General features: G+C 60.6%; 57 protein-coding genes, 2 tRNA genes and 1 pseudogene (1 of these 60 cut by a window edge). 29 read left to right on the top strand and 31 right to left on the bottom strand.

All coding sequences use genetic code 11. The annotated features are described in order from the left end of the window. The 4 genes from VJ464_30410 to VJ464_30395 form a co-directional block, all read left to right on the top strand. A protein-coding gene (locus tag VJ464_30410) for a HEAT repeat domain-containing protein (protein HKQ09473.1) crosses the window boundary here: on the top strand, positions 1–355 show its final stretch. Its footprint begins 2,888 nt before the window's first position; only the last 355 of its 3,243 coding nucleotides appear in the window; its start codon lies beyond the left edge, outside the window; it ends in the stop codon at positions 353–355. 36 nt (positions 356–391) lie between these two features. Then, positions 392–976: a hypothetical protein gene (locus VJ464_30405; protein ID HKQ09472.1), complete on the top strand. Its 585-nt coding sequence runs from the start codon at positions 392–394 to the stop codon at positions 974–976. 18 nt (positions 977–994) lie between these two features. Further along, positions 995–1,456 carry a hypothetical protein gene (locus VJ464_30400; GenBank protein ID HKQ09471.1) on the top strand — a complete coding sequence of 154 codons (462 nt, stop codon included), beginning with the start codon at positions 995–997 and terminating at the stop codon, positions 1,454–1,456. 373 nt (positions 1,457–1,829) lie between these two features. Then, entirely contained in the window at positions 1,830–2,174 is a 345-nt protein-coding gene (locus VJ464_30395; protein HKQ09470.1) for a signal peptidase I, read from the top strand. Positions 2,175–2,179: 5 nt separating this feature from the next. On the opposite strand, the gene uppP is transcribed toward VJ464_30395, so the two are convergent. Beyond that, a complete protein-coding gene (gene uppP / locus VJ464_30390; GenBank protein HKQ09469.1) occupies positions 2,180–3,034 on the bottom strand; it encodes an undecaprenyl-diphosphatase UppP in 855 nt (284 codons plus the stop codon). A gap of 113 nt (positions 3,035–3,147) precedes the next feature. On the opposite strand from uppP, the gene VJ464_30385 reads away from it, so the two are divergent. Both VJ464_30385 and VJ464_30380 read left to right on the top strand, forming a co-directional pair. After that, positions 3,148–3,345 (top strand): hypothetical protein, encoded by a 198-nt coding sequence (locus tag VJ464_30385; GenBank protein HKQ09468.1) that lies wholly within the window; start codon positions 3,148–3,150, stop codon positions 3,343–3,345. Between the two features lie 69 nt (positions 3,346–3,414). Continuing rightward, positions 3,415–3,490 (top strand) — tRNA-Phe (locus tag VJ464_30380). Between the two features lie 571 nt (positions 3,491–4,061). Here VJ464_30380 and VJ464_30375 read toward each other — a convergent pair. The 3 genes from VJ464_30375 to VJ464_30365 form a co-directional block, all read right to left on the bottom strand. Continuing rightward, entirely contained in the window at positions 4,062–4,271 is a 210-nt protein-coding gene (locus VJ464_30375) for a hypothetical protein (protein ID HKQ09467.1), read from the bottom strand. Positions 4,272–4,478: 207 nt separating this feature from the next. Continuing rightward, entirely contained in the window at positions 4,479–4,733 is a 255-nt protein-coding gene (locus VJ464_30370) for a hypothetical protein (GenBank protein HKQ09466.1), read from the bottom strand. A 665-nt stretch (positions 4,734–5,398) separates the two neighbouring features. Beyond that, positions 5,399–5,788 (bottom strand): hypothetical protein, encoded by a 390-nt coding sequence (locus VJ464_30365; GenBank protein HKQ09465.1) that lies wholly within the window; start codon positions 5,786–5,788, stop codon positions 5,399–5,401. Positions 5,789–6,018: 230 nt separating this feature from the next. Between VJ464_30365 and VJ464_30360 the strand changes: the two genes are divergently transcribed. Beyond that, on the top strand, positions 6,019–6,243 hold the full coding sequence (locus VJ464_30360) for a hypothetical protein (protein ID HKQ09464.1): 225 nt from the start codon (positions 6,019–6,021) through the stop codon (positions 6,241–6,243). Positions 6,244–6,332: 89 nt separating this feature from the next. Here the strand turns inward: VJ464_30360 and VJ464_30355 are convergent, their stop codons facing one another. The 3 genes from VJ464_30355 to VJ464_30345 all read right to left on the bottom strand — a co-directional run bounded on the left by VJ464_30355 (position 6,333) and on the right by VJ464_30345 (position 11,993). Beyond that, a complete protein-coding gene (locus VJ464_30355; GenBank protein HKQ09463.1) occupies positions 6,333–8,903 on the bottom strand; it encodes a PAS domain S-box protein in 2,571 nt (856 codons plus the stop codon). Between the two features lie 377 nt (positions 8,904–9,280). Further along, positions 9,281–10,252 (bottom strand): hypothetical protein, encoded by a 972-nt coding sequence (locus VJ464_30350; GenBank protein HKQ09462.1) that lies wholly within the window; start codon positions 10,250–10,252, stop codon positions 9,281–9,283. Positions 10,253–10,355: 103 nt separating this feature from the next. After that, positions 10,356–11,993: an acyl-CoA carboxylase subunit beta gene (locus VJ464_30345; GenBank protein HKQ09461.1), complete on the bottom strand. Its 1,638-nt coding sequence runs from the start codon at positions 11,991–11,993 to the stop codon at positions 10,356–10,358. Positions 11,994–12,281: 288 nt separating this feature from the next. Here VJ464_30345 and udk point away from each other — a divergent pair, with 288 nt between their 5' ends. From udk to VJ464_30330, 3 genes are all read left to right on the top strand, one after another. Then, positions 12,282–12,956, top strand: a complete 675-nt coding sequence (udk, locus tag VJ464_30340) for a uridine kinase (protein HKQ09460.1) — start codon at positions 12,282–12,284, stop codon at positions 12,954–12,956. Positions 12,957–13,035: 79 nt separating this feature from the next. Further along, complete coding sequence (cdd, locus tag VJ464_30335) at positions 13,036–13,464, top strand: cytidine deaminase (protein ID HKQ09459.1); 429 nt, start codon at positions 13,036–13,038, stop codon at positions 13,462–13,464. A 21-nt stretch (positions 13,465–13,485) separates the two neighbouring features. Then, positions 13,486–14,889: an amidohydrolase gene (locus VJ464_30330; protein ID HKQ09458.1), complete on the top strand. Its 1,404-nt coding sequence runs from the start codon at positions 13,486–13,488 to the stop codon at positions 14,887–14,889. 4 nt (positions 14,890–14,893) lie between these two features. On the opposite strand, the gene VJ464_30325 is transcribed toward VJ464_30330, so the two are convergent. The 4 genes from VJ464_30325 to kaiC are packed head-to-tail and all read right to left on the bottom strand — an operon-like array spanning position 14,894 to position 19,077. Continuing rightward, a complete protein-coding gene (locus VJ464_30325) occupies positions 14,894–16,657 on the bottom strand; it encodes an ATP-binding protein (GenBank protein ID HKQ09457.1) in 1,764 nt (587 codons plus the stop codon). Positions 16,658–16,673: 16 nt separating this feature from the next. After that, positions 16,674–17,003 carry a circadian clock KaiB family protein gene (locus VJ464_30320; protein HKQ09456.1) on the bottom strand — a complete coding sequence of 110 codons (330 nt, stop codon included), beginning with the start codon at positions 17,001–17,003 and terminating at the stop codon, positions 16,674–16,676. Positions 17,004–17,011: 8 nt separating this feature from the next. Next, positions 17,012–17,344: a circadian clock KaiB family protein gene (locus tag VJ464_30315; GenBank protein HKQ09455.1), complete on the bottom strand. Its 333-nt coding sequence runs from the start codon at positions 17,342–17,344 to the stop codon at positions 17,012–17,014. Next, on the bottom strand, positions 17,341–19,077 hold the full coding sequence (gene kaiC / locus VJ464_30310; GenBank protein ID HKQ09454.1) for a circadian clock protein KaiC: 1,737 nt from the start codon (positions 19,075–19,077) through the stop codon (positions 17,341–17,343). The genes VJ464_30315 and kaiC overlap by 4 nt, the downstream gene beginning before the upstream one ends. A gap of 280 nt (positions 19,078–19,357) precedes the next feature. Between kaiC and VJ464_30305 the strand changes: the two genes are divergently transcribed. The 4 genes from VJ464_30305 to VJ464_30290 all read left to right on the top strand — a co-directional run bounded on the left by VJ464_30305 (position 19,358) and on the right by VJ464_30290 (position 21,900). Continuing rightward, a complete protein-coding gene (locus VJ464_30305; protein HKQ09453.1) occupies positions 19,358–20,806 on the top strand; it encodes a menaquinone biosynthesis decarboxylase in 1,449 nt (482 codons plus the stop codon). A gap of 22 nt (positions 20,807–20,828) precedes the next feature. Continuing rightward, positions 20,829–21,107 (top strand): hypothetical protein, encoded by a 279-nt coding sequence (locus VJ464_30300; GenBank protein ID HKQ09452.1) that lies wholly within the window; start codon positions 20,829–20,831, stop codon positions 21,105–21,107. 63 nt (positions 21,108–21,170) lie between these two features. Beyond that, complete coding sequence (locus VJ464_30295) at positions 21,171–21,422, top strand: UPF0175 family protein (protein ID HKQ09451.1); 252 nt, start codon at positions 21,171–21,173, stop codon at positions 21,420–21,422. Further along, positions 21,415–21,900 (top strand): DUF3368 domain-containing protein, encoded by a 486-nt coding sequence (locus VJ464_30290; GenBank protein HKQ09450.1) that lies wholly within the window; start codon positions 21,415–21,417, stop codon positions 21,898–21,900. The genes VJ464_30295 and VJ464_30290 overlap by 8 nt, the downstream gene beginning before the upstream one ends. Positions 21,901–21,973: 73 nt before the next feature. Here the strand turns inward: VJ464_30290 and VJ464_30285 are convergent, their stop codons facing one another. From VJ464_30285 to VJ464_30275, 3 genes are read right to left on the bottom strand one after another with little or no spacing between them, the layout of a single operon-like run. Further along, a complete protein-coding gene (locus VJ464_30285; protein ID HKQ09449.1) occupies positions 21,974–22,123 on the bottom strand; it encodes a hypothetical protein in 150 nt (49 codons plus the stop codon). A gap of 4 nt (positions 22,124–22,127) precedes the next feature. Next, on the bottom strand, positions 22,128–23,300 hold the full coding sequence (locus tag VJ464_30280) for a membrane dipeptidase (GenBank protein HKQ09448.1): 1,173 nt from the start codon (positions 23,298–23,300) through the stop codon (positions 22,128–22,130). An 11-nt stretch (positions 23,301–23,311) separates the two neighbouring features. Beyond that, positions 23,312–25,555, bottom strand: coding sequence for an acylase (locus VJ464_30275; protein ID HKQ09447.1), 2,244 nt, complete (start codon positions 25,553–25,555; stop codon positions 23,312–23,314). A 383-nt stretch (positions 25,556–25,938) separates the two neighbouring features. On the opposite strand from VJ464_30275, the gene VJ464_30270 reads away from it, so the two are divergent. Both VJ464_30270 and VJ464_30265 read left to right on the top strand, forming a co-directional pair. After that, positions 25,939–28,227 (top strand): GAF domain-containing protein, encoded by a 2,289-nt coding sequence (locus VJ464_30270; protein HKQ09446.1) that lies wholly within the window; start codon positions 25,939–25,941, stop codon positions 28,225–28,227. Between the two features lie 131 nt (positions 28,228–28,358). After that, entirely contained in the window at positions 28,359–28,736 is a 378-nt protein-coding gene (locus VJ464_30265) for a hypothetical protein (GenBank protein ID HKQ09445.1), read from the top strand. A 102-nt stretch (positions 28,737–28,838) separates the two neighbouring features. Here the strand turns inward: VJ464_30265 and VJ464_30260 are convergent, their stop codons facing one another. Both VJ464_30260 and VJ464_30255 read right to left on the bottom strand, forming a co-directional pair. Next, the gene (locus tag VJ464_30260; protein HKQ09444.1) at positions 28,839–29,027 is read right to left on the bottom strand and encodes a hypothetical protein; all 189 of its coding nucleotides are present in this window, start codon (positions 29,025–29,027) and stop codon (positions 28,839–28,841) included. 8 nt (positions 29,028–29,035) lie between these two features. Next, positions 29,036–30,799: a D-alanyl-D-alanine carboxypeptidase gene (locus tag VJ464_30255; protein ID HKQ09443.1), complete on the bottom strand. Its 1,764-nt coding sequence runs from the start codon at positions 30,797–30,799 to the stop codon at positions 29,036–29,038. A 479-nt stretch (positions 30,800–31,278) separates the two neighbouring features. Between VJ464_30255 and VJ464_30250 the strand changes: the two genes are divergently transcribed. The 10 genes from VJ464_30250 (at position 31,279) to VJ464_30205 (ending at position 40,981) form a co-directional block, all read left to right on the top strand. Next, complete coding sequence (locus VJ464_30250; GenBank protein ID HKQ09442.1) at positions 31,279–31,881, top strand: ATP-dependent Clp protease proteolytic subunit; 603 nt, start codon at positions 31,279–31,281, stop codon at positions 31,879–31,881. Positions 31,882–32,212: 331 nt separating this feature from the next. Then, a complete protein-coding gene (locus VJ464_30245; protein ID HKQ09441.1) occupies positions 32,213–32,662 on the top strand; it encodes a hypothetical protein in 450 nt (149 codons plus the stop codon). Between the two features lie 35 nt (positions 32,663–32,697). Then, positions 32,698–33,333 carry a (2Fe-2S)-binding protein gene (locus tag VJ464_30240; GenBank protein HKQ09440.1) on the top strand — a complete coding sequence of 212 codons (636 nt, stop codon included), beginning with the start codon at positions 32,698–32,700 and terminating at the stop codon, positions 33,331–33,333. Next, entirely contained in the window at positions 33,326–35,473 is a 2,148-nt protein-coding gene (locus VJ464_30235; protein HKQ09439.1) for a xanthine dehydrogenase family protein molybdopterin-binding subunit, read from the top strand. The genes VJ464_30240 and VJ464_30235 overlap by 8 nt, the downstream gene beginning before the upstream one ends. Further along, positions 35,460–36,449 (top strand): FAD binding domain-containing protein, encoded by a 990-nt coding sequence (locus VJ464_30230; protein HKQ09438.1) that lies wholly within the window; start codon positions 35,460–35,462, stop codon positions 36,447–36,449. Before VJ464_30235 ends, VJ464_30230 begins: the two co-directional genes overlap by 14 nt. Then, entirely contained in the window at positions 36,446–36,676 is a 231-nt protein-coding gene (locus VJ464_30225; protein HKQ09437.1) for a hypothetical protein, read from the top strand. Before VJ464_30230 ends, VJ464_30225 begins: the two co-directional genes overlap by 4 nt. A 187-nt stretch (positions 36,677–36,863) precedes the next feature. Further along, the gene (locus tag VJ464_30220; protein ID HKQ09436.1) at positions 36,864–37,538 is read left to right on the top strand and encodes a DUF1326 domain-containing protein; all 675 of its coding nucleotides are present in this window, start codon (positions 36,864–36,866) and stop codon (positions 37,536–37,538) included. 104 nt (positions 37,539–37,642) lie between these two features. Continuing rightward, positions 37,643–38,299 carry a hypothetical protein gene (locus VJ464_30215; protein HKQ09435.1) on the top strand — a complete coding sequence of 219 codons (657 nt, stop codon included), beginning with the start codon at positions 37,643–37,645 and terminating at the stop codon, positions 38,297–38,299. A 70-nt stretch (positions 38,300–38,369) separates the two neighbouring features. Next, a complete protein-coding gene (locus VJ464_30210; GenBank protein HKQ09434.1) occupies positions 38,370–39,506 on the top strand; it encodes a cytochrome c peroxidase in 1,137 nt (378 codons plus the stop codon). 41 nt (positions 39,507–39,547) lie between these two features. Then, positions 39,548–40,981: a peptidase M18 gene (locus VJ464_30205; GenBank protein HKQ09433.1), complete on the top strand. Its 1,434-nt coding sequence runs from the start codon at positions 39,548–39,550 to the stop codon at positions 40,979–40,981. Positions 40,982–41,039: 58 nt separating this feature from the next. On the opposite strand, the gene VJ464_30200 is transcribed toward VJ464_30205, so the two are convergent. From VJ464_30200 to VJ464_30170, 7 genes are all read right to left on the bottom strand, one after another. Further along, positions 41,040–41,897, bottom strand: coding sequence for a sugar phosphate nucleotidyltransferase (locus tag VJ464_30200; GenBank protein HKQ09432.1), 858 nt, complete (start codon positions 41,895–41,897; stop codon positions 41,040–41,042). Positions 41,898–41,972: 75 nt separating this feature from the next. Continuing rightward, positions 41,973–42,431 (bottom strand): GNAT family N-acetyltransferase, encoded by a 459-nt coding sequence (locus VJ464_30195; GenBank protein ID HKQ09431.1) that lies wholly within the window; start codon positions 42,429–42,431, stop codon positions 41,973–41,975. A 41-nt stretch (positions 42,432–42,472) separates the two neighbouring features. Then, complete coding sequence (gene pdxT, locus VJ464_30190; protein HKQ09430.1) at positions 42,473–43,039, bottom strand: pyridoxal 5'-phosphate synthase glutaminase subunit PdxT; 567 nt, start codon at positions 43,037–43,039, stop codon at positions 42,473–42,475. 99 nt (positions 43,040–43,138) lie between these two features. Then, positions 43,139–44,020 (bottom strand): pyridoxal 5'-phosphate synthase lyase subunit PdxS, encoded by an 882-nt coding sequence (gene pdxS, locus VJ464_30185; GenBank protein ID HKQ09429.1) that lies wholly within the window; start codon positions 44,018–44,020, stop codon positions 43,139–43,141. Positions 44,021–44,092: 72 nt separating this feature from the next. Further along, the gene (locus VJ464_30180) at positions 44,093–45,007 is read right to left on the bottom strand and encodes a PhzF family phenazine biosynthesis protein (GenBank protein HKQ09428.1); all 915 of its coding nucleotides are present in this window, start codon (positions 45,005–45,007) and stop codon (positions 44,093–44,095) included. Next, positions 45,004–46,254 (bottom strand): PLP-dependent aminotransferase family protein, encoded by a 1,251-nt coding sequence (locus VJ464_30175; protein HKQ09427.1) that lies wholly within the window; start codon positions 46,252–46,254, stop codon positions 45,004–45,006. The genes VJ464_30180 and VJ464_30175 overlap by 4 nt, the downstream gene beginning before the upstream one ends. A 45-nt stretch (positions 46,255–46,299) precedes the next feature. Next, positions 46,300–46,785, bottom strand: a complete 486-nt coding sequence (locus VJ464_30170) for an Lrp/AsnC family transcriptional regulator (GenBank protein HKQ09426.1) — start codon at positions 46,783–46,785, stop codon at positions 46,300–46,302. Positions 46,786–46,974: 189 nt separating this feature from the next. Here VJ464_30170 and truA point away from each other — a divergent pair, with 189 nt between their 5' ends. After that, positions 46,975–47,796, top strand: a complete 822-nt coding sequence (gene truA, locus VJ464_30165; GenBank protein HKQ09425.1) for a tRNA pseudouridine(38-40) synthase TruA — start codon at positions 46,975–46,977, stop codon at positions 47,794–47,796. Positions 47,797–47,826: 30 nt separating this feature from the next. Here the strand turns inward: truA and VJ464_30160 are convergent, their stop codons facing one another. The 8 genes and pseudogenes from VJ464_30160 to VJ464_30125 all read right to left on the bottom strand — a co-directional run bounded on the left by VJ464_30160 (position 47,827) and on the right by VJ464_30125 (position 53,818). Then, positions 47,827–48,498 (bottom strand): DedA family protein, encoded by a 672-nt coding sequence (locus VJ464_30160; protein HKQ09424.1) that lies wholly within the window; start codon positions 48,496–48,498, stop codon positions 47,827–47,829. 14 nt (positions 48,499–48,512) lie between these two features. After that, a complete protein-coding gene (locus tag VJ464_30155; GenBank protein HKQ09423.1) occupies positions 48,513–49,190 on the bottom strand; it encodes a protein-L-isoaspartate(D-aspartate) O-methyltransferase in 678 nt (225 codons plus the stop codon). Beyond that, entirely contained in the window at positions 49,187–49,951 is a 765-nt protein-coding gene (gene surE, locus VJ464_30150) for a 5'/3'-nucleotidase SurE (protein ID HKQ09422.1), read from the bottom strand. The genes VJ464_30155 and surE overlap by 4 nt, the downstream gene beginning before the upstream one ends. Before the next feature lie 76 nt (positions 49,952–50,027). Continuing rightward, positions 50,028–50,101 (bottom strand) — tRNA-Pro (locus tag VJ464_30145). Positions 50,102–50,411: 310 nt separating this feature from the next. Beyond that, positions 50,412–50,660, bottom strand: a pseudogene (locus VJ464_30140) (MerR family transcriptional regulator). 72 nt (positions 50,661–50,732) lie between these two features. Beyond that, complete coding sequence (locus tag VJ464_30135) at positions 50,733–51,002, bottom strand: integration host factor subunit alpha (protein ID HKQ09421.1); 270 nt, start codon at positions 51,000–51,002, stop codon at positions 50,733–50,735. 220 nt (positions 51,003–51,222) lie between these two features. Then, positions 51,223–52,440 carry an aspartate kinase gene (locus VJ464_30130; protein HKQ09420.1) on the bottom strand — a complete coding sequence of 406 codons (1,218 nt, stop codon included), beginning with the start codon at positions 52,438–52,440 and terminating at the stop codon, positions 51,223–51,225. Between the two features lie 112 nt (positions 52,441–52,552). Continuing rightward, positions 52,553–53,818 (bottom strand): homoserine dehydrogenase, encoded by a 1,266-nt coding sequence (locus tag VJ464_30125; GenBank protein ID HKQ09419.1) that lies wholly within the window; start codon positions 53,816–53,818, stop codon positions 52,553–52,555. A 132-nt stretch (positions 53,819–53,950) separates the two neighbouring features. Between VJ464_30125 and VJ464_30120 the strand changes: the two genes are divergently transcribed. Together VJ464_30120 and accD are read left to right on the top strand one after the other, a co-directional pair. After that, positions 53,951–54,538: a cob(I)yrinic acid a,c-diamide adenosyltransferase gene (locus VJ464_30120; protein ID HKQ09418.1), complete on the top strand. Its 588-nt coding sequence runs from the start codon at positions 53,951–53,953 to the stop codon at positions 54,536–54,538. Between the two features lie 54 nt (positions 54,539–54,592). Beyond that, positions 54,593–55,453 carry an acetyl-CoA carboxylase, carboxyltransferase subunit beta gene (gene accD / locus VJ464_30115; protein HKQ09417.1) on the top strand — a complete coding sequence of 287 codons (861 nt, stop codon included), beginning with the start codon at positions 54,593–54,595 and terminating at the stop codon, positions 55,451–55,453. The last annotated feature ends 22 nt before the right edge of the window (positions 55,454–55,475 follow it).

The following is a 55,475-nucleotide window of genomic DNA, read 5'->3' as shown; positions in this document are numbered from 1 at the left end:
GCTTGGCAAGATCGGCGATGCTTCGGCTATCGCGCCGATTCTGGCGGCGATGCGCGGCGGTTCGGTCGCCGTTCGTAAGCGCAGCGTCGCGGCACTGGCGCATTTTCGCGATGCTCGCGCCGTTGATGCCCTGGTCGCTTCGCTCACTGACCGTGACGAAGAGGTGCGGCAGGCCGCCGCCGCGGGGCTCGCAGACATTGGTGACGCGCGCGTCCTTCCGCCGCTTGAACGGCTCGCCGATTCGGACCCGAGCAGTGATGTGCGCGACGCCGCCTTGCAGGCCGTTCAACGCCTTCGCGCTCAAAGCAACGCGCCGCGCGACAAAGCTGCGACGCCGAAGCCGCCGCGCCCGTAACGGCAATTTGCAATTCGAGGTGAACGAACGAGAGGCATGAAGAAAACGATTACACTCCTGATCGCTGCCCTGATCGCTGCCACGCTCATAGGCTGCGCGCAGCCGGCAAGCGATTCCAACAGCGCCGTAAAGAATGTCGCTGCGCCGGCAACCAACAGCAACGCCCCGACAGGCATTGCCGAATCCGTAAACCGGAATGGTAACGCCGCCAACGTCAAGGCATCCCCGGCGACACCGGCCAATTCGAACAGCAACTCCAGCCAGCCGAGTGCTGCGACCGGCCCCCCTGATCCAGCGAAGATGGTCGGCACTTACGTCATGAATCAAATTCAAAAAGGCGGCGTCTCGACGCTGATCACCCAGGCGAAGATTGAATATGTCTTCAACGCCAATGGCCGCTACAGTCGCGTCGCCACCGTCAAAGGCAAGACGATTAACACCGAATCGGGCGAGTTTAACTTAGATGGCGACAAGCTGACCTTCAAGATTGTTTTGTCGGGCAAGAGCATCAATAAAAAACCGATTGAAAAGAATTACACCGTCGGCATGACGCCCGATGGGCGCGAAGTGCGGCTGACGTCCAAGACTGGCGAGGTGGCGTTGCTTGTCCGCACGCCATAAGTCGGAAGCTCGGGTTGAATGCATAGACGGCGGCTTCTGCAACTGACAATCTGCGCGGCCCTGGCGCTCTGTTCCGTCGCCTGTCGCAAAGCCGACCCGCAGACTTATGAAGACGGCTTGCGCGGTCACAGTGCTGAATCGGTCGAAGATTCGGGCCGCCGCCTGAGTGGCGACTTCATTGTTCAATCAATGGCCGATGAGTATGGCGCTGACTCGATGCAAACGGCGACGCGCTGGACGTTCAGTTTTAAGGAGGATGGCGGGTTTCGCAGCGAGCGCCAGGGCCGCGGCGGGACGCGCGTCGAAGAAGGCAGTTACTTGATCAGTGCGCAGGGCGAGCTTGTCCTTTACATCGAAACCGTAGGCGGCGAAGCGCTCACAGGCGCTCGTCAGGAAGGCTACCGAATCGAAGCCGAAAGCAATGGGCAATTGAAGCTGCGAAGCGACGGCTCGATGACAATGGTACTGCATAAGAAATAAGCCCGGTGCCTGATAGACCGATGAGGGCACAGGCTGGCATAGATTCAGGCGGCGGTCGGTTCTTGCAGAGGCGATACTTGGCGCCAGCGTCCGCAACAAATCTTTTACATTTGGCGACGCCGAGAATTTGATTTGGACTTTTCGGGCCTCAGTGATTGGGTTATTATTGGCGTAGCCGTCAATCACCTCGTCTGAGGTCTTGCAAGTGGCGAGAGCCTGCGGCTCTCAGGAAGTTTTGCAGAGAGGGGTTATCGCAATGCGCGCCTATGATAGTATAAAGGCGGAGCGCGGGCGCCAGGTCACGCTTGAGACGCCCGATTTCCTGGAGCAGGCCCGTCAGCTATTATGCAGGAGTCTTCCTGTAGAATTGCGGATGAGCGGCAGCAGCATGAGCCCGGCCATCGAAGATGGCGACGTGGTGACGGTCGAGCCGATCAACAGCGACCCCGTGCGTCAGGGCGACATCGTGTTGTATCAGAGCCGCTACGACACTGCCGTCATCCACCGTATCGTTCGCATGGACCGTTCGTCGCCGGAAAAATTCATCCTGACGCGCGGCGATTCGGCGAGCCAGAGCGACTTGCCAATCCCTCTGCACCGCATCCTGGGCCGCGTCCGCCTGGTCGAGCGCGCCGGCGAGCGCATCAAGGTGGCGCGCCCGCGCCGCACCTTCCTGCGTGTGATGTTCGGCTGGTTCGAGAAGCTGAAATTCTGGTAAGCGCTTCAGCCGTGTGACCCCAGGCGGCCCGCGACCAGCAAGCCAATCAATAACAACCCAAGAGCGATTCGGTAGCCGACGAACAGATAGGTCGTGTGCTTTTTCAGGTAGCTCAGCAAGAAGGCGATTGAAAGATACCCGACAACGCCTGAAACAATCGTGGCGACAATCAGGCTGGTCCATCCGGTATTGACCGAATGCAGGGCTTTCGGAAGCTCCAGCAGTCCGCTCGCGCCGATTGCGGGGATCGATAAGAGGAACGAGAAACGTGCCGCTGCCTCGCGTTCCATCCCCGCAAACAGGCCGCCGCAGATGGTCGAGCCGGAGCGCGAGAATCCAGGAATCAGCGCGAAGACTTGGGCGACGCCGACGGTGATGGCATCGCTGGCTTTGATCGTCTTCAGGTCGCGCCGCTGTTTGCCGACCAGTTCGGCAATGATCAACAGGATCGCGACAAACAACAGCCCGAATGCGATAACCCGCAGGTCTTTGGTAAACGGCCCTTCGATGATCCGCTTGAGCGCGAGGCCGAGTACGGCGACCGGCAGCGTGCCAATGATGACCAGCCAGCCGAGCCAGGCGTTTTGCTTGTCGGCCTGAGTGATGGGGCGTTTCTTGAGTATGCCGAGATTGGCAGTGATGAAGCCGCGAATGATGGCGATAATATCGCCCAGAAAATAGAGAATGACGGCGAGGAGGGTGCCGAGTTGAATGACGGCGATGAAGGCCGTCCATTCCTGATCGCTCTTGATGTCGCCGAGCAAGTGGCCGGCGATGGTCAGGTGCGCGGTGCTGCTGATGGGGATGAATTCGGTGAGGCCCTGAATGAGCCCGAAGATGATGGCGTGCAGGATCGACATGCGCTAGATTTTCCCTTCGCTGCTAGAATCAACCGACGAGTGAGTGTAGAGATTGTGCCGCGCGACTGTCAACGCGAGCGGCAAGAGCGCCGCTTTGAGAGGAATGAGACGTAATGGGTAAAGAGAGCAATAGCGGGCTGAAGTTGTTCCTGGAGATGTGGCTGCTGATTGCGTTATTGGCGGCATTCAATTTCTATATGTACTATGACGGCGGCCAGAAGAAGTTCCTGGCCATGGGCATCGGCACGGCGGTGGCGTTCGTCGGCTTCGGCTTGTTCTACGTCATTTACGTGCGCCGAGGCGAAAGGTAAGTTGACAGCCTAAAGAGCGGTTGTTTATATTGTCGTTTTGACATCGGGGACAAATAGTCAACCGAGAGTGGCCAGGTAGCTCAGCTGGTAGAGCAGCGGACTGAAAATCCGCGTGTCGGCGGTTCGATTCCGTCCCTGGCCACCAAAATCTCCATTAATTAATAGCTTTAACCCACCCGCTGGTTTCATCTTTTCTTCCCACTCACAAATAACGCTCACTTTGCGCCGACCCACCCCGCCACACTCAGTTTTGAACTGTTCGCAGCTTCTACTGGGGTAGTTCGATGATTACTTGTTTTGAATGCGCTGAGTGCAAGGCCCTACAAGATTTCTTTGTATCGCAAGAATAACTCCTCTCCAATGACCTCCCCCAAGAAACCCAGCCTCAAAGTCCTCCTCTCCCAATACGCAAAGGATAAATACCCGGCTTGGTTAAATGGTGCTGAGTTAGAAATGTTCGCGGCCTCTCTCCAATTCAAGGCATCAAATGGATCGAGGCGCTGTAGGGAGCTGGCCGACGAAGGAACCTTCGAGCGCCGGATGAATGGGAAGTCAGTTGAATATCGCTTTAAGCCCAAAGTAGAAGCGAGAACAGCAGGAATCTATCGCTGCTCCCGCTGCCCCAAAGACGCAGTAAGGTATTTAGACAACGAACCCCGTTGCCCACAACACCTCCAAAAGGTCGAACTCAACCAGCCAGCCCTGTTTAGTAGGAGCTAACCACTCCAAGAAATCCCAAACAGGAGAGCAAGAGTATCAAGGAAACCTGGAGCCTGTATGTCGCCGGTTAATCCAGGAGACTCTTGCGGCCCAGTAATGCCAGGGCTTTCCTGCGGGCCGGTGACGCCAGGACACAGTATATCCCCTGCAAAGGACGATGTAGCTAAAAGAAGTGTCAAGAACGCAGTCGCAAGCAGCTTCTTCATACTCATACCTCCCGATAGATTCGATTTTTGAGAAAGGACAAATTGTGGAGATGTAAGTTTAGGGGGAATGTGGCCCGCGTTGCAATCAAAAAGTTTGAGAAGCTACAGAACCAGTCTGTGCAGATCATTCCAAAGAAAAAGTAGTCGCACCAAGCTTGTTCTAGGTAGGTGGCGCGGGCAGTAACCACCCGCGCCACCCATCCCACTTCAGAAGCAATCGTAGTAGTCTATAGTGTAGTACGCGGTCTGACAGCCGCCGGTGTGCGCTCCACTACCGCAACTGCACGGAATGATTTTATACCCACACGCAGTTGTATAGGTGTTATCCGTGTAGTAGGTGTAATCAATCTCCTGTGGAGGACAACCGTGTGCCTTTGGAGCGAGGGCAAAGGTAAGTGATCCCCAGACCATCACAACAGCCAGGACGGTCAACAGGGCGCGGTTCTTGAGAAAGTTCTTCATACTTGTGTACCTCCTCGGTCTTAGCGTCCACAGATTTACCCCATCCTATGCTAAGTGAATTCTTATTTCAAGGGATTCAAATCATAGTCTTTTGCTGTTGACATAACCCTCCTGCAAATATATCGTGGGCCTGTTTGAAGATTACACCGATCAGGAGGGGATTATGATTTCCAAAGTGACAAGACGGTTTCTCTTGGCAGCGGTTCTGGGGCTGATGACGTTAGGGGTTCTTTTCCCGTCGGGCAGCGGTGACTATACCAGTAAGGTTAGTGCTGCACCCGTATACGGGTACGAGAAGGGGATCACCTACTACAGCGATGCGAGTATGACAACTGAAGTAGGCTATCGCCACATCTACTGTAACGGGCGGGGAACCCTGACGGGTACTACCTCGCCCTACTACACAGAGGACATTCTCAACGTTTGCTGCGGCAGCGTCCCGTGTTAATTTCCATCTTGTAACTCCGGGCTTTCGTGTGAGAGCGCGAGGCCCGGATACTTCCTTTTATCCACTACGAACCCTACCGGGAAAATTTGTTCCGGATGCGGTCAGCCAAAAACCGAAGATCAATTTGACTGGAAATATCAGGCTGAAGGCATCAGAAAAACCGCTGCAAAGCTTGCGCAAGCGCTCACTCAAAAGAACCCCACCTTAAAAGCGCCAGCTACTCCTGATTGATTTTGCGTCTTGAGAGCCTGATCAGTCCGCGCACCGACAGGATGACGGAAAAGAGCGATGTCACGCCGAGCGCCAGGAGTGTCCAGATAAAGAAAAAGCCCCCGCTGCGGATGGTCCCGAAGCCGATTCCAGGCCCTCTCATGTGGATGACGGGGACGCCCATTGACAGGAGCGACGCGACGAGGATGATGATATACCCTGATCGCCGTCCGGCCAGCATGAACGTTCCGTACAGCCAGACGACGCAGATGACCACCGCAAAGAGGTTTGAAAGCCCTCCCGGTGACATCCCTCTGTCAATGTCATCCGCTAGGTGAAACGTGCCGAAGAGAATTGAGAGCAGAGACGCGATGGTTAACGTAAAGTTGTCTTTCATGTGTGCCTCTTAGCGGAAGAATCTATAAAACTACAAGTTTCCGACGATGTAACGCAATCCAGAGGACCTTCTGACAAGCAACTTTTCCACACTGGGAACGGCAATGTCTCTGGATCGAGGATAGAAATATTTTCGGGCGAGCGCTTCAGACGGCTTTCTTATTCCAAGTGGCTCTCAGGAAGGATGGGGAGTGCAAGGGCGGCGCCCGCTACCAGGGGCGGGATACGCTCATGAACCCGTGGGATGTGGGGAGGCGGCGAGAGCTGGCGGCGTTCAGCACCGACTCAATGAATAGGATTCAGTCCCTGGCCTTTTCGCCCGATGGAAGGATGATGGCTATTAGAAGGCAGCATGACGTCGAGCTGTGGCTGGCAGCGACACGGGAAGAGGTGGAAAAACAGCTCAAGGAATCTCAAGCGTATCGCCTCGCAAGTTTAGGCAAGCTTGGACAGTGAGAGAAGGTGCAATAGGGCAAAGGTCAATTCATTGAGGTTGCTGTAGAAGCAGGCGCGAAGGACTTATCGCAGCGACTTCTCCGCCCCTTTCACAACTTGGCGATTCGCCTTGCGATGCTGGCGACGACGGCCAGCAGCTCCGAGGGCTCGACCGGTTTAGCGATGTGTGTGTCATAGCCTGCCGCAAGCGCGCGCATGCGGTCTTCGGTTCTGGCGTGCGCCGTGAGCGCCGCTGCGGCGATTCGGCTGGCCCCGTCTACATAGGATCGTACCTTGCGGATCAGCGAATAGCCGTCTTCGCCCGGCATCTCGATGTCGCTCACCATAACATCCGCTTTGAAGGTTTCGAGCATCGCCAGGGCTTCGGCCGCAGAGGCCACGGCGCTGACCTCCGCGCCGCAATGCGTCAGCACAGTAGCCACCAGCTCGCGCGCGTCCGTGTCGTCGTCAACCACCAGCACACGCAAGCCGTGCAGCGAAATCTGCGGGTCGAATAAGGTCTCGGGCGACTCCGGCAGCCGCTCGACCCCGGCATCGCTTCGGAGCATTCGCTGCTCCTGCTTGATCGCCAGCGGCAAGGTAATCTCAAAGGTCGCCCCCTGGCCCTCGCCGGCGCTGGCGGCGCGAACCGTGCCGCCGTGCAGCTCGATGAGATGCCGGACAATCGCCAGCCCCAAACCGAGACCGCCGTGCTTACGCGTCAGCGAGCTGTCCGCCTGCGAGAAGCGGTCAAAGAGATAAGGCATGAAGTCTGCGCTGATACCGCGCCCGGTGTCGGTCACGCTAAGTCTGGCGTCTGTGCCAACACGTTCCAGCTTCACGTCGACCTGGCCGCCGGACGGCGTGAATTTGATGGCATTCGACAGCAGGTTCCAAACCACCTGCTGCAAGCGGTCGGCGTCGCCTGAAACCGGGCCGACTTCGTAATCCAGCCCTATTTCGAGTTGGATGTTTTTGGCGTGCGCCGCCGGACGCACCGCGTCGGCAGCCGCTTCGATGATCGAAGTCAGAGCGACGGGACGGACATCGAGCCGTAGCTTGCCGGTGATGATGCGCGACACGTCGAGCAGGTCTTCGATGATCTGGGCCTGGGCTCTGGCATTGCGGTCAATCGTTTCAAGGGCGCGCGCCTGCATCTCGCCTTCTAGCTTTCCCGAATGCAGGATACGCGCCCAACCGAGAATGGCGTTCAAAGGCGTGCGAACCTCGTGCGAAACGGTGGCCAGGAACTGGTCTTTAGCGCGGTTGGCGGCTTCGGCTTCGGCACGGGCCGCGCGCTCACGCGTCAGCAACTGCTCGCGCTCCTTCTCGGCCTGCTTTTGCCCAGTGATGTCGCGGGCGATCTTAGAAGCGGCGATGATCCTGCCGCTGCTGTCTCTGATGGGCGAGATCGTTACCGAGATGTTGATAAGCCGCCCATCCTTAGTCTTGCGAATGGTTTCGTAATGGTCTATGCGCTCGCCGCGCTGAATGCGGCTGAGAATCTGCGGCTCCTCGTCCTGCCGATCCTCTGGGATCAGCATGAGGATGTTGCGTCCGACCGCCTCTTCGGCTGGATAGCCGAATATCCGCTCGGCCCCCTTGTTCCAGCTAAGAATCGTGCCGTTGAGCGTCTTGCTGACAATGGCGTCGTCAGACGATTCGACAATCGCGGCCAGGTGCAGGCTCGCCTGCTCGGCTTGTAGGCGCTCGGTGATGTCGCGCGTGAAGCAGCGCGTGTGGACAAACCGCCCATCTTCCCATTGCACATTTGAAGTGATTAGAACGTGCTTGATCGAGCCGTCTTTGCACCGCAGTCGAGCCGGGTAATCTTGCAGCGTCTCGGCGCTCGACAATCGCCGCAGCATATCGTCGATGCCCTCGCGGTCGGCGTGGAATTCAGAGATATGACGGTTAAGGTATTCGTCGCTCGAGTAACCGAGCATTTCAAGCTCGGCGCGGTTGGCGCGCATGATGGTGCCGTCCGGCCCGACCCAGTGCATGCCGATGGGGGCGTCCTCGAAGAAATCAGACCATGCCTGCTCGCGGCGGCGCAACGCATCCTTGGCCTGCCTCTGCTCAATAGCGAAGGCGACATAGCTCGCAAGGGTCTGGGCTAACTGCCCCTCGGCTTCGGTGAACTCGTGCGGCGCGTCGTGATAGACCATGAGCTTGCCGAGCAGGCGGGATTGATAAAGCAGCGGGATGAAGGCCAGGGCGCGAATCCCTTCGCGCAGGAGGGTTTCGCGCAGCTCGTCAAGCGATGAGTCTTCTTCGACGTTGGCGACAAAGATCGGCTGCGGATTGCGGGCCTCGCGCGTCCAGGGCGAGTGGCCTTCGACGGCCTGACGATACTCATCAGAAAGCCCACGCCAGCCCTTAAAGCGCATCACCCCGTCCGGGTCGAAAAGCAGGATCGAAGCCTTGTTGATCTTCAAGGCGCGCTGAAGCCCATCGAGCGTCTCGGCATAAATCTCTTCGAGCGATTCGGCGCGGCTGACGGCGGCGCTGAGCTGGCAGATGGTCTGCAACTGCTCAATGCGGTCATGTAACTCCTGCTCGATCTGCTTGTGCTCTTCAATATTGCGTTGATCATGCAGGTTGTGGTCAATAGCTACTGTCTCAGGTTTCGGCTCGGCAGTCGGGTTACTGTCGGGGCCGATTGATCCCTTTCTCTGCATAAACTATCCCTATTACTTGCTGATCGTAGAGCGCGCTTTGCGAGCAATCCTGCTGAATTGAGAAGGAATTCAGCGCGCCGGCCATTGGAATCACGATGATCCCGGCTGAGGCGCGGGAGGCAAGGTCCACAGTTGCAACTTTATAATACCCGGTTGGTTATTACAATCTTTTTAAGTCGCCTGAGTAAACGGGTTGAAGGCAGCGCGGCGAGTGCGACGAGCCGCCGTGAGCCGCGGAGCAGAGGAAACGAGATCGAAGGGGCAGACGAGCAGAGGGCGGAACTGAAAAGCCCCGGCGACCCGACAACCACCGCTTGGGTCGGCCGGCTCGCCTGTTGCCCCGCGCCTCTACCCCTTCCGCGATTTCAAGAAGGCGGCTACTTGTTCTTGTTCGCCGCCGCGCCGTTGCGATTCGTGTTGGTATTGCGATTCGCGTTGGCGTTGCCGTTGGTGTTGGCGTCGTGGTGGTCTACGGCGCCGGTTTCGTCCGTCACACGGAACTTGCGCTCGGTGTGGTTGTAGTCGGCGTTACCGACCTTGAACGGCACCGGCTGGTTATTCTTGTCTAACAACTCAAGCACCACCGTATGCTCGCCCAAAGGCACGTCGGCCCACTTCCACCATATGGGCTCCCAACGGGTCAGCACGGCCGTCTTCTTGCCGTCGACCGTGTAACGCACCTTATAGCCATTTTCGCCAAGCGTCGCGTTGGTGACGTAGAAGTCGAGCATCAAGCCGCGCGGGTCATCATTGATCTTGTAATCACCCTTCGGGCGCGAGTAAGTCAGCAAGGGCGCTTTCTTGTCAACGTTGGTCGCGGTAGCGCTGCCATTGTTGAAGACGACGAAATCGAAATCGGCGGCATCCTCCTGCTTGATCGATTCATGCCACTCGCGACTCGGGAAGGCCCGCAAGGTGTGTGTGCCCGGCGCGAGGTTCTTGAACTTGTCGGGCGAGAAGGGCGCAACCGGATTGTAATCGGCTTCATACGGCTCGTTGTCGAGAATGACGTGAATGTGCTGGCCCTTTTTGCGTGCCGGGTCTTGATAGATCGGGTAGCCGGTGATCGTGAAGGTTGGAGCTACCGTGTCACCGCTCACCGAGCTGCCGTCTACCGGCGCGGTGAATTTCAGCGACACATTGCCCGTCGGCCCGGCTTTCATGAAGCCCGGCGCGTCGGCGGCTGTCGCATCGGCGGGAAGCCCCGCCGGTTGCGCGGCTGCCGGGGCGCTGCTGTTGCTGTTTGCGGTGTTGCTGTTGTTGGTCGCCGGCTCGCAGCTCGTGGCGACGAGCGCCAGCGCCAGCATCCCTGCGACGGTCATTGCCTGGAGCGAAAGTCGTATTCTCATGCGCAAACCTCCCTGGAGTTTAGTTTTCGAGGACGGATGCATCTGTGTGATTCTTTGCCAGCGCCCATTGGCCCTGGTCGCGTCGCAAGCGGCGCCCGCGGTCTTACCACTCGATGGGCGTCGGCAGCATCGGCACGCCGAGGTGCGGGCCGGGGTTGTTGAGCGTCGTGCGCAACGCCAGTGCGAGCGCCGGGCGCGTCTCTTCGGGCGTGATGATGGCGTCAACGAAACCGCGCGCCGCGGCGAACCTGGCGTCTAGCTCGGCGTCATAGCGGGCGCGAACGCGATCCATCTCGGCGATCATCTTTTCATCCGGCTGGCGGCCTTCGCGCTGAAGCTTCTCAAGCTCGGCGCTGAATAGCGCCATCACCGCCGACTCGCCTTCCATCACGCCCATGCGCCCGGTCGGCCAGGTGAAGATGAAATCGGGATCGAACCCCTGGCCGGCCATCGCATAATAGCCCGCGCCCGACGCGTGGTTGAGCGTCAGCACGAGCTTCGGCACGGTCGCCGTCGCCATCGCTTCGACGAAGCGCGCGCCGGCGCGAATGATCCCTGAATGCTCGGCGTCCGTGCCGACCATAAAGCCCGACACGTCTTGCAAGAAGAGCAGCGGCGTTTGATGCCGCGTGCAGGTCTCGATGAAGTAGGCGACCTTTTCCGCGGAGTCTGTGTAGATGATGCCGCCGAACTTTGGCGGGCGGCCCGCCGCGCCGCGCAGCAATCCGCGCTGGTTGGCGATGACGCCGACGGGAATGCCTGCGATGTGCGCAAAGCCGCAGATCATCTCTTTCGCGTAGTCGGCCTGAAACTCATCCAGCTCGCCCCCGTCCAGCAGACAGGCCAGCACATCGCGCATATCGTAAGGGCCGCGGTGATCCGCGGGCATGAGGTCATAGATGTCAGCAATGGGTCGCGCCGGCTCGCGTGGCTCGATCAGCTTGACGCGCACGGCGGGCGCGAGCGGCAGCTCCGTGACCGCCTCGCGCAGCTTGAGAACGCATTCGGTATCATCTTTGGCGCGGTAATGCGCGACCCCGGAAATCTCGTTGTGCGTGCGGGCCCCGCCGAGCGTTTCGCTATCAACCGACTGGCCGACCGCGCCTTTCACAAGGTTCGGCCCGCCCAGCCCCATAAACGAAGTGCCCTCGACCATGATGATGAGATCGCTCAGCGCAGGCAGGTAAGCGCCGCCCGCAACGCACGGCCCCATGACGGCGGCAAGCTGCGGCACTTTCAGATAGCGGCGCATCACCGAGTTATAAAAAAAGATTCTGCCGCCGCCGTACTGGCCGGGAAAGACGCCGCTCTGGTATGGCAGGTTGACGCCCGCTGAATCTACAAGGTAGACAATCGGCACGCGGCAACGCATGGCAATTTCTTGTAGGCGCAGAACCTTGCGCACGGTCTCCGGCCACCACGAGCCGGCCTTAACGGTCGCATCGTTGGCGACGACGACGGCTTCGCGCCCGCTGATGCGCCCGATGCCTGTGACGACGCCGGCGGCGGGTGCCTGGCCCTCGTATTGATCGTAGGCGATCAACAGGCCGGTCTCTTGAAAGTAAGCGCCTTCGTCGAACAGCAGCTTGATGCGCTCGCGCGCCGTGAGCTTGCCTTTCTTATGCTCGCGGGCGATGCGGTCCGGGCCGCCGCCCAGGCGCAGCTTGTTTTCGAGGGTTTTGAGTTCATTGACCAGACGTTGAAAGTGCTCGCGGTTGGCGGTGGCGGTCGAAGTTTCCATAGCGCGAAGTCGCAAACTGAAATGCGAAAGCCAAGCATAGCAACCGCCTCTGAGCGTGACAAGCAGATGACAGAGGGATTCCGTTCTCGACATTCATAAAGATGAGTTAAACACAGAGGCACAGAGACACGGAGGGACACAGAGAAGACTCCGTGCCTCCGTGTCTCTGTGCCTCTGTGTTTGTTTCTCATCCCTTTTTGCAGAATTGAATAGCCCTGAGCAGATGAGGCGCGCGGTTTGTTCAAATCGTCATTCATCATTCATCGGTTCTGCTGTAGAATATGGAGTATGATCATTGGCATTAGCGGCGGCACAGGTTCCGGTAAGACGACCGTTACGCAGAAGATTATCACTTCCGTAGGCGCCGACAACGTCGTCTATCTGCAACAGGACGCCTACTATCGCAACCTCGGCGACATGCCGCTTGAACTACGCCACAAGGTCAACTTCGACCACCCCGACGCCATAGACATCAGCCTGATGATGAATCACATGGAGGCGCTGCGAGCCGGCGAGACCATCGAGCAGCCGACCTACGATTACGCCACGCACTCGCGCCGCGCCGAAGCGATTCACGTCGAGCCGCGCCCGGTGATTATCGTCGAAGGCATCCTGGTCTTCTTCGACCCGCAGATGCGTCGCTTGATGGATTTGAAAATCTTTGTGGATTGCGACGCCGACATCCGCTTCATCCGCCGCCTCGACCGCGACGTGCATGAGCGCGGGCGCAGTCTCGACTCGATCATCTCGCAGTACCAGACGACCGTGCGGCCCATGCACCTGCAATTCGTCGAGCCGTCGAAGCGCTACGCCGACATCATCATTCCCGAAGGCGGTCATAACGAGGTCGGCATCGATATGATCACCTGTAAGATTCAATCCATTCTCGCGGAGGCCGGCGACCCGGTCACGTTGCGCGCTCGCGGCGCGGCGGAGAGCGGGCAAACCGAGGCGGTGAGTTAACCGCAATCATTCGACAAGGACGACAGAATCAACAATGCGAATCAGTAGGACCACAACCAAGCGAGCCCGGGAAAAATCATTGCGCAACGCGATTGCCGATTCAATCAGCGACGGCGAGCTGATCGAGCAGGCAAAGCAAGCCCGACAAGAGGCGCACGCGCCGTTTTCTAACTTTCAAGTCGGCGCCGCCATCATGACCTCGGACGGGCGCGTCTACACCGGCTGCAACATCGAGCAGTCGGTTTATAGCCTGACGATGTGCGCCGAGCGCGTCGCCATCTTCAAAGCCGTGAGCGAAGGGGCGCGCGAGTTCGTCAAAGTCGCCGTGGTCGCCGATTTTGAAGCGGTGACGCCGCCGTGCGGCTGCTGCCGCCAGTCGCTCTGGGAGTTCGCCGGGCCGGGCACGAAGGTCATCCTCGCCAACCTGGCGGGCGAGGTGCGCCGCCTCGACATTGAGGAGTTGTTGCCGCTGCCTTTCGACGCCACCTTCCTGGAAGAAGACCGTTAGCCTGCCGATTCGGAGGGACGCTTGAAAAAGACCATAGTCATCATTCTCCTGATCCTGGCCGTTGTGTTGACGGCTAGCCTACGCTGCGCCAGCGCCGCCGAGCGCGTCGATTACATCATCCGCGGCGGGACGGTCGTCACCATGGACGGGGCCGGCACGATCATCGAAAACGGCGCCGTCGCCGTGCGCCGCGACCGCATCGTCGCGGTCGGCCGTGCCTCGGACATCGAGTCGAAATACAATGCCGTGCGGGTGGTCGAAGCCGGCTATCGCGTCATCATGCCGGGGCTCATCAACACCCACACGCACGTTCCGATGGGCCTGTTTCGCGGCATCGCCGACGACCTGGTGCTGATGGAGTGGCTGCAAAAATACATCTTCCCGGCTGAAGCCAAGAACGTTGACGAACAGTTCGTCCGCTGGGGCACGCGGCTCGGCTGCCTGGAGATGATCGAAGGCGGCACGACGACCTATGTCGATATGTACTACTTCGAGGATGCCGTTGCCGAAGAGACGGCGCGCGCAGGGATGCGCGGCGTGCTTGGCGAAACGCTGCTCGATTTCCCCGCGCCCGACAACAAGACCTGGGACGACGGTATGCAGTACGTCGAAAAGTTCACAGAGAAATGGAAGGGCCATCCGCTGATCGTTCCGGCGATTGCGCCGCACGCGCCTTACACGGTTTCGACCGATCACTTGAAGCAGGCGCACGAGCTGTCGTCGCGCAAGAATGTGCCGCTGGTGATTCACGTCGCCGAAGACGGCGCCGAAGTCAAAACGATTCAGGAGCGCTATGGCGCTAGCTCTGTGGCTTACCTTGAGCGCATCGGCTTGCTCGACAACCGTGTGATCGCGGCGCACATGGTCTGGCCGACCGCGGAAGACATTCAGACGCTGGCGGCGCGCAAAGTCGGCGTCGCGCATTGCCCGCAATCGAACATGAAACTGGCCGCGGGAGCCGCTCCTGTGCCACAGATGTTGAAAGCCGGGGTTGCCGTCGGCCTCGGCACGGACGGCGCGGCGTCGAATAACGATCTGGATCTTTGGGAAGAGATGGACACCGCGGCCAAGCTGCACAAGCTCGTTTCTAAAGACCCGACGGTGCTGAACGCCAGAGAGGCGCTAGAGATGGCGACCATACGCGGCGCGCGGGCGATTCACATGGAAAAAGAGATTGGCTCGCTTGAGCCGGGCAAGCGCGCCGACCTGATCATTGTCAGCGTCGAAAGCCCGCACCAGTGGCCGCTCTACAACGTGCAGTCGCAACTGGTCTACGCGACAAAAGCCGCGGACGTTGAAACTGTGATGATTAACGGGCGGCTGGTGATGGAGGGGCGCCGGGTGATAACGATCAACGCCGACGCCGTGCGCCAGAAGGCCGTCGAGTACCGCGACCGCATCCGCAAGAGTCTCGCGGCGAAGTGAGCGGTCAGGGCTGGTTTTTCCACGGCGCTGCCGGGCGCTCGACCAGGCTGGCGATGACTGTAATCAACTCCGCGGGCTCGACCGGCTTCGGCACATGAATTTGATAGCCGGAGGCCAGCGCCCGCATACGGTCTTCGGCGCGCGCGAACGCCGTCAGCGCCACCGCCGGAATCCAACTGCCGATCTCCCGCGTCCAGCTTCGCACACGCTTCATGAAGGCGTAGCCATCTTCTTTCGGCATGCCGATGTCGCTGACGATGACATGCGGGTGCCACTCCTTCAACTCCGCAAATGCCTCTTCACCCGAAGCCGCCGTCTTCACCGATGCGCCGCATTGAGAGAGCATTTCGCTCATGAGCAAGAGCGCGTCCACCTCGTCGTCAACGACCAGTACACGCACCCCGTCAAGCGAGGGCAGCGGCTCCACCCGTAGCGGCTCCGCGCCATCCGCGCCGCGGCGCGCAGACTGTGCCTCGCCCTCTTTCATGTGAACCATCAGCAGCGGCAGCCTGATCGTAAACATCGCCCCCTGGTTGATTCCCGCGCTACGGGCTTCGACGCTGCCGCCGTGAAGCTCGACCAGGTGACGGACGATGGCCAGCCCCAGCCCCAGCCCCGAATACGGGCGCGTGATCGAGCCGTCCGCCTGCCGGAAGCGGTCGAAGACGTAGGGCAAGAACTCCGGCGCGATCCCCTGGCCGGTGTCGCTCACGACAATCTCGACGTGCGAGTTAACGCGCGCCAGTCGCACCTGAACGTGACCGTCACGCGGCGTGAACTTGACGGCATTCGAGAGCAGATTCCACACCATCTGTTGCAGCCGCTGCGGGTCGGCCGAGACCAGCCCGGAGTCTGAGTCTATGTCGAGGTCGAGGCTGACGCCCTTTGCCTCGGCGGCGGGATGGATGGTCTCGACCGCGTCTTCGATGATCGCCGCAACCCTGACCGGCATCACACTCAACCGCAGCTTCCCGGAAACGATGCGCGACACGTCGAGCAAGTCTTCGATCAGTTGCGCCTGCGCCTGCGCGTTCTTCTCAATCGTCGTCAGGCCGCGCTGGGCAACGTCCCCCTTGAGATCGTGCATGTTCAGCATCCTGGCCCAGCCGAGTATGGCGTTGAGCGGCGTGCGCAGCTCGTGCGACACGGTGGCTAGAAACTCGTCCTTCAGCCGGCTCGCCTCTTCCGCCTGGGCGCGCGCCGCCTGCTCGCGTTCGAGCAGCTCTTCGCGCGACTGTTCGACGCGCTTGCGTTCGCTGATGTCGCGGATGACGGCGAGCAAGCCGGCGATTTCGCCGTTGCGGTCACGCAGGCGGCTGACGTGAGACTCGACGTGGATGGCCTCGCCGTCGCGTTTGACATGGACGTTTTCGCCGCGCCAGATGCCGGTTTCTTCGATTGCCGCGTTTGCCGCCGCTTCGTCTTCGGGCCGCGGCCAGCGGTAAGCGTACATCGCGTCGAGCGAGCTGCCCAACACCTCGGAAGCCGCGACCCCGTACTGGCGCTCGGCGGCGGCGTTGATGTAGGTGATGCGCTGCTCGTTATCAACGGCGACCACTGCGTCATTGATCTGCGCCAGCACGTCGCCGCGAAAACGGTTCGAGTCAATGTCGGCGCTTTCGAGCATATAAAGATGCTCGCCGACGATCACCGCATCGACTTCGCCGCCGCGGAGGGCGCGCAGGGTCTCTTCGGCGTCTTCAAGCTGCCTTCGCAGCTCGGCATTCTCGGCGCGGAGCGCCTGTTGGGCTTGTCTCTCCGTTGACATGGTATCTCTGCTCTGCTCAGGCACTGCGCAGGTCGAGGCCGCGCAGAATACTTTCGGTCTGGGACAGGTCGCCGATGAAACGGCGCAGGGGTAACGGGAGCCGCTTGACTAGCGTCGGCGTAACGACGATCTGCTCGCCGACAGCACGCGCCGGATGCTGCAAGAGATCGATGATCTCTAGTTCGTAACGGCCCTGCAAATGGGCTTCACATAGCTTGCGGGTGTTGACGATGGCGCGCATCGAGCGCGGCGAGGCGCCGGCGATATAGAGCCGGAAAACGTAGTGACCCGGCTGGCGGTCGGCTTCGTCGGCTGGCGGCGCGGCGGCGGTCCGCTTCTTTTTCATAATTTGCCTCAGGCCAGCGGCTTCACATCGAGGCCGACCAGCACGCGCTCCTCGTTCGATAGGTCGCCAATGATCTTCTTGATTGGTTCGGGCAATTTTCGCACCAGCGTCGGCACGGCGAGTATCTGATCGCCAGCGGCGAGCTTCGGGTTTAATAGCAGATCGACCACCTCGATATCATAGCGCCCGGCGAGGTGGGTTTCGCAGATGCGCTTGAGATTGGCGAAGGCGGTAAGCGATTTCTCGGTCTGCCCGGCGACGTAAAGCCGCAGCTTATATTCGGCTTTGGCAGTCCGCGAGGCCGCACTCGTGGTTGCCCTGGCCCCCTTGCGGTTGGTCATTTTCGTTTCCTCGAATGGTTGCCGGATTTCGCATTTCCGCGCAGCTGCGCCATGGATTGCGAATTCCGCGCCACCGTGTCAGCCACCAGCGCTTCCTGGGCGATGGCGAAGTTAACTTCCGCGGCATCAGCTTCAGCTTCCGCCGTCAATGCGGCGATCTGCGCTTCTATCGCCTTGCGCTTATTTGCCAATTGTCGCAGCCGGTGCTCATGATCCTGTCGGCGCAAGTCCGCGGCGGCGCGCTCCCGCGCTTCTTGCGCCGCGCGCGCCGTGCCAGTCAGGACGCGCTCGCTGCCAAGATAGGCATCCACCAGATCAACGCCGCGATCAGAGAGGATGAATTCGCGCACCTGGTTTGAATGTCCCATGCCGCGCGACTTCAGAACGAAGAGGGTGCGATTGCGCTCGCCGTTGTACTCGACATTGCGCAGCAGCAGCCATGTGTCCATCAGCGACGACACGCCGACCTGCGAGTCTTCCAGGGCGCCGCCGTTCGAGCTGCTCGTCAGACTGGTAAAGAGGGCGGTGATCTGCTCTTGCTTTAAGAAATCAATCAGCCGCATCAGCGTCGGCTTGATCTCCGCGGTCTTGCCTTCAATCGTCAAGTTGCTGATCGGGTCTACGACGACGACCGAAGGATGAAAAGCCATGACGCGTTCGTGCATCATCACCAGATGCTGTTCAAGGCCGAACAGGGTCGGGCGCGTCGCATGGATTTCGAGCAATCCCTTCTTTATCCACGGCTCAAGATTGAGCCCGATTGAGCGCATATTCCGGGTGAGCTGCGCGGCGGATTCTTCATAAGAGAAAAGCAAGCCGCGCTCGCCGCGTTGGCAGGCGGCGATAACAAACGCCACGCCGACCGTGCTCTTGCCGGTGCCGGACGCGCCCGAAACCAGGACGCTGCTGCCGCGGTAAACCCCTTTGCCGTCGAGCATCTCGTCGAGCCGGGCAATCCCTGTCGAAACGCGCTCGGTGGATACTTCATGGTTGAGCATCAGCGAGGTGACCGGCAGCACGGAAAGCCCGTTCAACCCGATCAGGAACGGGTATTCGTTGGTGCCGTGCGCCGAGCCGCGATACTTGACGACGCGCAGGCGGCGCGTCGAAATCTGCTCTTCAACGCGGTGATCCAGCACAATGACGCAATCGGCGACGTACTCTTCCAGCCCGTAACGGGTCAGCGAATTGCTGCCGCGCTCGCCGGTGATGACCGTCGTCATGCCACGCTCTTTGAGCCAGCGAAAGAGCCGCCGCAGCTCGGCGCGCAGGATGGCGTGGTTCGGCAGGCCGGCAAAGAGCGCCTCGATGGTGTCGAGCACGACGCGCCTGGCGCCGACGGAGTCAATCGCATGGGCGAGCCGGATGAAGAGCCCGTCGAGGTCGTATTGACCGGTCTCTTCAATCTCGCTGCGCTCGATGTAGACGTAATCGAGGACGAGCTTCTTTTGCGCGGCCAGCTTCTCCAGGTCAAAGCCGAGCGAGCGCACGTTGGCGATCAATTCCTCGGCATTCTCCTCAAACATCATGAACACGCCGGGCTCGCCGAATTCGGTCACGCCGCGCGCCAGGAATTCGACGGCGAGCAAGGTCTTGCCGGCGCCGGCGCTGCCGCTCACCAGCGTCGGACGACCGGCGGGCAGGCCGCCGCCGGTGATCTCGTCCAGTCCCGCAATGCCGGTTGGGGCTTTGGGAATCGACGACGGAGTAATTTGCTTTCTTGACTTTTTCATCCGTGACATCTCTTGATCTGACATGATGGGTTGATAGATTCATCCGCCCTGGCGCCAGCCGGGGGAGTGGCGGCGCGGCTGGGGCATCTCCCGTGCGTACTATAATCGTGACAACCTGCCATGCGGCTGTGGCCAATGACAGTTGCAGTATTCTAGCATAGCGATTTACCGAATCACTACCCACAGAGAAGCGCCGCGCAGCAGCGCGTGCCGAAATTGTCTTCACCTTTTGCGCGTGCTACGCTCTCCATTCTGACTTCAAATCAAGGACTGCTCAGTTATGGCCTATCAAGATCTGCGGGAGTTCATCTCGGCGCTCGACAAGCGCGGCCTGTTAAAGCGCATCCGCGCAGAGGTTGATCCTGAGTTAGAGATCACAGAGATCGCCGACCGCGTTTCGAAGCAAGGCGGCCCGGCGTTATTATTCGAAAACCCGCGCGGCTCGGAAATCCCCGTGCTGATCAACGCCCTCGGCAGCCGCGAGCGCATGCACCTGGCGCTCGGCGTCAAAGATTATAGCGAGATTGCCGGGCGCATTGTCGAGCTGACCGACGTGAAATCGCCTCAAGGGTTGATCGATAAGCTGAAGATGGTGCCGCGCCTCGCAGACCTCGGCAAGATGTTCCCGAAGCTGGTCAAAGACGGCCCCTGCAAAGAGCGCGTCTTGAAGGAGGGCGAGTTCTCGCTGCTGAACCTGCCGATCATCAAGTGCTGGCCCGAAGACGGCGGACGATTCATCACCATGCCGCTGGTCTTCACCAAAAACCCGCTAACGGGCCGCCGCAACTGCGGCATGTACCGCATGCAGGTTTATGACGAAAGCAGCACAGGCATGCACTGGCAGATTCACAAGCAGGGGGCGCAGCACTTACGCAACCTGAAACGGCAGGGCGGCGGGCGGCTCGAAGTCGGCGTCGCCATCGGCGCTGACCCGATCACCGTATTCTCGGCCATCATGCCGCTGCCGGACGACATTGACGAGATGATGGTTGCCGGCTTCTTGCGCGAGCGCCCGGTCGAGATGGTCAAGTGCGAAACGGTCGACGTCGAAGTGCCGGCGAATGCCGAGATTGTGCTTGAAGGCTATGTCGACACAGACGAGCGTCACACCGAAGGCCCGTTCGGCGATCACACAGGGTATTACACGCTGGAAGACGAGTTCCCGGTCTTTCACGTCACCTGCATCACGCACCGCAAGAAGCCGATCTATCAGACGACTATTGTCGGCAAGCCGCCGATGGAGGACTGCTGGATGGGTGAAGCCATCGAGCGGATTTTTCTGCCCTTGATGCAGCGGCAGTTTTCCGAAGTCGTTGATTACCACATGCCGTTTGCCGGCGTCTTCCATAACCTGATGATTGTATCGATCAAGAAGAACTACCCCGGCCACGCGCGCAAGATGATGAACGCCATCTGGTCGCTGCCGCAGGCGCAGTTCACCAAGTGCGTGGTGATCGTAGACGACGACACGGACGTGCGCGATTTGAATCAGGTGGCGTGGCGTGTGCTGAACAACATTGATCCGGAGCGCGACATTCAGTTCATGATCGGCCCCGTAGATCAGCTCGATCACGCGGCGCGGCTGCCGAATTACGGCTCAAAGATGGGCATAGACGGGACGCGCAAATGGAAAGGCGAAGGCTTTGCGCGCCCCTGGCCGAAAGAGCTTGACATGAGCGAAGAGGTCAAGCGCCGCATTGATCTGCTCTGGCCGAAACTCGGCCTGTGAGTCAGTAATTGAGTCGCAGTTTATGACTAATCAACCTTCACCAAGCAAAGGCTTATTTATTTTGCTGAAGCGTACCGGCGGTGGGATAGCCAGCGTCATTGGATTCGTAACGGCTGTCGTCGCTTTCATCAATCTAGCAGTTGGCAATAAGGGAATCGTGCCGATAATCCTGTTGGTCGTTGGCATTGGAACTATTGAAGTTGCACTTCTGTGGCCGATTTTAAGAGGGCTGAAGAACTACGGCACATTCACGCTCAAAACTAGAACGAGCGAGATCTGCCGCGCATGCATTGCCGCCTAGTTGCTGCTATGGTAAAGATTGAATGTCGCCGAAGTAACGCATTATAGCGGCGGAGGAATCAGCATGCATGAGATCAAGCTAGATATTCCTGACGAAGCGATGGCCGCGCTCAAGCTGTCGCCCGATGCGGTCGCCAGCGAGGTGCTGATGGCTGCCGCCGTCAAGCTGTACGAGTTGGGCCGGCTGTCGTCGGGCGCAGCCGCGGTGCTGGCCGGCGTGCCGCGAGCTTTTTTCTTGAGCCATCTGAGTGATTACGGCGTGGCGACGTTTCGATTGACCGAAGACGAATTGCAGGAGGATTTGGCGCGTGCCTGAGGTTATCTCGGACACCTCGCCCCTGCAATACCTCTTTCAAGCAAACTTGCTTGAGCTTTTACAGAAACTCTACGGGCAAATCACCATTCCCGAAGCCGTCCTTAATGAAATTACAGCGGGCCACACTCTGGGTATCCGTCTTCCCGATTTGACCGCGGTATCGTGGATACAGGTGCGACAGGTGCGCGATCCCGCTTCGCGTCCACTTGCGTCTGACCTCGGCGCGGGCGAGCGCGACGTACTGGCATTGGCGATTGAAACGGCTGATTCGCTGGTGCTGCTTGATGACGCGCTGGCGCGGCGGCACGCCAAGTTGTTAAAGATCGCCTTCACGGGAACGCTTGGCGTATTGTTAAAGGCGAAAGCTCAAAGGCATTTGCCTGCCATCACTCCGGTGATTGATGAGTTGGAAGCGTTAGGGTTTCGTCTTGATCCGTCCACTCGGATTGCAGTGCTGGAACTGGCGCGGGAGCTTTAAAGTGACGGCGACGCATGGACGTGTCGCTGTCGAAGCATGGGGGGCTATGATAAGCGCGATACCTACGCTGTGACTATGCCGCTTTCTTCGTCGCCTTCTGGCCGGGATGGTAGACGCTCTCGCTATGTGCTTTGATCTCTTCTAACGTAAACCACGCCGGCTTGAATTCGCGCTTCGAGTAGGGGTGGCCCTTGATCCATGTAATGCGGTGACGGCGCGTCATCTTATCACGTTTCCGCTTGCCAGATCGCGCCGAGCGCGCGCACCGCATTGCCGCCGAGAATGAGACGAATATCCGCGTCGCTGTGGCGGCGGCGGATGAGCCCCTCAGTCAAATCAAACACCCGCCTGGAGTGATTCAGCCCCTTGATGTTGATCGCCCCATCCGTGTCCTCGTGGTACTGATAGCGGGCAAAGTTAGGCTGACTCTTCGGGTCGAAGCCGCCGCCGATGGGGCTCGCGTTGCCGATGACATCCAGATCACTGCCGATTGCCACGTGCTCCACGCCGACGAGCTTGGCGACGTAGTCCACATGGTCGAGCACATGCTCTACAGTCACAGGCTCACGGTCGCGCACCATGAAGCGGATGAAGGAGATGCCCATCACGCCGCCGGTCTTTGCCATCTTCTGAATGGCTTCGTCGGTCTTGCAGCGCAGGTGTCCGGGCAGGAGCGCCCTGGCGTTGGCGTGCGTAAAGATCACCGGACGTTTGGCGGCGGCCAGGGCGTCGAGCGTCGTCTGGTCGCCACAATGCGACACGTCAACGGCCATGCCGACCTGCTGCATCCGCTCAAGGATGGACAGGCCGAAGACGCTCAAGCCCCCGTCACGCTGTTCGAGAAAGCCGCTGCCTATGCGGTTGTTGAAGTTATAGGTAAGCTGAGAAAGGCGCTGCCCCAGCCCGAAGAAAGTCTGCACATCGTTCGGCGAGCGGAAGTGCGCGGAGTCTTGGAACGTGAGCATCACGCCGGTTTTGCCGCTCGCCTTGGCCCGCGCGAAGTCTGACACGTCGTCGACGCGTGTGAGCCAGTCGCTGTAGGCCGCGAGAAAACCGTTCCAGTCGGCAAAGAAGCGGATGGCGCGCTCATAATCACCGGGGCCGTGACCCAAAGCGAACACCGTGATGCCCGACTCGCGGTAGCGCGCCGCGTCGGCTGCCGTGAAGCTGCCGGGGACAGTGAGCCACCGGTCACTCTTCGGCGGCCTGACTGAGTAATCTGCGAACTGGAACTGGTTGAGCAGATCGACGACCGTAGCCGATCCCACGAGATCAATCGCGCGAGCGGAATACTCGGCGGCTGCCTGGCCGAAGAGGCGAAAGCGACCGCGCAGCACCGCCGGCGCGGCGCATGCGCCCATAGCCAATGTTCGCAGTGCGGCGCGCCGCGTAACCCGCATTGCCGCTCCCACTACGCGGCCCTCTTCGCAGGCTTCACGCCGGGGTGGTAGACGCTCTCGCTGTGCGCTTTGATCTCCTGTAACGTGAACCACGCCGGCTTGAATTCGCGCTTCGAGTAGAGGCGGCCCTGATCCAGATAGTGCGGCGAGGCCGGATCGGCGCTCTCGCCAAACTGCAAGAGCGAGCGCGCTTGCACCTGCGGGCCGAACTCGACGACGCTCACAAACGAAGTGCCGGCGACGCCATAGCGGCGCTTCTGCCCCTTCTCAGGCCGCGTATAAAAGTTATTGACGACGCCGACCGGGCCGGGAGCGCCGGCAATCGGCAGGCTCGGCTTCGCGTCATCGAAGCTTTCCAGCTCGCCGCCCGATTGAATGCGCTGCAAGCGGTTGATCTCGCCCCAGGCGACGCGCCAAGTGCCCCAATCCTTCATCAGGCCGGCGGCGACCTCTTCGAGAGCGCGGACGCGCAGCCATTCGCCCTTGGGGTTCTGCGCACGCGACCTGAGATAGCGGTCGAACCATAGCGTGAACAAAGTCATCTGCGTCGATTCAAATGTCGAGACATGATCCCAGGCTTTCAGCTCGTTGACCGCTTCGCTCAGCCGTTCAGCCCGCGCCGCGTCGGCCTGCTTGAGCTTTTCCCACTCGGCGGCAATTTCAGGGATTTGCGTCTCGGCTTCCAGTATGCGCGTGTCAAAGGCCAGCCGCGCCCACTCGTCAAAGGTGAACTTTGCTTGCGAGCTGAGCAGGCGGCGCGAAATCTTCGCCCGCGCGTTGTCGCTCTCGCGCGTCATGTAGGCAGGGAAGTTCTCTTTCACCGGACTGCCTTCGCTGGTCGTCGTAAATGGCGTCTGGTTGCAGTTCTGCATGAAGCCCGACTTCGGGTTCAACAACTGCGGCAACTCGGCAAAGGAATGATAGCCCTGCCACTCGGTTTCAGGGTTGCTGCCATCCACGGGCTTCAGCCAGTCGAACTTCAGCGAGCGCCGCGGCACGGCGCCGTTGTAGACGTAAAAGATGTTGCCTTCGCGGTCGGCGTACATGGCGTTGAACATCGGCACGGCGGTGCGCGCCATCGCCGCTTGCCATTCTTTCAGCGAGCGCGATTTGCTCATCATGTACCACTCTTCGATCTGGCCGCCATCTTCGAGCCGCGCCAGCTTGAGCGTTAAGGGCTTGCCTTCGCGCACGGCGACCACCGGCCCGTGATGTGTCTTGCGAAATTTGAAGCTTCGAGTCTCGACGCCCTTGTCGGTCTTGACCTTGATCGTGTCCGCCCATTCGGTCGCCACGCGATAGCCATCGCCGTAGCGGTAAGCCAGCGGGTTCTTCTCGTCGTCAAATTTTTCGACATAGACATCGCTGATGTCCGGGTCGTTGACCGTGTGGCTCCAGCCGAGGAATTCATTGTGGCCAATGGTCGGGAAGCCCGAGCCGAAGAACGACGCGCCGCTCATGTTCCAGCCCTCGCCGCTGTGGACGTGGCCTTCGTACCATTGACCCGGGCCGAAGAACGGCTGATGCGGATTGATGAGCAGCATCGCGTGGCCGCTGGCGCTTTTCTGCGGCGTCACCGTCCACATATTCGAGCCGACTGCCGCTTCCATGCCATCGGCGCTCTCGTAGAGGTCTGAAATCTTAAAACCCAGCTGCCCATGCGAGCCGGCGGCATTGTCGCCGCCGGCTTCGCGCACGGCGCTCTTGATCTCTTCGACTCTCAAGCCCGACTTGCCGAAGATGAAGAGCTGATAGATGGCGAAGCGGTTGAAGGCGTACATGTGCCAGGGCTCGAAGTGCGTAATCAGGCGCGGCCTGGTTTCGGGGTGCGTCGCGAGGTAGTAGTTGAAGCCATCGGCGACCGCCTGACATAGCTCTTTCATGCGCGGACTGGAGCGCTCGTACTCGGCCTTGGCGAGTCGCGGAATCTCCAGCGCGTGGTTCAGCAGGTCGTCGGCTACGGTGCGCGGGCCATAGATTTCCGATGCGCGACCGAGCGAACGAATGTAGCTGTCTTCGATCTGCCAGAAATTGTCTTCGGCCTGGGCGAAGGCATAGCCGAAGACGCAACTCGCGTCGGTCGGCCCAAAGATGTGCGGTACGCCGTAGCTGTCACGATAAATCGTCACCGAGCGGGCGAGCCTTTCAACCTTGCCTCGGTCATCGGTTTTCCGGTCAGCGGGTGTGGCAAACTGTGCGGATGCCATGACGACTAGCGCGATTGTGAGCGACCTCAAAACGACGCGGGTGTGCATAATCAATTTCCTTTCTTCGGCCTATAGCTCGGGTCTGTCTGAGAGAAGATGTGCGGATTCTACATTCGCCATCGCGGCGGCGCAAGCAGTCTACAGACGGATGAATGAGAAATGATGAGTGATGAACTGCCGCAGGGCAGGCGGTGGCCTGAAGGCCGCCGTCAGCCTACGGCGCCCACCGTAATGGGACTTCGTCTGCTTAATTCGTCATTCATCATTCAACATTCATCATTTCCTGTGTTGCGCTGGCGCAGGGTTTCCGACTATTCTTCTGACGCATGGACTGGCAGGAGGTCGTCGAAGTCGCCACGCCATTCGAGTGGAGCGCTTCAAAATCGAAATCAAATCGAGATCAAATCGGTCCCGCCCCGCGAGGATAAAGTATGTCCGAAACGTTGCAAAGCCTTTTGCATAACCCGATTTTCCTCATCGCTGTCGTGGCCATCGTCCTTATCATCTTCTTCCTTATCATCTGGCTGGTCCTGCGCGCGCGGCCCGGCAAAGGCAAGAATGAAGCGGCGCTGCGCGCCGAGCTGGTCGAGATGGAGCGCGAGCACCAGTTTGCCGCCGCCGCCGAGCAGGTGCCGTATATGCGCGAGGCCGCCGCCGTCGCCCACGAAGCCGCGCAGGCATTCCGCGATTACCTCGGCCTGCCGTTGCTGGCGGTCTATGTGGGGCGCGAGAAAGACGAGCAGCTCAAGAACGTCTTGCCCGAAGAGACCGAAAACGGCCAACCCCCCGGCCTGCAAGCGTCGCTGCCCGAGGCGCTCAATGCCAACACCCTCGGCAATTTCTGGAAGCCGCAGCAGACCAAGCTCGGTTTCTTCACCGGCGAGCTGCCCGCCGCCACCTTTGTCACAGGCTCGCTTGCCGACGCTCAGCCGCCCGATGAAGCGGCCGTCGAAGGCGAGGCGGCGGCACGGGCGGATGGGACGATGACGCAGGCGACACTGGCGGCTGGTCTCGACATCGTCGTCTTTCCCTGGCGCGGGGCTTATGATTGGACGGGCACCTTTCTGGCGCAAGCCGCGCCGACGGTCACGCCCGAATCGCTGCAACGCCTGCGCGAGCCTGTGACTCGACTAGGCGACCGGCTGGCGGTTGCGCTTGAGTTCGAGCGCGAGCGCCAGGAACTGTTCGCCCTCGATGAGCGCGCCTCGCGCAGCGCAGCGTTTTCGCGCGCCGTGATTGCTTGCCTCGATCAGCCGTCGCCGCTCGCCGGCATCGCCCGCGAAGTCGCTCGGCTGCTGGGCGCAGAGAGCGCCGCGCTGTGGCGGATCGAGCCGGGCGCGGCAATGGTCAGAATGGTCGCGGCCTATGGGCTGAAGTCTGCCGAGTTCTTGCCGCTGCCCGTCGGCCAGGGCTTAGCCGGCAACATCGCTCAGACGGGCGAGCCGCTATCGTTAGAGAATGCGCCGGCAGACCCGCGCTGCATCTTTCCGCGCGAGGCGCGCGAGAGCGGCATTGTCGCTTACCTCGGCGTGCCTGTGGCGAGTGATGACCATGCGCTCGGCATCGTCGAAGTGCATAAGTCGCAGCCGCACCCGTGGAGCGAATCCGACCTGCGAAGCCTCAAATCGGCAGCCTCGATCATCTCCGAAATCATGAAAGGCGCAGAGCAGCGCGGCGACCGGCTGCGCGTCGAGAGCGCCTACATGGGATTATCAGAGGCGTTACACAACCTGCGCACGCCGGGCGAAGTGATGGAGGCCGTCGTCGAAGTACTGGGCCACGCGCTCGGTGTGTCGCGCGCCTTGATTGTGCCGCTCGACGACAAGAGCGATGCCATGCCTGTGCGCCATGAATTCGTGGCGCAGGGCGTGAAACCGGCTGCTGGAGTCACTTTCGCGTCGCCTGAGCTGACCCGGCTGGCGGCGCTTGCCGACGCCGAGCCGATGGCGATCAACGATTCGCGCCATGCCTCGCCGATGGGCAATGACCGCGCCAACGAGCTACAGGTCATGTCGGAAATGATCGTCCCGGTTCGCATCGCGGGGACGATGCGCGCCCTGCTCTACCTGCACCAGTGTGACCGTACGCGCGAATGGCAGCAGGACGAGATTGAATTCGCCGACCGCGTTGCCCGCCAGCTGGCGCTTTCTTTGACCAACGTGATGGCGCACGACAAGGCGCTGCGCGAAGTGCAGGGCGCGCGCGAAGAGGCGCTGCGCACGGGGGGCCAGGCCGCCGGGCGCATCCGTGAGTTGGAGCAGAAACTCGCAGATGCCGAGCGTGCCCTGAACGAGCTGCGCGCCGCTGACCAGCAAGGCCGTGGGCAGCTGGCGAAGGCTTCAGCCGCCGAGGCGAAAGCGCGCGCCGAAGCCGAGGTCATTCGCCGCACCGAAGCCGAAGCTCGCCAGGAACGCGACCGGCTGCGTAGTGAATTGGCGCGCGTCGAAGCCTCTTCGCAACAACTGCTCGACATCAACCGGCTGAAGAGCGAATTCATCGTCAACGCCGGCAACGAAATTGACGGCTCGCTACAGAGCGTGCTTGGACTTGCGGAGTTGCTGGAGCGCGGCAACTATGGGCCGCTGACCGCGGAGCAACATGATGCGGTCCGCGGCATCTATGCGGCGGCGCGGCGCATGAAGGGCGATGTAGACTGGCTGATCGAATATGGCGGCGCGCGCTCGCGGCGGCTCGAAGATGGGGCCGAGAAGCAAGGCTGAGCCGTTTGTCTGCCGGGTAACCATGTCGCGCAAGGCGGTTGGCATGTAGCGCAAGGCGCTAGATTCTTGTCCCCTGACAGCTGGCTGAAATCTGTGGTAGTGTCTGTTATCGAATTAATAAGACCATGTTGATGTTGTGTCCAATCTGTGCCGACGAGTATGCGGGCAGCCAGTCGCATTGCCCGGCGTGCGGCATTGGCCTGTTTCCGGTGACGATGAATGAACAGACGGCGGCAGAGTTGGAGGCAATCGAACGCCGCCCGGTCGAATACGTCGAGCTGTGCCGCCCGCGACTCTACCCGGTCGCCATGCTCATCAAGCAGTTGCTCGAACAACATGATGTCCGGGTCATCGTGCAGGGCGCGCATTCGCTATCGGTGATGCCGCATCTGGCGCTGCTCGGCGAGCTGCGCGTGCTGGTCGAAAGCGAGCGGCTCGACCTGGCGCAGCGCATCTACGCCGCCTATTTCGAGACGGGCGAGGATATGGACTTTTCGGCTGACGAATAAGGAGAAGCCGAAACCGGCAAGCTCTTTTAGAGCTTTTAAGAAATGAAAGGGCCGCGCCGATTTACGTCAGCGCGGCCCGAATTGCGTTCCGTCAATCACGCCTTAAGCTTTCTTGAACCGGGCGGCCAACCCGACGGCGACGCCGGTGGCGATGGCTAGCAGCAGCTCAAACAGGCCGATGATCTTTGCCGCTCGCCCTGTGAGTCGTAGATACTTCGCCGCTTCGGCGGCAATCAAAAAGCCGACGCTCCACACCAGCAGGGCTTTCTGTACGGCGGTCAGTTCTTTCATTGCTTCGCCTATCGCCTCGGCGAGCTATGCTCGGCCCCAACGGTTTGCGCCCGCGACAGCGGATTTCCTGAAACGCGCACCGGCACAGGGCCGCCGTACATGGTGATGACTTTCTTGATCGTCTCGTCCTGCGCGGCGCGGAACGAAGGCACAGAGCCGCCGCGGTTGTAGATCACGAAGAGCAGCGGCCCGCGCCCGCGCGTATAAGCGACGCCCGCCAGCGCGCTCACGCCCGACAACGTGCCTGTCTTGCCGACCACCGCCGCGCGATAGGTGTCCGTGAATCGCCTTTGCAGCGTCCCGGCATCGACGCCCGCCACCGGCAATAGCTGATCAATCGTCAGCCCTTTGCTGTCGAGGTAAGCCAACAGTTTGCGCAGGATGGTGATTGTGCTGCGCGGCGAGATGTAATTCGCGCCCAGCCCCGAAGGCGTGGCGAACTGCACTTCGTCGTCCCTGAACCCGACCTCCATCTTGAGAAAACGCTCGACAGCGTCCGGGCCGCCGACGAGATTGCCGATGACCGTCGCCATCCAGTTGTTCGAGAAGTCGTTCAAGCCTTTGAGCACGCGCAAGAGCGGCAGCGACGTATGCGTCGCCAGCGGCTTGAGCGGCGCGGTGTTAATCGTCTGACTGGTGATCGTCTGGCCGGTGATCTTTAGCGACGGCGGCGTGGCCATCTGAGCGGATGACAGCGGCTCGCCTTCGACGGCGCGCATGGCCAGGAAACGCGAGTAGGCGCTGTGGGCTGCCGGGGTCCAGCTATCTGACGAAAGGCAGCTGCGCAACGCCCTGGCCGAGGCTTCGAGCGAGGTCGAGAAGTTGAAATAGAAATGGCCGAGGACGTAGAAGTTGCCGTCAATTTCGCGAACGCCGGCGCGGTTGAGCTTGTCGGCGACCATCATGGCGTTCTCATAGAAGAAGGCCGGGTCGCCGCCGCCGACCACATAAAGCGAGCCGTGCAGAATGCCTGTCGCCGGGTCGAGCGCGCCGTCTGTGTAGAGCGCCGTGCGGAATTTGAAATCCGGCCCCAACCGCGAGATCGCCGTCAGCGAGGTGGCGACTTTGGTCACCGACGCCGGGTTGTAGAGCCTGTCGGCGTTATGCTCGGCCAGCACTTCGCCTTTCAGCGTGGTGACGATGAAGCCTTGATTGGCGGCGCTGATGCCGCGCATCGCCAGGCTGTCGGCATAAGCCTGGACCAGCGGGTTCGCCGGCGGCATCTGCGTGGCATCGCCAGGAACTTGATTGGCCGCCTGCGACGACGGATTGCCGAGCGCCTGGTTCAACGGGCTGGTTTTCGCGGTGTCCGGCATCGAAGCCGGCGCAGGCACAGCGTTGCCCATTGCCAGTTGCCGGTTGGATTGATTGCCGACGGCGGTCATTGTCGGCGTTGCGGACTGGCTCGCCGGTGTCGCGAGCGGCGCGGTCTGTTCCTTCGACCACTCCTGGCTCAGGTATTCATGGACGCGCGAGCCGTGCCCGCCGCCCACAGCCGCCACATTATGCCTTGCCCAGCGCGAGCCGCGATAGCGGCCACGTCCGCGCGCCAGTTTGCCCTGTCGTCCGCGCCCGCCGCGGGCCGAGAGGCGCTCCGACCTGCCGCCGCGGCGGCTGGCTTTGGCTTTGTGGCCCGACGCTTTGCTGGCTTTGCGCGAGCCGCCGCCGTGGCGCGAACCGCGCTTTACAGGCGCGGCCAGAGCAAGCGCGCCGATGAGGGTGATAATCAAAACAACGAGGAGAGTGCGGGAGGGAAGGACTCGTGATTTCATAAAGCGGAAACCCATCCTGTGCCTAAATGCTTGAACGTGACTGCGTCCGTATGGTCGAAGCGCCGAACGCCCTGATGACCGCCGTATCCGCTGGCGAAAATCCATCGGCTATCTTGACGAGACATCATGATGGTCTAACGGGGGCTAGGACCGAGCGTCCTTAAAAGGCGTTCCACGGTACAATAACATAGCTTGCAAGCAGATGCCACAGCTTAATAAAAACGCAATAAATTGAATGGCGGCGGCGCGGGCGCTGCCAACCAATTGCTGGCTGCGAAAATCTAATTGAATGCCGCGGCTTCCTCGTTTATGATGGACCCACCTGCGCGACCCATACTGGCTCGGTGGCCCCGAAGCCGGCGCAGGCCGAACGCCCTCAAGCGATTTTTAAGGTTGTACCAGCAGCGCGACCCTGGCCGCTGGCGGCAGGATTTCCAATAGATTTGGAAGGAGCAAAGACCCCTCAGTCTTTGGTGATTATGCGAAAAGTCTATCTATTCGGCGAAATCAACAATGAGCGCTCCGAGAAATTCATCGCTCAACTCCACGAATTGTTCGAGGAGTCGGGCGAGCCGATAACCATCTATATCAACTCATGCGGCGGCTCGGTCACAGACGCGCTGGCCATTTATGATGTGCTGCGCGCCGCGCCCTGCGCCATCCACATTGTTGGCCTCGGCAAAGTCCATTCGTCGGCCATCACCATCTTGCTGGCGGCGGACAGAGGGCGCCGCGCCAGCTATCCCAACACCGAGTTCATGTCGCACGACATCTCGTGGAAGAGCGACGGCCCGCGCGCCTTTCTCAAAGACCGCGTTGACCAGTTGGAGCGCACCGTCAAACAACTGCTGCGCATCTATACGCGCGACACAGAGGTTTCTGAAACGCAGGCGCGGCAGATGTTCTTCACAGACATGGCCGATCATTACTTCAGCGCCGAAGAGGCGATGGAGATGGGCTTCGTCTCCCAGGTCATTGCCGGCGAGGTCGCCGTCGGCGCGACCGTGGCCAATCTGCCGGTCGTCGAAACGCCCGCCCCGCAAGAAGAGAGCAGCGCCGTCAATTCATCGCAAGAGGCGTAGTCCGGCCCGAATTTTGTTTGGAAGTAGCGCAAGCTGTTAGCTTGCGCGAGTCTTTGCGCAAGCTAACAGCTTGCGCTACTTCTGACTGCCTGTCTCTCCAGACCTCGCTTGTAAAAAATTGCAATCAATTCATGCCAGGCTCACAGGGTAGCGGCGCGCTCGTTGCCCCGCGGTCGCTCTGTGTGATAACGTAGCCAGCGCTAAGGCCCGGCCAGCGACCAGGGAAGCTCAAAGCGCCACTCATTCGATTTTCGGTTGTGGTTTTCCTGGAGCCGGGAAATGGAGCGCATTCTGCGCCCACTGCAAACAGATTCGTAAAGAGTAACCGCGCATGAGCCCGCTGATCATTTTTCTGCTGATGGCGTTTGCCGCGCCACTTGCGACCCCCGCCGTTCAGTCGCCGCCTGTGGTGCTGCGCGGTCACATCGTTTGTCTCGACGCGGCGGGCAAGCGGTCGGGCGCATCGTCGGCGTGTGACGGCCCGGGCGCGCGCTTTGCGCTATCGGGAAGCGATGGGAAGCTACACGCTTTTTCGGCAGATGATGCCGCCACGGCGATGTTCACCGATTTGCGGGTGCGCCGGCGCGAGTTGCAGATTACGGCGCAAATGGCGGCTGACGATCAACTCGAAATCGTGCGCGTGCAATCAATCCGCGAAGGCAAGCTCTACGACATCTATTATTTTTGCGAGCTGTGCAACATACGGGCTTACGCCCCCGGCCTCTGCCCGTGCTGTCGCAATGAGATGGAACTGCGTGAAACGCCCGCGACCGATCAGTGATCGGGACGCGGCTTGCTCAATCAGGGAGGCAACCGATGCGTGATGATGATGACAAGGTCGTCGAGAAGGAAGGCATCTCGCGGCGAAACTTTCTTAAAGTATCGGGCATCTCTTTGACCGTGCCGCTGGTGCTTGGCCCGCGCATTGTGCGCGCCGGCGGCGCTGAGGTCAAAGTTTTTGGCCCCGGCAAAATCCCGGTCACGCTGACCGTCAACGGCAAGGCGTTTAAAACAGAAATCGAGCCGCGCGTCACCTTGCTCGAAGCTTTGCGCAATGACCTCGACCTGACCGGCGCCAAGCGCGTCTGCGACCGCGGCACGTGCGGCGCTTGCACGGTCATCGTTGATGGCAAGCCGGCTTACTCCTGCACCGTGCTGGCCATCGAAGCGCAGGGCCGCAGCATTACCACTGTTGAAGGCTTGATGCAGGGCGACAATCTGCACCCCATCCAGCAAGCGTTCATCGACAACGACGCGCAGCAGTGCGGCTTCTGCACACCCGGCTTCGTCGTCGCCTGCAAGGCGTTCTTAGACAAGCATCCCAACCCGACGCCCGAACAGATTCAGAAAGGGCTGGGCGGCAATCTCTGCCGCTGCGGCACCTACATGGGGATTCGCGCCGCGGTCATGCAGGCCGCCAATCAGCAGAAAGGGGGGCGACGCAATGGCTGAGTATAAATGGCCCGATGCTGACAAACGCACATTGATCGGCAAACGCATCTCGCGGGTTGACGGCCCGCAGAAGGTCTCAGGCCGGGCGAAGTATTCGTTCGATTACAACCCGAAGGGATTGCTCTTTGGCAAGATCGTTCGCTGCCCGCACGCCCACGCGCGTGTCACCAGCATTGACATGAGCGCCGCCGAAAAGATGCCCGGCGTCAAAGCCGTGCATATCGTCCAGCAGCCCGGCACCGAGCTGTTCTGGGCCGGCGCTTCGGTCGCCGCCGTCGCCGCCGTTGACGAAGCCACCGCCGAAGACGCGGCGCGCGCCGTCAAAGTCGTCTACGAGGTGCTGCCGCACCTTGTTGTTGATCGGGACCCGAAGACCGCAGGCGACAACGCCCGGCCTTCGGCGGCGCAGACCGTCGGCGATGCCGACAAAGCGTTTGCCGAAGCCGAGCTGACCGTCGAAGGCTTCTACGGCCTGCCGGTCATCACGCACTGCTGTCTTGAGCCGCACGGCTCGGTGATGGAATGGGAAGGCGAGCAGAACGTGCTGGCGCACCTTTCGACGCAAGCGGTGAGCGGCGCGCCGGGGCAAATCGCTCGCCCGCTTGAGATTCCTGCCGCCAACGTCCGCTGTGTGCAAGACCATATCGGCGGCGGCTTCGGCAGCAAGTTCAGTCCCGACGAGTGGGACATCACCGCCGCGCGGTTATCGAAGAAAGCCGGCAAGCCTGTGAAGATGTTCAACGAGCGCGACGCCGAGCTGATGGTTGCCGGCTCGCGCCCCTCGGCTTATGCGAAGGTGAAAATCGCTTTGAAGAAAGACGGCACGATCACCGGCTGGCAGTCGGAATCGTGGGCTTCGGGCGGTATGGGAAGCGGCGGCTCGCCGCCACTGCCCTACATCTTCAACGTTCCGAACCAGCGTAAGCAGCACACAGCCATCGTCAACAATGTCGGCAGCGCCCGCGCCTGGCGCGCACCCGGACACCCGCAGGGCTGCGCCATCACCATGACGGCGCTCGAAGACGCGGCGGCGGCGGTCAAGATGGACCCGGTCGATTTCTTCCTGAAGAACATGGACCTGGTCGGGGCCCGCGCCGCAGTCTACCGCGAAGAGCTTGGCATCGCCGCGGACCTCATCGGCTGGAAGAAGAACTGGCACGAGCGCGGCGACAAGACCGCCGGGCCGATCAAGCGCGGCATGGGGCTTTCGATTCACACCTGGGGCGGCCTCGGCCATCCGAGCGATTGCGACCTGACGATTCAGCCCGATGGCTCGATTGAAATGAAGATGGGCACGCAAGACCTCGGCACAGGCACGCGAACGGCGGTGATGATCATCGTCGCCGACACGCTCGGCGTGCCGCTCGAAGCCGTCAAGCTGCTGATCGGCGACAGCCGTTACCCTGTCTCTGGCGGGTCGGGCGGCTCGACGACCATCGGCGGCGTCTCGGCCTCGGCCCGCCGCGCCTCGCTCGATGCGCTGGATGGGCTGTTTGCGAAAGTCGCGCCGGCGCTGAACGCCGACCCGCAAGAACTGGAAGCCGTTGGCGGGCGCATTCAAGTCAAAGGCCAGCCCAACCGCGGCCTGTCTTGGCAGCAAGCCTGCCAGAAGCTCGGCGGCATGCCGCTCACCGTGCGCGGCAAGAATCCCGGCCCCGGCAGCTTGATCAATCAAGGCGTTGGCGGCGTGCAGATGGCCGACGTGTCGGTTGACATCGAAACCGGCATCGTCAAGATGAACCGCATGGTCGCCGTGCAGGATTGCGGCTTGATCATTGACCTGAAGACCGCCGAGAGCCAGGTCTACGGCGCGTTGATCATGGGCGTTGCTTACGCGCTTTACGAAGAGAAGATCATGGATCAGAAGCTCGGTCGGATGCTGAACCCCAACATGGAGTTTTATAAGCTGGCGGGGATTGGCGACATCGGCGACTTCAAGGTTCATATGATGACCGGCAAGGGCTACGACGAGCGCGGCGTCATCGGGTTAGGCGAGCCGCCGGTGATTTCGCCGGGCGCAGCCATCTCGAACGCCGTCGCCAACGCCATCGGCGTGCGCGTGCCGACGCTGCCGCTGACCCCTGACAAGATTCTGGCGGCGTTGGAACAGAAAGGAGGCCGAAAAGATGCGAGCATTTGAATACGCCAGCGCAACCACCAAAGAGCAGGCCGTCGGGCTGCTCGGCACCACCTGGGATGACGCCGCCGTGCTTGCCGGCGGGACCGATTTGATCTCGCTGATGAAAGACGATGTCGCGCAGCCGAAGCGGCTCGTCAATATCAAAGAGATCAAAGACCTGCACGGCGTCCGCTCAAGGTCGGACAAGACGCTCACCATCGGCGCATCAACCACGCTGCAAGAGTTGGTTGATGATGCGCAGGTGAGCGGCTATCGCGCCTTGGTGCAAGCCGCCGAAAGCATTGGCAGCCAGCAGGTCCGCGCGATGGCGACGGTCGGCGGTAACCTCTGCCAGCGCCCGCGCTGCTGGTATTACCGCGCGGGGTATGGCTTGCTGGCGAGAGACAGCAGCGGCGAGCCGCTCGTGCCGACCGGTGACAATCGCTATCACGCGATACTCGGCAATGACGGCCCGGCTTATTTCGTCAGCCCGTCGAGCCTCGCGGCGGCGTTGATCGTCTATGGCGCGAAGCTCGCGGTCTTCGGGCCGAAGGGCGCGCGCGAAGTGGCGGCGGAACAGTTCTACGTCATCCCGAAAGCCGAAGGCGACCGTGAACACGACTTGAAGCCTAACGAGATCGTCACGCACATCATGCTGCCGGCGGTGGCGGGCATGAGATCCGCGACCTATAAGGTGCACCAGAGAGAGGGGCTTGATTGGCCGCTGGCGACGGCGGCGGTCGCTCTGAAGATGGACGGCGACAAGGTGAGCGCGGCGCGCATCGTGCTGGGCCATGTCGCGCCGATCCCTTGGCGCTCGCCGGAGGCCGAGGCGGCGCTCATCGGCAAGGCGATCAGCGAAGCGACGGCCACGGCGGCGGGCGACGCGGCGGTCAGCAAGGCCAAAGCTCTAAGCGGCAACGGCTACAAAATCCAATTGGCGCGCGTCGCGGTCAAGCGCGCGATTCTCGATGCGGCGCAAGGAGGTGGCAAATGATCACCGAAGCCGAACGCTTCAACACGGAACACCCAGACCTCTGTCCATGCCTGAACTGGAAGGGAATGTTTATTCAGGTCGAGCATGACCCGACGGTGCCGCCCGCGACCAACGACACCTTCTGGTGCGTCTACACGCAGACCTGCATCGGCCCGGACGGCCAGCTCGCTGAGCCGATCACTTGCATCAATGGCGACCGCGCCTGCTACGGCACGGGACGCGTTTGATAGGAGGCAGGAGGCAGGAAGCAGGAAGCAGTCAAGAGAACATACGAATGGTCTTGACGGTCAGCAGCACGTAACGAAGAACAATCACTGCCTCCTGCTTCCTGCCTCCTGCTTCCTGGCTACTAACGAGTGGCTACTGCTATTCTTACAAGGCAGATAGCTCTCGGTTTCAACAGGAGTGGAAGGTATGCGAAGAATCATTGCTCTAGCTTCTCTGGTCGTTGCGATGCTGGCGCTTGCGACAAGCGGTCAGGCGCAGCACATCAGCGGCGATTATGTCGAAACGCGCAGCGCCGATGTCTGGACAGGGCCATGCGTCGCCAATGGCGAGGTCAACCTCAGCGGCGATCAGGCGATCCTTGCGTGGCGAGTCAACAAAGGCGAATGGAACGGCGTGGCGCTCGAAGGCTTGAGCGTTGTCGGCGTTGTCAAAGCCGGCGCGACGCTCGGCGATCAATACAACAATCCCTATCCGGCGAAAGCTGTGCTGATCGTTGACGAGAAAGCCACCGCCGAACAGCGCCAGGCATTGGTCGGAATGGCACAGGCGATGGCCGGCGAGCTGTTACAGAACGTCGTCCGCGTCGAGGTCGCGCCGATTCAATTACAGGTCAGCCACGACGGCGGCCACTATGACAAAGTCGCGTTGCGCGCCGGTCAGATGGCGGGCATCGAAACCCGCATGATCGGCAAAAAAGATCACCTCTGCGGCAATGAAGAGGTCTATTACCAGCCGCTGGTGAGCGTCACTCACGCCATGCCGGCAGTGGCCGAGCTGGACGAGTACCAGGGGCCGAGCCTCGGCGTTCGCTGGACGGTGCATGGCAAGCGCAGCGCTTTTGTCGGCAGCTTTGCGCGCTAATTGGTTGGCGACATACCCAAACGTCACGACAGGGGCAGGGAATCCGCGCTTGTCGTGACGTTGCCCTGTCAGGGTGATTCAAGGGCCGCTTTGGAGAATCGTTGATGTTGCGTAGAACACGGGGCCTTATTTTTTTAAGCTTACTGGTTTCTCTGACCGCGCTGGCGGCCGACGGCGGCAAGGTCGAGCGTATCGGCGGCTTCGGCGGCGAGAATGTTTCGGAAGCCTTGCGTAAGGCGCTCGACCCAAGCGGCTATAAGATCACGCTCGGTGATGGCAATCTGTTTTGTGAGGTCTGGTTTCGCGCCACGGTGCCTGCGGGCAAGACTGATGCGTCGGGCGCCGTCTACACCGCGCTGCCCGAAGGCGCATTCATCGGTGTGATCCGGTTTCCTAAGACGGCGAATGATTTTCGCGGCCAGTCCGTCCCCGCCGGTTCCTACACGCTCAGATACGCTGTGCACCCGACGGACGGCAATCACATGGGCATCTCGCCGATCCGCGATTTCCTGTTGCTCGTGCCAATCGCCGCGGACACCAACCCTGATGCGGTGCTCAAGTTTGAAGAACTTGCGAAATTGAGCGCCAAAGCCAGCGGCACCAATCACCCGGCGGTTTTGAGCCTGGTTTCACCCGAAGCCAGCGCCGCGCCCGCGGTCACCACAGACGAACACAATCACACGGTCTTTGCGGCGAAGCTCAAGATGGCGTCGGGCGAGCAGCCCATCGCCTTCGTTATCAAAGGGGTCGCCGAACAATAATCCCGCGCTCCGCGCGAAGGCAAAAGGCAAAAGGTAAAGGGCAAAAGTGAAGAGGGCCGGGCAAACCGATTTGAAAACGCCACGTCTGCTCTTGCTTTTTGCCTTTTGCCTTTTACCTTTTGCCTTTTGCCTTGCGGCGCAGCCGCCGGCCTTCGACTTCAAATTGCCGCTCGGCATCTCGCGTGACCTCTGGACCTACTTCATCCCCAAAGATAATCCGCTGACCGTCGAGAAGGTGGCACTGGGCCGCGCCCTCTTTTTCGACAAGCGATTGTCTGCCAACGGCACAGTCAGTTGCGCCACCTGTCATGCGCCCGAACGAGCCTTCACCGACGGCAGGCCCGTCGCCGAAGGGATTAATGGCAGACGTGGGACTCGCAATTCGCCGACTCTGCTGAATGCCATGTTCAACACCGGCCAGTTCTGGGACGGGCGCGCCGAATCGCTCGAAGCCCAGGCGCGGCTGCCGCTGGTCAACCCCGACGAGATGGGCAGTCAGACCGACGAGCAGATCATTGCGCGGCTCCGCGGTCAGCCGGATTATGTGCGGCAATTCGAGGGCGTCTTTGGCGGCGCGATTACCATGCAAGCCATCGCCAGGGCCATCGCCGCATACGAGCGCACGCTGGTCGCCGGCAACTCGCCCTTTGATCGCTTCCAGGCGGGCGAGCTCAATGCCCTGAGCAGCGCCGCGCGTAGCGGCCTGATTTTGTTTCGCGGCAAGGCTCGCTGTAATGTTTGCCACACGGTCAATAATGGCTTTGGCGCGTACCCGTTTCTGAGCGACGGCAACTATCGCAACACCGGCGTCGCGGCAACCGCCGCGGGGTTCGCTGCCCTAAGCCGCCGGGCCGCGCAGGTCGCCGGTGACTTCACGCCCGCCTTGCTCACGGAGATAGGCAAGCAGCCGGATGCGCCTCTGCTCGGCAGATTCCTGGTGAGCGGCAACACGCTCGACATCGGCGCTTTTCGCACGCCTTCATTGCGTAACGTCGAGCTGACCGCGCCTTACTTTCATGACGGCAGCGCCGCGACGCTCGCCGATGTCGTCAAGTTTTATGTCAAGGGCGGCAACGAGAACGCTTTCCGCGACTGGCAACTGGAAGCCGTGGATTTGAGCGAGGACGAGCAGCGCGACCTTGTGGAATTCCTCAAAGCCTTGACCAGCGACGAGGCCAGGCAGATGGTCTCAGCCGGGCCGAAATAGCACAGCAATCATCACACCCATTCAAACAAGAGGAGAAGAAAATGAAAACCATTCAGCGCGAGCTTACGTGTGCGCTGCTCTGCGCCTTCATGAGCGCGGCGGTTTTTGCGCAAGACGGCAGCGTCTGGTCAAGCAAGAAGTCGGGGTGGCAATTACTGAGCGCGCCGCAGCGACAAGAGGTCTTTGATTATGCGGAGAAGTATAAATCGTACCTGAAGGTCGCGCGCACGGCGTTGACCTCGACGCGCGAAGTCATCCGCCAGGCGCGCGCCGCCGGCTTTGCCGATTTTACCGAAGCCGCCCAGGTTAAACCCGGCGCGCGGCTGATCATCAATGGCCGCGACCGCGCTGTCATTCTCGCCGTCGTCGGCACCGAAGCCATCGCCAGCGGCTCGCGCCTGGTCGGCACGCATCACGACAGCCCGCACATTGACTTGAAAGCCCGTCCGCTGGTCGCTGCCCCCGGCGGCTTTGCTTTGTTCAAGACGGTCTACTATGGCGGCATTAAGAAATATCAATGGGCCAACGAGCCGCTCGCCCTGCTTGGCCGCATTGATACCCCTGACGGGCGCACGATAGATGTCAGCATCGGCCTCGCGCCCGGCGATCCGATCTTTGTGATTCCCGATAACGCGCCGCACTCGGACAGCGAATTGCGCAGCCGGACTTATACCGATGTCCTTGCCGGCGAAGAGCTGAACCCGGTCGCCGGCAGCATCCCCGGCGAAAACGGCTCGGTGGTCGGGGAGGTCATTCGCCAGATCAGCTCAAAGTACAACATCAAAGAGGAAGATTTCGTCAGCGCCGAGCTTCAGCTAGTGCCGACCGCGGAGCCGCGTGACGTCGGCATGGATCGAGGGCTGGTCGGCGCTTATGGCCAGGATGATCGGCTATCTTCGTACTGCGCCGCAACCGCCTTGATCGATTTGAAGGGGACGCCGCGCTACACCGCCCTGGCTTACCTGTCGAACTTTGAAGAGGTCGGCTCGATCAATAACACCGGCGCGGCCTCAGAGTTTTTGAATACGACCTATGCGCGGCTGATCGGCGCGCAGCGCGGCGCGGCCTACAACGATCTCGATCTGCGAACGGCGCGGCGCAACGCGCAAGTCGTATCTGCCGACACCAATGACGGCATCAACCCGATCTTCCCGTATACGCAGGAAGAGTCGAACGCGGCGCGATTGGGCTATGGCGTAGCTATTAAGATGTATGGGCGAGGCTTCAATGCCAACTCGGAGTTTACGGCGCGGATTCGCGGTGTGCTAGATCAAAACCAGATCCCCTGGCAGACGCAAACGCCGAGAGTGGAGGTTGGCGGCGGCGGCACGATTGGCGGCTTCATGTCGGCGCAGGACATGGAGGTGATCGACCTTGGCGTGCCGCTGCTATCAATGCACGCGACGTTCGAGATGTCGTCGAAGGTGGATGTCTGGAACTTCTATCGCTTCATGCTGGCATTTTATAAGAGCTAGAGCCGTTTCCAATCGCGTTTGCCATGCCGCGCAGGGCGGTTAGCTTGCGCGACCCCCGTTAATCGCCGAGCAGTTCACGAATGGTCGGCTCGATGGCCTGACGCATTTCCGCATCCGCGAGGGCGTACTTCAAGACCGTCTTCAGGTAATTGACCGGATCGCCGATGGTCAGCCATTCACCGTCCGTGACCGGCTGCGCGACGACGCGCCCACCGCGACGGATGTATGCGCGCACTGAATCGGTCAGCCACAGCTCGTTTGATTGGCCGAGGGGGATTTCGCTGAGAATGTGAATGACTTCGGTTGAGAGAAGGAAGCGTCCGAACATTGCGAGGTTCGACTTCGCTTCTTCGCGCGGCGGCTTCTCGATCACGTCTTTCATCTCGTTGATCGTGCTATCAGGCTTGAACTCGACGACGCCGTAGCGCACGACCTCTTCCCACGGAACTTGCTGCACGCCGGCGACCAGAGCGCCTGTGCGATTGTGTGTGTCAATCAACTGGCGCGCAAACGGCACCGCGGTCTTTAATATGTCGTCGCCGTAGGAGTAGATGAAGCCTTCGCCTTCGGGAAGGTGCCGGCGCGCCACAAGCAGCGGCGTGCCATTGCCATACGGCCCTTCCTGGGCTTCGAAGATAATCTCGACGCCCGCCAGCTTATCAGCAAAAGCATCGAACGCGGGGTACTTGCCGCGCGCCGGCGCGTGCGACAGATCATACTGACGGTGGAGCGGGTCGGGATTGGCGCCCGTGATGATGACGATCTTCTTGATGCCCGAATCGATGTACTCTTCAATGATAAGCTGAATCGCCGGTTTGTTGATTACCGGCACCAGCTCTTTGGGGTAACCCCGTGTGACCGGCAACATCCTCGTGCCTGAGCCCGCCGCTGCAATCACGCCGGTTTCTACTTTCATCGCTCGCTCTCCACTTGGTGCTTGGCCCACGTCGTGAAAGTAACACGCGCAGCGCGGCGCGCTCAAGCACGGCAATCAGAGCCGCGTCGAAGGCCGTCTGGCCTTCATCATCCGGTAGGCGTTGCGGGTGTCGCCGTAATAGTCTGCGAGCTGTTCGAGGATCATGTAGCCGTGACGTTCATAGAAGCCGCGCGCCCCGCTGTCGTCAACCGCGGTTTCAAGATAGATTTCCTCAGCGCCTTTCTCCCACAACCAGTTTTCAATGGCTTCCAGCAGCCGGCTGCCGACCCGTTGTCGCTGGCGGTGCGGCGCGACATCAATGCTGATGATGTGGCCGACGCGGCGCGGCGCGGCGCTGGCCGTGACGAAGCCGACGATCTCGCCCTCGTCCTCGGCAACCAGCGTCCGGCAGCGCCGCGCGCGCAAGTACGACCGAAGCTCGGAGTGGTCGTAGGCGACCTCTTCGCTAAACACAGCGTGGTCTATTTCGTAAAGCTTGTCGTAGTCGGCCTGCTGATAATCGCGGATCGTCAAGGCCGCCGGCCCCCCGTTTGAAGTGTCGCTTGCGACAGACTCTAAGCCCCGGCCATCTCGATCAGCAAGTGGTGGGCGCGGTCGTCTTCGCTGAGCTCTGGATGAAATGTCGCGGCCACGAGGTTGCCTTGCCGAACCATCACCGGCTCGCCCTTAAGCGTAGCGATAGTCGTAACCCCCTGGCCGACCTCAGTGATTTTCGGCGCGCGAATAAAAACCGCTTCGAGCGGCCCTCCCGGCAAACTGGTTTCGACCGCACTGATAAAGCTGTCAACCTGCCGGCCATAGGCATTGCGGGCAACCGCAATGTCCATCAGCCCAAGCGACGGCTGTGGCGGGTTGCTGACCTCGCGGGCCACCAGAATAGCCCCGGCGCAGGTCGCAAATATCGGCCTCGCCGAAGCGGCAAACGCCTTGATCGCTCCGCCCAGGTTTTCTTCCTCGATGAACTTGAGCATCGTCGTGCTCTCGCCGCCGGGGATGATTAACCCATCCATCTCGTCAAGGACGGCAGCGCGGCGCACTTCGACCGCCTCGACGCCGATGCGCCTGAGCATTCGCGCATGCGCCGCGAAGTCCCCTTGCAATGCCAGAACGCCAATCTTCATAGGTGACAAGTGACAAGTGACAAGTGACAAGATAGGCTGCGCCTATCAGAGATGGCCACGGTTCTGAATGACAAGGTCTTGTCACTTGTCACTTCCTCGCTACCAGCCGCGGGTTTGCAGCAAGTCGCTTTCGGCCATCTTAGACACGTCGAGGCCGCGCATGGCTTCGCCGAGTTCTTCGCTGGCTTCGAGGATGGCTTGCGGGTCGTTGAAGTGAACGGTCGCTTTGACAATGGCGCGAGCCCGCACCGCCGGGTCTGAGGATTTGAAGATTCCCGAACCGACGAAGACGGTCTCGGCCCCAAGCTGCATGCAGAGCGCCGCGTCAGCCGGCGTGGCGATGCCGCCGGCAGCGAAGTTCGGCACCGGCAGACGGCCTTCGCGCGCCACCATGCGGACAATTTCATATGGCGCGCCGAGTTGTTTGGCTTCCGTCATCATTTCTTCTTCGCCAAGCACGGTCAAGCGCCTGATCTGTGCGGTGATGGCGCGCAGGTGGCGCACCGCTTCGACGATATTGCCGGAGCCGGCCTCGCCTTTTGTGCGAATCATCGCCGCGCCTTCGCCGATGCGGCGCAGCGCTTCGCCGAGGTTGCGAGCGCCACAGACGAACGGCACTTTGAAGCGGTGCTTGTCAACGTGATGCTCTTCGTCGGCGGGCGTCAGCACTTCGCTCTCATCAATGAAATCAACGCCGAGGGCTTCGAGAACTTGCGCCTCGACGAAATGGCCAATGCGTACCTTGGCCATCACCGGGATCGAAACCGCGGCCATGATCTCGCGAATCTTCTTTGGCGAAGCCATGCGCGCCACGCCGCCTTCGGCGCGAATGTCTGCCGGCACACGCTCAAGCGCCATCACCGCGACCGCGCCGGCCTCCTGCGCAATCGTCGCTTGCGCGGCATCGGTGACGTCCATAATCACGCCGCCCTTCAACATCTCTGCAAGCCCTGTCTTCAAGCGAATCAAATTGTCGGTCATGATTCTTCACCCCCTGCTTAAACATTATTCCACGCGATGTGAACTGACGCCCAACAAACTCTGAGCCGACGGCTAGCTGAGTATGATTTCGCCGCGCCCGCTGATGACCACGCCGCCGCCGACGCGCACGCCGGCCACTTCATGGCTTGTCGGGTCAACGTCTACTTCGATGTGCAGCAGACTTGGGCGGTGCATCTCGAAGCCCTGCTCGCTCAGGATGCGCGTGACCGCCTCGGCCTCTATAACGGAGTGCTGCACAAGATAGTAGCCCAACGGGCCGTTGGCCGAGCCGGTCGCCGCGTCTTCGACCACGCCGGCAGCAGGCGCGAAGACGCGGCAGTGCACAGTCCCTGATGCCAGCTCGGTTTCGCGCGTGAAGGTCAACACGGTCTGCGCGCCCATCTGGTTGCTGATCCGCTCAAGCGCCCCTGTGTCCACTTTGATTCGGCGGACCGCGGCCAACGACGCGACCGGCACGACGATCACCGTGATGCCGTTATGAATCGCCTCGACCGGCAGCCCGGTTGATTCGATCTCAGCGGCATCGAGCGACAGGGCTCGCGCCAGCTCCGAAACATCGGCGAGCGTGCCTTTGACGGCGGGCAGCGGTTGAGTCATCACCGTGTGGCCGGCGCGTCCGTCCCGTATGGCGACTTCGACGGTGATCGGCCCGACGCCGGTTTCAAGGGTTACGGTGGTCGTCGGCTCTGACCATGATTTCATACGCTCGGCCACAACGACATTTCCGGTGCCGACTATTGGGTGGCCGGCGAAGGGCAATTCGGTTTCAGGCGTGAAGATGCGCACACGGTAATCGCCGCCGCTTTCCGGTGGCAGTAGGAAAGTGGTTTCGGAAAAGTGCATCTCGCGCGCCAGGTCCTGCATGGTTTCGCTGTCGAGCCCTGTCGCGTCGGTGAAGACCGCAAGCTGGTTACCGCCAAATTGCTTTTCCGTGAACACGTCAGCAATGACGAAACTTTTCTTCATGACATCCTCCGTTTCAAGACTCTACTGATGCGCCGGATGCCTTCTTCAATCATGTCCGGCTGCTGGTTCGAGAAGTTCAAGCGGATAAAATTCTGCCGCCGCTCGTTAGCAAAGAAGGCGTCGCCGGTGACGAACGCGACTTTCTCGATAAGCGCGTCTTCAAAGACTTCGCGCGCCCTGATCCGCTCAGGCAGTTCGACCCACAAGAAAAGACCGCCTTCGGGCCGCGTCCACTTCGTCCCGGCCGGGAAGTGCGCTTCGATGGCTCGTCGCATGGTCAAACATCGCTCGCCGTAGACCCGGCACAGGTTAGCGATGTGGCCATCGTAATCAAACGTTTCAAGCATGCGGGCGACGGCGCGCTGCTCGACGGTGCAGGTGTGCAGATCGGCGGCCTGCTTGGCGATGACGAGTTGCTGAATGATCTCGTTCGCCGCGGTCACCCAGCCGACGCGAATGCCGGGGCTGAGGGTTTTTGAAAACGTTGAAGCGCGAATCACCCATCCCTCTTTGTCATAAGCCGCCAGCGGCAGCGGGCGCGTGCCCATGTAGCGCAACTCGCTGTACGGGTCGTCTTCCAGAATCGGCACGCCGTAGCGTCGCGCCAACTCCACCAGATGCTCCCGGCGCTCGGCAGAAAGCGAGGTGCCCTTGGGGTTCGAGAATTCCGATACGACGTAAATCAGCTTGGGCCGCGAACCCATCAGCGCCGCTTCGACTTGATCCACCCGCATGCCATCGTCATCGCTTTCGACGGGCACAAAGCGCGCTTCAAAGCCGCTGAAAGATTGCAGCGCCGCGAGGTAGCAGGGGTTCTCGACAATCACTTCGTCGCCGGGATCGATGAAGACTTTGGCGACCAGATCAATCGCCTGCTGCGAGCCGGTCGTAACCATCACCCGGTCGGCGTCAGTTTGAATGCCACGCTCGGCAACGCGGCTGGCAATCCACTGGCGCAGCGAGCGCAAGCCTTCGGTCGTGCTGTACTGCATGGCCTGAGCGCCTTCTTCGGCAAAGACCTGGCGGTGGGCTTCGGCGATGGCCTCGACCGGGAAAAGTTCCGGCGCCGGCAAGCCGCCGGCAAACGAGATGATCTCCGGTTGCTCGGTGACTTTCAAAATCTCGCGGACTTCAGACACCAGCATGCGCGACATGCGGCGCGCGAAGCGATAGGTGCGGGGAATGGCTTCAGGCGTCGGCGCAAGTGACGCGGTGGATTCTTCGAGTGCGGCCAAGGGTAAGATCATCGCTGGCTCCCTTCTGATTTGACAAACTCATCTTTAGCAAACTCATCAACGGCGTTTCTTCGGCGCTTCCTGCTCATCGCTCGCCGGCTGGATATAAGTGCTCTCCTTGAACGACGACATCACGATGGTCGTCAGTGTGCGAGTGACGCCAGGGACAACGCGCACGGTTTCCGAGATCAGGCGGTCAAGCGTCTCGGTGTTCTCGGTTACGACCTTCAGCAGGTAAGAGTCGGTCCCGGTGACGCGATGGCATTCGAGCACGTCTTTGTGCTGAATCATGCGCCGCGAGAATTCTTTGTTGTACTTGGGGTGTTCGATGCGGACGCCGATGAAGGCGGTAATGTCTTTGCCGAGCTTACGGCTGTCAACTCGCGCCGCATAGCCGATGATGACGCCTTCCTGCTCCAGCTTGCGCAACCGTTCGGCAACGGCAGGCTGTGAGAGGCCAACGGAACTGGCGATCTCCGATTGCGTCATGCGCGCATTGCGCTGCAAGAGATCGAGGATTTTATAATCTATCGGATTTAGCATCCCGATTCCTATATATTCAAAGTATTCCTGCTCACGCGCTTAGGATATATCAATGTGGCAGGCGAGTCAATAAGTAAGGCGGCTTCACCCGGAACCATTATCGGCAGCGCGAAAGGCTGGCCGTGAAATCTTTTCCGAGCCGTTGACATCGCGGCGGGTGTCGCGCAATCTCTAGCCGGAGCCGGCTACATGAAAAAGACCACAAGGCTAATAAGCTGGAAGCTGACGATTGAGTATGATGGCACACGCTATTACGGGTGGCAGGAGCAGATAGGCGCAAGGACGGTAGCCGGCGAGGTGCGCCGCGCCGCCGAAACGTTTTTGGATCAGCCGGCAGACCTGCTCGGCGCAGGGCGCACTGATGCCGGCGTCCATGCCCTGGCGCAGGTGGCGCGGCTGCGCGCCGCGCGCCGTTTGAAGCCGCTTGAATTGCATCGGGGATTGAATGACCACTTGCCGCCGGATATCAATGTCCTGCGAGTTGAAGAAGCCACGAGTCACTTTGATCCGCGGCGTGACGCGAAGGCTCGCTACTACCTCTATCAAATCTCGACGCGGCGCACGGCATTTGCCAAGAAGTCAGTCTGGTGGGTTAAAGACAGGCTTGATGTCGAGGCGATGCAGCGTACAAGCGCGCTGCTGGTCGGGCGGCATGATTTCGCGCGCTTTTGTGACAAGCGCGCCGCCGAGCAATCGACCATCGTCGTTGTCGAGCGCGCCGAGCTTGGCGTTGAAGGCGACTTGATCCTCTTCCGCATCGGCGCGTCACATTTTTTGTGGAAGATGGTGCGGCGGATCACCGGCGCGCTCGTCGAAGTCGGGCGCGGGAAGTTAAGCGGCGACCAGTTCTTAGCCCTGCTTGATGGTCTTGCGTCAGATCGAAGGCCGCCGGTCTTTGACGCCGCCGCGCACACCGCGCCGCCTTCGGGGCTGTTTCTTGAGCGAGTCGTCTATCAAGGCGAACGGCCTCCAGGGGCGCTCGCGCCGGCCATTGCAGTCGGCCACGTGTGATGGATGAGGCTCGTTTATCGATAACCAAAGTCAATGACGCGCGGACTCGGTCTCCTTGGCCTTTTCGACCGCAGTCGTTGAGCGGGCGTTCTTCAGATGACGCCACACCCACCAGGCCGCGCCGGCGACCAGCAGAATGCCGATGACGAAGTCAAAGCGGTGGAACCATGCTTTCAGGGTCTCGTTCTTATCCCACTGCTCGCCGAGCTTTTGGCCGACATAAGCCAGTCCGAGGCACCAGGGCAGCGAGCCAAGAAAGGTGTAGAGGATGAAGCGGCTCATGTTCATGCGGGCCACGCCGGCAGGGAAGGCGATGAATGTCCGCACCACGGGCAGCAAGCGGCTGGCGAAGACGATGATCTCGCCATACTTCTGAAACCAGCGATCCGCCAGGTCGAGGTCGTGATGCGAGACCAGAATATAGCGGCCATACTTTTCGATCAGCGGGCGCCCGCCATACAGGCCGATGTAATAAGCGACTATCGAGCCGAGGACGCAGCCCAGCGCCCCTGCCACGCCGACCCCCCAGAGATTGAAACGGCCCGTGTAAACCAGGTAGCCCGAAAACGGCATGATGATTTCTGAGGGGAGCGGAATGCACGCAGACTCAATCGCCATTAACAAGACCACGCCCGCGTAGCCGAGCGACGAAATCACCGCCACAATAATGCCGGAAAGAAACTCAATAATCTTTGCGATCACACGATCTCCGTTGCTCAGGCTTGCCAGCCGTAGCGGCCAATCAGTTTCACGAACATACATTGTCCGTGGTTTTCGCGGACGATGCCTTGTTCGGTGCGGATGATGCGAATTAAAGTCTGTTGTTCCGTATCACCGATAGGAATGACCAGCCGCCCGCCGATGGCCAACTGCTGAACGAGCGGTTCGGGAACCTCGGGGCCGCCGGCGGCAACCAGGATGCCCTCGTAGGGGGCGTGCTCGCTCCAGCCTATGGTGCCGTCGAACCACTTCACAGTGGCGTTGTAACAGCCGAGCCGCCGGATGTTGGCCTGTGCGGTGCGCGCCAGGTCGCTGAGGCGCTCAAGCGCAAAGACGCGCCCGGCGACCGCCGACAGCACGGCGGTTTGATAGCCTGAGCCGGCGCCGATCTCTAGCACCGCCGAGTCTTGATTGACTTCGAGCAGCTCGGTCATGCGCGCCACCATGTAGGGCTGCGAGATAGTCTGCTCCTGGCCGATGGGCAGCGCGTGGTCGCCATAGGCTTGCGCTTCGAACGCTTCGGGAACAAACCAGTGGCGCGGGATTTCGGCCATCGCTTTCAACACGCGCTCGTCGCGGATGCCGCGCTGGCGCAGTAGCTCAACCATTTTCGAGCGGTGCGACGCGTAGAGACTGGCACTGTAAGAGTCGTTGCTTGGGCGATTTGATCTCATTGCGGTACGTTGCCGAGAACGGCTTCCCAGTCGCGTTCTTTGATTTGATCGAGGGCGCGGTAGTCGGTCATGTCTGTGCGCAGCGGCGTAATCGAAACCAGGCGGTGGCGCAAGGCTTCGTAATCCGTGCCTTGCTCTTCGTTCCAGGTCAGCGACTCTTCGCCAATCCAGTAATACTTGCGCTGGCGCGGGTCTGTGCCTTCAATGATGGTCGGGTGAATGATCTTTGTGCCTTGCCGGGTGAGGCGCACGCCTTGAACCGGGCCGGGCGGGATATTGACATTTAAGATCGTCCCCTGCGGCAAGCCATCGTTTAGCACGCGCTCGGCAAGTCCAGCCGCAAAGCGCGCCGCATGGCTGAAATCGAACTCGACGCGCTGCACCAGGCTGAAGGCGATGCCCGGCAGTCCGTACATCGTCGCTTCAAGCGCGCCGGCAACGGTTCCCGAATAGCTGACATCATCGCCGAGATTGCCGCCGCGATTGATCCCCGAAACGACAAGCTGTGGCGGCGCGGCTCTGAGGATATGATTCATCGCCAGGGTGACGCAATCGGTGGGCGTCCCGTCAACGGCGTAGTGCCGGTCATCAATCTGCTCGATGCGCAGCGGGCGCGTCAGCGTGAGCGAATGCGATGCCGCGCTCATCTCGTGCGCCGGCGCGACGACAAAGACCTCGCCGAGCGGTTGCAAGGCTTCGGCAAGCGCGATGATGCCTTTCGAATGAATGCCATCATCGTTCGTAACCAGTATTTTGGGCATATTAGAATTAGCTTGCTTCAGCAAAAAGCAAAAGCCTGAGACGCATCATCTGCGATTCTCAGGCCCTAAATTCAAGTCGGGACGACTGGATTCGAACCAGCGACCTCTTCCACCCCAAGGAAGCGCGCTACCGGGCTGCGCCACGTCCCGTTCTACAGTAAGCGATTTGCTTCAATGATCAGCGTTTGATGCTAGCATCGGCATTGAGCAAAGTCAACAAATCATCCAGGTCGCGTTTGATGACACGCAGGGCGCGATGGACTTGCGGCGGCAGCTCTTTGCCGGCCGCGCTGGGCGGTGTGGCAACCTCTGGATCGGGCGCTTCAGCCTGACGTGGGGCGGCCACCTCTTCATTGATAGATACGGTCGGGCTGGGTTCAATGGCTGCCGGCAATATCTCTTCCGGCTCTGTCACCGGCGATTCTTTTGAGGCGATTCGTGTGCGCGGCGAGCCGCGCATCTCGTCAGCCAGTTTCTTTTTCGCGCCGGCGATAGTGAACTTCTCTTCGTAAAGCAGATCGCGGATGCGCAGCACCATCTCGACATCTTTGCGGCGATAGACGCGTTGACCGGCGCGGTTTTTCTGCGGCGCCAGCATGGGAAATTCTGTCTCCCAGTAGCGCAAGACGTGCGGCTGCACCTTGATCAGCTCACAAACTTCGCCGATCTTGAAGAAGAGCTTTTCAGGAATTCTTGAGAGCGTGGTCATGCCGTTAGTCCACATTCTTCAACCTAGCCCGATATCGCTCGTCATCCGCATTAGTCGCCCAACGGCTGGTCTTTAGACCGAGCGCATCGAGCGCGAAGGTCGGAAGACGAGGGCGCGGCGCGCGGCTAGCTCGATGCGCTCGCCGGTGATCGGGTTGCGGCCCGGTCGCGGCTTGCGCGATACCACTTCCAGCGTGCCAAAGCCAACGATGTGAATACTTTCGCCTTCAACCAGGTGCTGCTTAATGAGATCGAAAACCATATCAACAAATCGCGCCGCATCGCGATTCGTCACGTTCCCGTGGCGCTCATAGACCATGTGTGCTAAATCGGCCTTTGTCATGCCCTGACCGTCCTTGCTCGTAGATCGAAGCACGCGGCCAGCGTCCACCAAGAACCTCGTTACTTCCAGCGGGTCTTGCCCTTTGCCAGCCTTATGTTATGCATTCCGAGTGCCACTGTCAATTCAAATGATGGGAGAAATCTACACAATGGCGCGAGTTAAGCCGTCAGAGCCAAAGCATTACCGTAACTTTCGCAAGCCGCTTGCCATGGCGGTCGGCTTACTCGTTTTCGTCGAGGTGAAAGAGGTCGTGTACCAGGCGCACAGCGCGGTCTGCGTCGCGGCTGCTGATCGCGCAACTGATGCGGATGTCGGAGGTCGAAATCATCTTGATGTTGATGCCTTCCTGGCCAAGCGCCGCAAAGGTGCGCGCTACGATGTCAGGCTGATCCATCAGGCTAGCGCCGACGATGCTCAACTTGGCGACGTCTTCGTCGGCCAGTACACCTTCGGCGCCGATGCTTGCGCTGATCTCGTCGAGCGCCTGGCGCGCCGCCGGCAGGTCGCCGCGCTTGACCGTAAAGGTGATGTCATTGACTGAGCGGTCTTCGTGAAAGGCTTGAATGATCATGTCGACGTTGATGCGCCGCCCGGCCAGCGCCGCGAAGATTTCGCCGGCGGTGCCGGGCCTGTCGGGAACTTTTAGAATCGCCAGCCGTGCTTGATCCTTGTCAACGGTGACGCCGCTGACGGGGCGATAAATCTCCATCTCGTCTGCTCCTCTCAGAATCGTGCCGGTGTGGTCGGGATCAAAGGTGTTGCGGACGCGCAGCGGCAAGCGATGTTTGCGCGCCAGCTCGACAGCGCGCGGGTGCAAGACTTGCGCGCCGACGCGGGCCATCTCCAGCATCTCTTCATAGGCAACCTCGTGCATCAAGCGCGCCGTCGGCACGATGTTCGGATCAGCGGTGTAGACGCCGCTGACATCCGTGTAGATGTCGCAAACCTCGGCCTTGAGCGCCGCCGCCAGCGCCACCGCCGTTGTGTCCGAGCCGCCGCGCCCTAGCGTCGTGATGTCGCCGGCTTCGGTGACGCCCTGAAAGCCGGCGGCGACGACCACATAACCTTGATCAAGAAAGTGGCGAATGCGCTCGGTCTTTATATCAACGATGCGCGCCGTCGTGTGAACGCTTTCGGTGATGATGCCGAGTTGCGCGCCTGTCAGCGACACAGCCTTGCAGCCCAGGTCATTCAGCGCCATCGCTACCAGGGCTATCGAAATCTGCTCACCGGTCGAAAGCAGCATGTCGTACTCGCGCTGATTCGAAGCAGCGGACACCTGGCGCGCCAGCTTGACCAGATAATCAGTCGTGTCGCCCATCGCCGAGACCACCACGACAACCGAGCTTTGCCCAGCCGCGTGCCTCACGATGCTGGCGACATTCTTGATGCGCGCCACCGATTTGACTGAGGTGCCACCGAACTTTTGAACGATCATGACAAAGCAGGAAGTCAGGAGTCAGGAGTCAGGAGTCAGGAGTCAGAAGACAGAATGAACAAGGAAGTCAGGGCTTCGCACCTCCGCGTTTATTCTGACTCCTGACTTCTTCCTATTCAAATACCCGCAAGAGGACGCCGACTTCGCGTGTGCTCGCCTGCGCCTCGATTTCACGAAGGGCGCGCATCAATTGCCGCTCGCGGGTGCGGTGCGTCAATAGCACGACGGTCGCCGCGCCGGTGCGGACGACGCCTCGTTGCAGGAAGCTATGCACGCTGACGCCGTGGCCGCCGAGCGCGTGGCCGATATTGCCGATGACGCCCGGCGTGTCTTCGGCTTCGAGACGGATGTAGAAACAGCCTTCGGCGTCGTCCACATTGCACAGCGGCGCTTCGCCCGCCGCGATGATCGGCTGAAAATAAGGAGCGAAGTCCGGCAGCCGCAAGGCGCTGGCGAGATTGATCAAGTCGCCGACCACGGCGCTCGCCGTCGGCATCTGGCCTGCACCGGGGCCGACCAGCATGACTTCGCCGACCGCGTGACCGCGGATGAAGATGGCGTTGTTGGCGCCTTCGACTGAGGCGAGCGGGTGATGCGCGGGAACCAGCATCGGGTGGGCGCGCACGTCGAGACAGCCGTCGCCGCGCCGCGCCAGCCCGATTAACTTGATGCGGTAGCCGAACTCGCGCGCCATCGCGATGTCTATGTCGCTGATGCGACTGATGCCCTGGCGGTAGACTTCATCTGTGTGAACGAATTTGCCGAAAGCCAGCGACGCGAGGATCGTAATTTTGTACGCTACGTCGAACGATTCGACATCGTTGGTCGGGTCGGCTTCAGCGTAGCCCAGCGCCTGTGCGTCGGCGAGCGCGTCGGCGAAAGTCTGCTCGCGTTCCTGCATCGCCGTCAGAATGAAATTCGTCGTGCCGTTGAGGATGCCGGCGACGCTCTGAATCTCGTTCGCCTGTAGGCCGCGCTGGATAGTGGAGATTAACGGGATGCCGCCGCCAACGGCAGCTTCAAATAGCACGGTGACATTGTGGCGGTGCGCCAGGTCGAAGATTTCCGAGCCGTGCTTAGCGATGACTTCCTTGTTGGCGGTGACGATGTGTTTACCCTGCGCGATAGCGTTGCGGATGACTTCGTAAGCCGGATTGGTGCCGCCCGCGACTTCGATGATGATCTCTAGCTCCGGGTCGTTGACGAGATCGAAGGGCTGCTCGGTGACGCGAATCGCCGACAGATCAACCGTGCGGGCTTTGGCTTTGTCGCGCACGGCGACCCATTTGACGCGAAAGCGCGGGTCGTTTTGCAGTAGTTTGATGACGCCTGTGCCAACGGTGCCGAGCCCGATGACCCCGACGCTAATTTTTGCCATTCGCCTACCTCTGCTTTGCCTCAGCTTCCCCGTAGTGGCGGCTAGGAGAGCGTAGCCGAAGGCCCTGGCTTTGCGCAACTGTTTCGATTTTGACAATGCCGGCGCGCGTGCCTAGAATGGACACTCATTCAGATGGTAAGGGGAAATCGCATTTCAAAAGTCATTACGCGCACAGGCGACGCCGGGCAGACGGCGCTTGTCGGCGGCGCGCGCGTCAGCAAAGCCAGCCCACGCGTTGACGCCTATGGCGAGGTTGACGAGCTGAACAGCCTGCTCGGCCTGGTGCGCGCGCGCCTCAACGATGCGCAGGTTGATGACGTTCTCAGGACGATTCAAAACGACCTCTTCACGCTTGGGGCCGACCTGGCCAGCCCGGCAGAGATCGAAGTGCCGCGCATCACCGAGGCGTATGTCGAAACGCTCGAAGCGGCTTCTGAAACATTTCTCGCCGAGCTTGAGCCGCTCAAAGAGTTCATCTTACCGGGCGGCAGCGAAGCCGGGGCCTCGCTGCATGTGGCGCGCGCGGTTGCGCGCCGAGCCGAGCGCCGCGTTGTCGCGCTCGCGGATCAGGAAGCTGTGAACGCGGCGGCCATCGTTTACTTGAACCGTCTGTCCGACCTGCTCTTCATTATGGCGCGAGCCGTCAATCACCGCGCCGGCGCTGCCGAGAAGATGACCGATTTCAGCAAAAGGACGAATGAAGCGGCGAGTGACAAGTGACAAGAGAGTTTGCTCCTTCTTGTCACCTGTCACTTGCCGCTTGTCACCTTCGCTATGAGTTGGTTTAAAAGAAAAGACAAGCCGAGATCGGTGGACCCGGGCGAAGAGAAGACCGTTCGCACGGAAGGGGTGTTCGTCAAATGCCCGGGCTGCGAGCAGATGCTTTTCAAGCGCGAGGTCGAAGAGAATCTCAACGTCTGCCCGAAATGCGATTACCATCACCGCATCAGCGCCGCCGAGCGCTTGCGCCTGACTTTTGATGACGAGCAGTGGACTGAGCTTGACACCGGACTGGCTTCGACCAATCCCTTGCGGTTCGTTGATACCAAGGGCTATTCCGAACGGCTCAAAGGGATGCAGAAGAAGACCGGCATGCTCGACGCCATTATCACGGCGCAGGGTAGAGTCGGCGGACACCCGGCGATCATCTGCTCGATGGCATTGGAATTCGTCGGCGGCTCGCTCGGCTCGGTCGTCGGCGAGAAGATCACGCGAGCAATTGAGTGCGCTGTGAAGACGTCCTCGGCGGTGGTCGTCTATTCGGCGTCGGGCGGCGCACGCATGCAGGAGGGGGCCATTTCGCTGATGCAGATGGCGAAGATTTCAGCGGCGCTGGCTCGCCTGGATGAAGCGGGCCTGCCCTACATCTCTGTGCTAACAGACCCGACGACCGGCGGCGTCACCGCCAGCTACGCGATGCTCGGCGACCTCAACATCGCCGAGCCGGGGGCGTTGATCGGCTTCGCCGGGCCGCGCGTCATCGAGCAGACCATTCGCCAGAAACTCCCCGAAGGCTTTCAGCGCTCCGAATTCCTGCTCGAACACGGCATGCTCGATGCCGTCGTCGAGCGCAAAGATCTGAAGCCGTTCATCGTCAACTCGCTCGCTTTCATGTCAAACAACGGGATGAAGTGAGGCGCCGCGCACCGCAGGCGGG

The sequence above is a fragment of the Blastocatellia bacterium genome, from assembly GCA_035275065.1.
In the GTDB taxonomy this organism is placed as follows: Bacteria; Acidobacteriota; Blastocatellia; order UBA7656; family UBA7656; genus DATENM01.
This window is presented reverse-complemented; position numbering and strand designations above follow the sequence as displayed.

Excerpts from the sequence above, each read along its gene's own strand:
- VJ464_30300 (HKQ09452.1), top strand. The coding sequence starts at position 20,829 with ATGACTAATCAACCTTCACCAAGCAAAGGCTTATTTATTTTGCTGAAG.
- VJ464_30270 (HKQ09446.1), top strand. The coding sequence starts at position 25,939 with ATGTCCGAAACGTTGCAAAGCCTTTTGCATAACCCGATTTTCCTCATC.
- VJ464_30275 (HKQ09447.1), bottom strand. The coding sequence starts at position 25,555 with ATGCACACCCGCGTCGTTTTGAGGTCGCTCACAATCGCGCTAGTCGTC.
- VJ464_30245 (HKQ09441.1), top strand. The coding sequence starts at position 32,213 with ATGAGCCCGCTGATCATTTTTCTGCTGATGGCGTTTGCCGCGCCACTT.
- VJ464_30365 (HKQ09465.1), bottom strand. The coding sequence starts at position 5,788 with ATGAAAGACAACTTTACGTTAACCATCGCGTCTCTGCTCTCAATTCTC.
- VJ464_30225 (HKQ09437.1), top strand. The coding sequence starts at position 36,446 with ATGATCACCGAAGCCGAACGCTTCAACACGGAACACCCAGACCTCTGT.
- VJ464_30280 (HKQ09448.1), bottom strand. The coding sequence starts at position 23,300 with ATGCGGGTTACGCGGCGCGCCGCACTGCGAACATTGGCTATGGGCGCA.
- VJ464_30385 (HKQ09468.1), top strand. The coding sequence starts at position 3,148 with ATGGGTAAAGAGAGCAATAGCGGGCTGAAGTTGTTCCTGGAGATGTGG.
- pdxS (HKQ09429.1), bottom strand. The coding sequence starts at position 44,020 with ATGACCGACAATTTGATTCGCTTGAAGACAGGGCTTGCAGAGATGTTG.
- VJ464_30305 (HKQ09453.1), top strand. The coding sequence starts at position 19,358 with ATGGCCTATCAAGATCTGCGGGAGTTCATCTCGGCGCTCGACAAGCGC.
- uppP (HKQ09469.1), bottom strand. The coding sequence starts at position 3,034 with ATGTCGATCCTGCACGCCATCATCTTCGGGCTCATTCAGGGCCTCACC.
- pdxT (HKQ09430.1), bottom strand. The coding sequence starts at position 43,039 with ATGAAGATTGGCGTTCTGGCATTGCAAGGGGACTTCGCGGCGCATGCG.
- VJ464_30370 (HKQ09466.1), bottom strand. The coding sequence starts at position 4,733 with ATGAAGAACTTTCTCAAGAACCGCGCCCTGTTGACCGTCCTGGCTGTT.
- VJ464_30170 (HKQ09426.1), bottom strand. The coding sequence starts at position 46,785 with ATGCTAAATCCGATAGATTATAAAATCCTCGATCTCTTGCAGCGCAAT.
- VJ464_30320 (HKQ09456.1), bottom strand. The coding sequence starts at position 17,003 with ATGAAAAAGAAGCGGACCGCCGCCGCGCCGCCAGCCGACGAAGCCGAC.
- VJ464_30325 (HKQ09457.1), bottom strand. The coding sequence starts at position 16,657 with ATGTCAACGGAGAGACAAGCCCAACAGGCGCTCCGCGCCGAGAATGCC.
- VJ464_30235 (HKQ09439.1), top strand. The coding sequence starts at position 33,326 with ATGGCTGAGTATAAATGGCCCGATGCTGACAAACGCACATTGATCGGC.
- VJ464_30285 (HKQ09449.1), bottom strand. The coding sequence starts at position 22,123 with ATGACGCGCCGTCACCGCATTACATGGATCAAGGGCCACCCCTACTCG.
- VJ464_30155 (HKQ09423.1), bottom strand. The coding sequence starts at position 49,190 with ATGAGATCAAATCGCCCAAGCAACGACTCTTACAGTGCCAGTCTCTAC.
- VJ464_30125 (HKQ09419.1), bottom strand. The coding sequence starts at position 53,818 with ATGGCAAAAATTAGCGTCGGGGTCATCGGGCTCGGCACCGTTGGCACA.
- VJ464_30355 (HKQ09463.1), bottom strand. The coding sequence starts at position 8,903 with ATGCAGAGAAAGGGATCAATCGGCCCCGACAGTAACCCGACTGCCGAG.
- VJ464_30120 (HKQ09418.1), top strand. The coding sequence starts at position 53,951 with ATGGTAAGGGGAAATCGCATTTCAAAAGTCATTACGCGCACAGGCGAC.
- VJ464_30200 (HKQ09432.1), bottom strand. The coding sequence starts at position 41,897 with ATGAAAGTAGAAACCGGCGTGATTGCAGCGGCGGGCTCAGGCACGAGG.
- VJ464_30230 (HKQ09438.1), top strand. The coding sequence starts at position 35,460 with ATGCGAGCATTTGAATACGCCAGCGCAACCACCAAAGAGCAGGCCGTC.
- VJ464_30205 (HKQ09433.1), top strand. The coding sequence starts at position 39,548 with ATGAAAACCATTCAGCGCGAGCTTACGTGTGCGCTGCTCTGCGCCTTC.
- VJ464_30220 (HKQ09436.1), top strand. The coding sequence starts at position 36,864 with ATGCGAAGAATCATTGCTCTAGCTTCTCTGGTCGTTGCGATGCTGGCG.
- VJ464_30265 (HKQ09445.1), top strand. The coding sequence starts at position 28,359 with ATGTTGTGTCCAATCTGTGCCGACGAGTATGCGGGCAGCCAGTCGCAT.
- VJ464_30175 (HKQ09427.1), bottom strand. The coding sequence starts at position 46,254 with ATGATCTTACCCTTGGCCGCACTCGAAGAATCCACCGCGTCACTTGCG.
- accD (HKQ09417.1), top strand. The coding sequence starts at position 54,593 with ATGAGTTGGTTTAAAAGAAAAGACAAGCCGAGATCGGTGGACCCGGGC.
- VJ464_30215 (HKQ09435.1), top strand. The coding sequence starts at position 37,643 with ATGTTGCGTAGAACACGGGGCCTTATTTTTTTAAGCTTACTGGTTTCT.
- VJ464_30405 (HKQ09472.1), top strand. The coding sequence starts at position 392 with ATGAAGAAAACGATTACACTCCTGATCGCTGCCCTGATCGCTGCCACG.
- VJ464_30315 (HKQ09455.1), bottom strand. The coding sequence starts at position 17,344 with ATGACCAACCGCAAGGGGGCCAGGGCAACCACGAGTGCGGCCTCGCGG.
- VJ464_30360 (HKQ09464.1), top strand. The coding sequence starts at position 6,019 with ATGAACCCGTGGGATGTGGGGAGGCGGCGAGAGCTGGCGGCGTTCAGC.
- VJ464_30395 (HKQ09470.1), top strand. The coding sequence starts at position 1,830 with ATGAGCGGCAGCAGCATGAGCCCGGCCATCGAAGATGGCGACGTGGTG.
- udk (HKQ09460.1), top strand. The coding sequence starts at position 12,282 with ATGATCATTGGCATTAGCGGCGGCACAGGTTCCGGTAAGACGACCGTT.
- VJ464_30345 (HKQ09461.1), bottom strand. The coding sequence starts at position 11,993 with ATGGAAACTTCGACCGCCACCGCCAACCGCGAGCACTTTCAACGTCTG.
- VJ464_30350 (HKQ09462.1), bottom strand. The coding sequence starts at position 10,252 with ATGAGAATACGACTTTCGCTCCAGGCAATGACCGTCGCAGGGATGCTG.
- VJ464_30135 (HKQ09421.1), bottom strand. The coding sequence starts at position 51,002 with ATGACAAAGGCCGATTTAGCACACATGGTCTATGAGCGCCACGGGAAC.
- VJ464_30255 (HKQ09443.1), bottom strand. The coding sequence starts at position 30,799 with ATGAAATCACGAGTCCTTCCCTCCCGCACTCTCCTCGTTGTTTTGATT.
- kaiC (HKQ09454.1), bottom strand. The coding sequence starts at position 19,077 with ATGAAAAAGTCAAGAAAGCAAATTACTCCGTCGTCGATTCCCAAAGCC.
- truA (HKQ09425.1), top strand. The coding sequence starts at position 46,975 with ATGAAAAAGACCACAAGGCTAATAAGCTGGAAGCTGACGATTGAGTAT.
- VJ464_30260 (HKQ09444.1), bottom strand. The coding sequence starts at position 29,027 with ATGAAAGAACTGACCGCCGTACAGAAAGCCCTGCTGGTGTGGAGCGTC.
- VJ464_30375 (HKQ09467.1), bottom strand. The coding sequence starts at position 4,271 with ATGAAGAAGCTGCTTGCGACTGCGTTCTTGACACTTCTTTTAGCTACA.
- VJ464_30240 (HKQ09440.1), top strand. The coding sequence starts at position 32,698 with ATGCGTGATGATGATGACAAGGTCGTCGAGAAGGAAGGCATCTCGCGG.
- VJ464_30180 (HKQ09428.1), bottom strand. The coding sequence starts at position 45,007 with ATGAAGAAAAGTTTCGTCATTGCTGACGTGTTCACGGAAAAGCAATTT.
- VJ464_30130 (HKQ09420.1), bottom strand. The coding sequence starts at position 52,440 with ATGATCGTTCAAAAGTTCGGTGGCACCTCAGTCAAATCGGTGGCGCGC.
- VJ464_30400 (HKQ09471.1), top strand. The coding sequence starts at position 995 with ATGCATAGACGGCGGCTTCTGCAACTGACAATCTGCGCGGCCCTGGCG.
- VJ464_30295 (HKQ09451.1), top strand. The coding sequence starts at position 21,171 with ATGCATGAGATCAAGCTAGATATTCCTGACGAAGCGATGGCCGCGCTC.
- VJ464_30250 (HKQ09442.1), top strand. The coding sequence starts at position 31,279 with ATGCGAAAAGTCTATCTATTCGGCGAAATCAACAATGAGCGCTCCGAG.
- surE (HKQ09422.1), bottom strand. The coding sequence starts at position 49,951 with ATGCCCAAAATACTGGTTACGAACGATGATGGCATTCATTCGAAAGGC.